Annotated in this window: 45 protein-coding genes; 28 read left to right on the top strand and 17 right to left on the bottom strand. The window is 66.9% G+C overall.

Features of this window, described 5'->3' with window-relative positions:
• The 3 genes from NA10_RS26095 to NA10_RS26085 all read left to right on the top strand — a co-directional run.
• A partial coding sequence (locus tag NA10_RS26095; RefSeq protein WP_281180250.1) for a CbiX/SirB N-terminal domain-containing protein occupies positions 1–323 on the top strand: 323 nt, incomplete at its 5' end.
• A 90-nt stretch (positions 324–413) separates the two neighbouring features.
• Positions 414–626, top strand: coding sequence for a hypothetical protein (locus NA10_RS26090; protein ID WP_067572502.1), 213 nt, complete (start codon positions 414–416; stop codon positions 624–626).
• Between the two features lie 48 nt (positions 627–674).
• Positions 675–1085 (top strand): nuclear transport factor 2 family protein, encoded by a 411-nt coding sequence (locus tag NA10_RS26085; protein WP_067572500.1) that lies wholly within the window; start codon positions 675–677, stop codon positions 1083–1085.
• Between the two features lie 26 nt (positions 1086–1111).
• Here the strand turns inward: NA10_RS26085 and NA10_RS26080 are convergent, their stop codons facing one another.
• Complete coding sequence (locus NA10_RS26080) at positions 1112–1762, bottom strand: TetR/AcrR family transcriptional regulator (RefSeq protein WP_067572498.1); 651 nt, start codon at positions 1760–1762, stop codon at positions 1112–1114.
• Between the two features lie 206 nt (positions 1763–1968).
• Between NA10_RS26080 and NA10_RS26075 the strand changes: the two genes are divergently transcribed.
• The 5 genes from NA10_RS26075 to NA10_RS26055 are packed head-to-tail and all read left to right on the top strand — an operon-like array spanning position 1969 to position 8760.
• The gene (locus NA10_RS26075) at positions 1969–3336 is read left to right on the top strand and encodes a flavin-containing monooxygenase (protein WP_245677902.1); all 1368 of its coding nucleotides are present in this window, start codon (positions 1969–1971) and stop codon (positions 3334–3336) included.
• Between the two features lie 16 nt (positions 3337–3352).
• Positions 3353–4504, top strand: coding sequence for a serine hydrolase domain-containing protein (locus tag NA10_RS26070; RefSeq protein WP_067572494.1), 1152 nt, complete (start codon positions 3353–3355; stop codon positions 4502–4504).
• Between the two features lie 49 nt (positions 4505–4553).
• Positions 4554–6212 (top strand): steroid-24-oyl-CoA synthetase, encoded by a 1659-nt coding sequence (gene casG, locus NA10_RS26065; protein ID WP_067572493.1) that lies wholly within the window; start codon positions 4554–4556, stop codon positions 6210–6212.
• 5 nt (positions 6213–6217) lie between these two features.
• On the top strand, positions 6218–7966 hold the full coding sequence (locus NA10_RS26060; RefSeq protein ID WP_067572522.1) for an N-acyl-D-amino-acid deacylase family protein: 1749 nt from the start codon (positions 6218–6220) through the stop codon (positions 7964–7966).
• A gap of 14 nt (positions 7967–7980) precedes the next feature.
• Complete coding sequence (locus tag NA10_RS26055) at positions 7981–8760, top strand: SDR family NAD(P)-dependent oxidoreductase (RefSeq protein ID WP_245677901.1); 780 nt, start codon at positions 7981–7983, stop codon at positions 8758–8760.
• Between the two features lie 83 nt (positions 8761–8843).
• Here the strand turns inward: NA10_RS26055 and NA10_RS26050 are convergent, their stop codons facing one another.
• The 5 genes from NA10_RS26050 to NA10_RS26030 all read right to left on the bottom strand — a co-directional run bounded on the left by NA10_RS26050 (position 8844) and on the right by NA10_RS26030 (position 15969).
• Positions 8844–9056, bottom strand: coding sequence for a hypothetical protein (locus NA10_RS26050; RefSeq protein ID WP_067572489.1), 213 nt, complete (start codon positions 9054–9056; stop codon positions 8844–8846).
• Between the two features lie 128 nt (positions 9057–9184).
• The gene (narI, locus tag NA10_RS26045) at positions 9185–9919 is read right to left on the bottom strand and encodes a respiratory nitrate reductase subunit gamma (RefSeq protein WP_067572487.1); all 735 of its coding nucleotides are present in this window, start codon (positions 9917–9919) and stop codon (positions 9185–9187) included.
• Entirely contained in the window at positions 9916–10596 is a 681-nt protein-coding gene (narJ, locus tag NA10_RS26040; protein WP_067572485.1) for a nitrate reductase molybdenum cofactor assembly chaperone, read from the bottom strand. Before narJ ends, narI begins: the two co-directional genes overlap by 4 nt.
• Positions 10593–12254: a nitrate reductase subunit beta gene (gene narH / locus NA10_RS26035; RefSeq protein ID WP_067572520.1), complete on the bottom strand. Its 1662-nt coding sequence runs from the start codon at positions 12252–12254 to the stop codon at positions 10593–10595. Before narH ends, narJ begins: the two co-directional genes overlap by 4 nt.
• Positions 12255–12264: 10 nt before the next feature.
• Positions 12265–15969 (bottom strand): nitrate reductase subunit alpha, encoded by a 3705-nt coding sequence (locus NA10_RS26030; protein WP_067572483.1) that lies wholly within the window; start codon positions 15967–15969, stop codon positions 12265–12267.
• A gap of 369 nt (positions 15970–16338) precedes the next feature.
• Here NA10_RS26030 and NA10_RS26025 point away from each other — a divergent pair, with 369 nt between their 5' ends.
• Complete coding sequence (locus tag NA10_RS26025) at positions 16339–16785, top strand: YdeI/OmpD-associated family protein (protein WP_067572516.1); 447 nt, start codon at positions 16339–16341, stop codon at positions 16783–16785.
• Here NA10_RS26025 and NA10_RS26020 read toward each other — a convergent pair.
• Entirely contained in the window at positions 16736–18301 is a 1566-nt protein-coding gene (locus NA10_RS26020; protein ID WP_245677900.1) for an FAD-dependent oxidoreductase, read from the bottom strand. The two genes, NA10_RS26025 and NA10_RS26020, sit on opposite strands and share 50 nt — an antisense overlap.
• 45 nt (positions 18302–18346) lie before the next feature.
• Here NA10_RS26020 and NA10_RS26015 point away from each other — a divergent pair, with 45 nt between their 5' ends.
• A complete protein-coding gene (locus NA10_RS26015; RefSeq protein WP_067572481.1) occupies positions 18347–19117 on the top strand; it encodes a TetR/AcrR family transcriptional regulator in 771 nt (256 codons plus the stop codon).
• 90 nt (positions 19118–19207) lie between these two features.
• Here NA10_RS26015 and NA10_RS26010 read toward each other — a convergent pair whose 3' ends face one another.
• Positions 19208–21547 carry an arylsulfatase gene (locus tag NA10_RS26010; protein ID WP_067572479.1) on the bottom strand — a complete coding sequence of 780 codons (2340 nt, stop codon included), beginning with the start codon at positions 21545–21547 and terminating at the stop codon, positions 19208–19210.
• A gap of 282 nt (positions 21548–21829) precedes the next feature.
• Here NA10_RS26010 and NA10_RS26005 point away from each other — a divergent pair, with 282 nt between their 5' ends.
• The 5 genes from NA10_RS26005 to NA10_RS25985 all read left to right on the top strand — a co-directional run bounded on the left by NA10_RS26005 (position 21830) and on the right by NA10_RS25985 (position 27873).
• On the top strand, positions 21830–23419 hold the full coding sequence (locus NA10_RS26005; protein ID WP_067572477.1) for an ABC transporter substrate-binding protein: 1590 nt from the start codon (positions 21830–21832) through the stop codon (positions 23417–23419).
• On the top strand, positions 23416–24375 hold the full coding sequence (locus tag NA10_RS26000; protein WP_067572475.1) for an ABC transporter permease: 960 nt from the start codon (positions 23416–23418) through the stop codon (positions 24373–24375). Before NA10_RS26005 ends, NA10_RS26000 begins: the two co-directional genes overlap by 4 nt.
• Entirely contained in the window at positions 24372–25265 is an 894-nt protein-coding gene (locus tag NA10_RS25995) for an ABC transporter permease (RefSeq protein ID WP_084515249.1), read from the top strand. Before NA10_RS26000 ends, NA10_RS25995 begins: the two co-directional genes overlap by 4 nt.
• Positions 25262–26938, top strand: a complete 1677-nt coding sequence (locus NA10_RS25990) for a dipeptide ABC transporter ATP-binding protein (RefSeq protein ID WP_067572474.1) — start codon at positions 25262–25264, stop codon at positions 26936–26938. The genes NA10_RS25995 and NA10_RS25990 overlap by 4 nt, the downstream gene beginning before the upstream one ends.
• A 119-nt stretch (positions 26939–27057) precedes the next feature.
• Positions 27058–27873: a helix-turn-helix domain-containing protein gene (locus NA10_RS25985; RefSeq protein ID WP_307188416.1), complete on the top strand. Its 816-nt coding sequence runs from the start codon at positions 27058–27060 to the stop codon at positions 27871–27873.
• Between the two features lie 26 nt (positions 27874–27899).
• On the opposite strand, the gene NA10_RS25980 is transcribed toward NA10_RS25985, so the two are convergent.
• Positions 27900–29648 (bottom strand): NTP transferase domain-containing protein, encoded by a 1749-nt coding sequence (locus NA10_RS25980; protein WP_281180249.1) that lies wholly within the window; start codon positions 29646–29648, stop codon positions 27900–27902.
• Between the two features lie 352 nt (positions 29649–30000).
• Between NA10_RS25980 and NA10_RS25975 the strand changes: the two genes are divergently transcribed.
• Positions 30001–30840 carry an MmyB family transcriptional regulator gene (locus NA10_RS25975; RefSeq protein WP_245677899.1) on the top strand — a complete coding sequence of 280 codons (840 nt, stop codon included), beginning with the start codon at positions 30001–30003 and terminating at the stop codon, positions 30838–30840.
• Here NA10_RS25975 and NA10_RS25970 read toward each other — a convergent pair.
• Positions 30808–31632 (bottom strand): alpha/beta fold hydrolase, encoded by an 825-nt coding sequence (locus tag NA10_RS25970; RefSeq protein WP_245677898.1) that lies wholly within the window; start codon positions 31630–31632, stop codon positions 30808–30810. The two genes, NA10_RS25975 and NA10_RS25970, sit on opposite strands and share 33 nt — an antisense overlap.
• A 258-nt stretch (positions 31633–31890) precedes the next feature.
• On the opposite strand from NA10_RS25970, the gene NA10_RS25965 reads away from it, so the two are divergent.
• On the top strand, positions 31891–32310 hold the full coding sequence (locus tag NA10_RS25965; RefSeq protein ID WP_174562552.1) for a hypothetical protein: 420 nt from the start codon (positions 31891–31893) through the stop codon (positions 32308–32310).
• A 105-nt stretch (positions 32311–32415) separates the two neighbouring features.
• The gene (locus NA10_RS25960) at positions 32416–32670 is read left to right on the top strand and encodes a WhiB family transcriptional regulator (protein WP_245677897.1); all 255 of its coding nucleotides are present in this window, start codon (positions 32416–32418) and stop codon (positions 32668–32670) included.
• Here NA10_RS25960 and NA10_RS25955 read toward each other — a convergent pair.
• The 3 genes from NA10_RS25955 to NA10_RS25945 form a co-directional block, all read right to left on the bottom strand.
• A complete protein-coding gene (locus NA10_RS25955; RefSeq protein ID WP_067572466.1) occupies positions 32667–33407 on the bottom strand; it encodes a VOC family protein in 741 nt (246 codons plus the stop codon). The two genes, NA10_RS25960 and NA10_RS25955, sit on opposite strands and share 4 nt — an antisense overlap.
• An 82-nt stretch (positions 33408–33489) precedes the next feature.
• A complete protein-coding gene (locus NA10_RS25950) occupies positions 33490–33795 on the bottom strand; it encodes an MGMT family protein (protein ID WP_067572464.1) in 306 nt (101 codons plus the stop codon).
• A gap of 9 nt (positions 33796–33804) precedes the next feature.
• Positions 33805–34590, bottom strand: coding sequence for an alpha/beta fold hydrolase (locus tag NA10_RS25945; protein ID WP_067572462.1), 786 nt, complete (start codon positions 34588–34590; stop codon positions 33805–33807).
• Between the two features lie 86 nt (positions 34591–34676).
• Between NA10_RS25945 and NA10_RS38885 the strand changes: the two genes are divergently transcribed.
• The 4 genes from NA10_RS38885 to nudC all read left to right on the top strand — a co-directional run bounded on the left by NA10_RS38885 (position 34677) and on the right by nudC (position 44383).
• Entirely contained in the window at positions 34677–38321 is a 3645-nt protein-coding gene (locus NA10_RS38885) for an ATP-dependent helicase (RefSeq protein WP_067572459.1), read from the top strand.
• A 2-nt stretch (positions 38322–38323) separates the two neighbouring features.
• Positions 38324–42262: an ATP-dependent helicase gene (locus NA10_RS25935; protein WP_373862425.1), complete on the top strand. Its 3939-nt coding sequence runs from the start codon at positions 38324–38326 to the stop codon at positions 42260–42262.
• A gap of 99 nt (positions 42263–42361) precedes the next feature.
• On the top strand, positions 42362–43420 hold the full coding sequence (locus NA10_RS25930; protein ID WP_067572509.1) for a potassium channel family protein: 1059 nt from the start codon (positions 42362–42364) through the stop codon (positions 43418–43420).
• Between the two features lie 60 nt (positions 43421–43480).
• A complete protein-coding gene (nudC, locus tag NA10_RS25925) occupies positions 43481–44383 on the top strand; it encodes an NAD(+) diphosphatase (RefSeq protein ID WP_067572457.1) in 903 nt (300 codons plus the stop codon).
• Positions 44384–44477: 94 nt separating this feature from the next.
• Here nudC and NA10_RS38880 read toward each other — a convergent pair whose 3' ends face one another.
• On the bottom strand, positions 44478–44729 hold the full coding sequence (locus NA10_RS38880) for a mycoredoxin (RefSeq protein ID WP_067572455.1): 252 nt from the start codon (positions 44727–44729) through the stop codon (positions 44478–44480).
• Positions 44730–44810: 81 nt separating this feature from the next.
• Between NA10_RS38880 and NA10_RS25915 the strand changes: the two genes are divergently transcribed.
• From NA10_RS25915 to NA10_RS25895, 5 genes are all read left to right on the top strand, one after another.
• On the top strand, positions 44811–45194 hold the full coding sequence (locus tag NA10_RS25915; RefSeq protein ID WP_067572453.1) for a MarR family winged helix-turn-helix transcriptional regulator: 384 nt from the start codon (positions 44811–44813) through the stop codon (positions 45192–45194).
• A 285-nt stretch (positions 45195–45479) separates the two neighbouring features.
• Complete coding sequence (locus NA10_RS25910; RefSeq protein WP_157556737.1) at positions 45480–45686, top strand: hypothetical protein; 207 nt, start codon at positions 45480–45482, stop codon at positions 45684–45686.
• Positions 45687–45737: 51 nt separating this feature from the next.
• Positions 45738–47882: an ATP-dependent DNA helicase UvrD2 gene (locus tag NA10_RS25905; RefSeq protein ID WP_157556736.1), complete on the top strand. Its 2145-nt coding sequence runs from the start codon at positions 45738–45740 to the stop codon at positions 47880–47882.
• 211 nt (positions 47883–48093) lie between these two features.
• Positions 48094–48459, top strand: coding sequence for a hypothetical protein (locus tag NA10_RS25900; RefSeq protein WP_067572447.1), 366 nt, complete (start codon positions 48094–48096; stop codon positions 48457–48459).
• A gap of 216 nt (positions 48460–48675) precedes the next feature.
• Complete coding sequence (locus NA10_RS25895; RefSeq protein ID WP_084515246.1) at positions 48676–48909, top strand: WhiB family transcriptional regulator; 234 nt, start codon at positions 48676–48678, stop codon at positions 48907–48909.
• 89 nt (positions 48910–48998) lie between these two features.
• On the opposite strand, the gene NA10_RS25890 is transcribed toward NA10_RS25895, so the two are convergent.
• The 3 genes from NA10_RS25890 to NA10_RS25880 all read right to left on the bottom strand — a co-directional run bounded on the left by NA10_RS25890 (position 48999) and on the right by NA10_RS25880 (position 52932).
• Positions 48999–50384 (bottom strand): ABC1 kinase family protein, encoded by a 1386-nt coding sequence (locus NA10_RS25890; RefSeq protein WP_067572445.1) that lies wholly within the window; start codon positions 50382–50384, stop codon positions 48999–49001.
• A 44-nt stretch (positions 50385–50428) separates the two neighbouring features.
• On the bottom strand, positions 50429–51370 hold the full coding sequence (locus NA10_RS25885) for a hypothetical protein (protein WP_067572443.1): 942 nt from the start codon (positions 51368–51370) through the stop codon (positions 50429–50431).
• Between the two features lie 134 nt (positions 51371–51504).
• Positions 51505–52932 (bottom strand): zinc-dependent metalloprotease, encoded by a 1428-nt coding sequence (locus NA10_RS25880; protein ID WP_067572441.1) that lies wholly within the window; start codon positions 52930–52932, stop codon positions 51505–51507.
• An 85-nt stretch (positions 52933–53017) separates the two neighbouring features.
• Here NA10_RS25880 and NA10_RS25875 point away from each other — a divergent pair, with 85 nt between their 5' ends.
• Positions 53018–54043, top strand: a complete 1026-nt coding sequence (locus NA10_RS25875) for a YlbL family protein (protein WP_218021585.1) — start codon at positions 53018–53020, stop codon at positions 54041–54043.
• The last annotated feature ends 240 nt before the right edge of the window (positions 54044–54283 follow it).

Genomic DNA, 54283 nt, shown 5'->3' with positions numbered 1-54283 from the left:
CCTCGGACGCGCGGGCGCGCCGGGATGTGCGCCGGGCCGCCGGATTGCTGGCCGAGCAGATCGCGGCTCCCGTGCGGGTGGCCTTCATCGCCACCGGTGAGCCCCGGGTGCCGGACGTGGTGGCGGCACTGCGGGAGCGGGGCGCGCGGCGGGTGTTCATCGCCTCGTACCTGCTGGCGCACGGGCTCTTCCACGAGCGATTGCATGCGGCGGGCGCGGACGGGGTCGCCGAGCCGATCGGCGTGCACCCCGCGATCGTTCGTTTGCTGATCGATCGCTATCGCCTGGCGGCGAGTACCCTGGGTGCCGTTCGCGTGGCCTGACCGAATCGCCGAAATCTCCGTTTGTTTGGCACTTCCCGCATTGCCGTGGCAATGTGCGGGGAAATTCCATTTCGCTCGGAGGGTTTTCTGGTGAAGAAGCTGATTGTCACCGCAGGTCTGATTGTCGGTTGTGCCGCAGGAGCTTTCGCTCCCGCGTCGGCCGCCCCGATGTACGACCCGTGGACGGCGTGCAAGGCCTCGGGCCTGTCCGATGAGGCGTGCAGTCAGCAGGTCAATGCCAATGATCCGGCCACCACCCCGGGTGCGGGCTTCGGCTGGACGGGTTCCGCGGCCGCCCGCTGACCGGAATCACCGCTCGACCATTCGCCGCGGCGGGCCGAGGATGACGGCATGTCCGATGCCGAACATCCCGCCCGCCGTGCCGGTCTCGCCTCCCAGGCCGCGGTGCGCGAGCATCGCAAGGCCGATTGGCTGGCGCTCTTCGCGGCCGACGCGCGGGTCGAGGACCCCATCGGCGTCTCCCCGTACGATCCGGGCGGCGACGGCCATCTCGGTCATGACGCCATCGCCGCCTTCTGGGATATGGCCATCGCCCCCAGTGCCATCGACTTCCGGATGACCGATTCCTATGCCTGCGGCGCCGAGGTGGCGTTCGTGGGGACCATTCGCAGTGCCCGTGCCGAACGCGTCACCGAGGTGGACGGCGTCTTCACCTATCGGGTGAACGCGGCCGGGAAAATCATTGCGCTGCGCGCCTTCTGGGAATTGAAACAAGCGCGCACCACAATCATCGGCAACTGAGGCTGCCGAGTATTTGCCAATTCGGTTCAGGCCCCGGGTGTCTGCAGTGCCGGGAACCAGATGTCGGTCAGCACGGTCGCGGCCTCCTCGGCCGAGACATCGATCGTCCCCTGCATGGCCCAGCGGGTGAAGAACCGCTCCAGCTGTGCCACCAGCAATTCGATCCGCAAACGCGCCTCGTCCTGCCGCGCCGCGGGCCAGCGCGAGAGATACGACGTCATCACCCCGGGCACGGCGAGAATGCCCTCGCGCGCGACCTCCCGGAACTCCGGTTCCAGCGCCGTCGCCTCGTCCCAGGCGGGCAGCAGGTCCTTGTACTCCTGGAACCAGTCGATGGACCGCCGCACCCAGGCCGCGAACTCCTCGCGTGATCCGGTGTCGAGCACATGGTCCAGATCCTCGTAGAAGATCTGCACGCTGGGCAGCGCACCCTGTTCGGCGATGGCGCGCAACACATCCGGCTTACCGGTGAAGTGCAGGTAGAAGGTGGCGCGGCTGCATCCGACGGCCGCGGCGATATCGTCCACCCGCACCGGCGCGTACCCCTGGGTGGTGAACAGTGCCTTGGCCGCGTCGATGAGCCGGCTGCGGGTGAGCCGCTTCTGCTCATCGCGCAGCGAGGTGCGCCGGGTGGTCGCCCCCGCGGGCTGCGGGAGGTCTGTCGCCGGTTCGGTCATGGGTGCTGGCCGCCTTGGTTCGGAGGTGGGGAAGCCGCCGGTGTGGCGGCCTTTTTCCGATGCTCGAGTCTACTTCTGTACGAGTTGCGCCCCTGATAGTAGACGTATGTTCATTCACTAGACGTGCTGTCTAGCGAATGCTAGCGTGTGTGTCACATCACGTCCGGCCCAGGATTGTGACCTGTGGTCGAAGCCAGGAGAGTGCATTGGAAACACGCGAGTTGCCCAGGGTGTGCGTCATCGGCGCGGGGCCGTCCGGTATCACGGCCGCTAAGCGGCTCGCCGAATACGGCATCCCCTTCGACTGCTATGAGGCCTCGGATCAGGTCGGCGGCAATTGGTACTTCAAGAATCCGAACGGCATGTCGGCCTGCTATCAGAGCCTGCATATCGACACCTCGAAATTCCGGCTCGCCTTCGAGGATTTCCCGGCCCCGGACGAATGGCCGGACTTCCCGCACCACACCCAGTTGCACCAGTACTTCAAGGATTACGTCGAGCACTTCGGCTTCGGTGATCGAATCATCCTGAACACCAAGGTGACCGACGCCAAGCGTGATGCGCAGGGCCTGTGGCAGATCACCACCGACACCGGCCGCACCGAAACCTATGATGTGCTGCTGGTCTGCAACGGTCACCACTGGGATCCGCGCATGCCGGACTACCCGGGCGAATTCAACGGTGTGCTCATGCATTCGCACGCCTACAACGATCCCTTCGATCCGATCGATATGCGCGGCAAGCGCATCGTGGTCGTGGGCATGGGCAATTCGGGGCTCGATATCGCCAGCGAGCTGTCGCAGCGCTTCATCGCCTCGAAGTTCTATCTCTCCGCGCGCCGCGGCGTCTGGGTGCTGCCCAAGTATGTGAACGGCAAGGTCGGCGACAAGGCGTCGGTGCCGCCCTGGATGCCGAAGAAGCTGGGGCTCAAGCTGAAACAGCGCTTCGTGGTCAAGAATCGCGGCCATATGGAGGATTACGGCCTGCCGAAGCCGGATCACCTGCCGTTCGAGGCGCATCCGTCGGCGAGCGAGGAATTCCTGCATCGCGCCGGCTGCGGTGACATCGTCTTCAAACCCGCCATCACCCGCCTCGACGGCGACAAGGTGCACTTCGCGGACGGCAGTGTGGAGGAGGTCGATGTGGTGGTGTGCGCCACCGGCTACCACATCAGCTTCCCGTTCTTCTCCGATCCGGAGTTGACCCCCGATGAGCGCAATAGGATTCCGCTGTACCGGCACATGATCAAGCCGGGGGTGGACAATCTCTTCTATCTCGGTCTGGCACAACCGATGCCGACCCTGGTCAACTTCGCCGAACAGCAGTCGAAGTTGGTCGCGGCCTACCTGACCGGTAACTACCATCTGCCGTCGCAGGCCGAGATGGTCGAGGTGATGCGGGCCAAGGAGCAGGAGCGCAGCGGTCAGTACTACGACTCCCCGCGGCACACCATCCAGACCGAATTCGAGCCCTATGTCCGCGATTTGAAGCGCGAGATCGAGCGCGGCGCCAAGCGCGCTGCCGCACAGGGCTATTCGCTGCCGGTACCGCCCCGCGCGAGCGCCAGAGTCTGAGAAAGGGGCGGAACAGATGAGCAACGTCGCTGGATTCTGTGCCGACGAATTCGCGGGAGTACGAGCCGCTTTCACCGAACAGGTGGAGTCGGGGGCCGAGCTGGGCGCCGCCCTGTGCGTGACCGTGGACGGCGATGCGGTGGTCGACCTGTGGGGCGGCCACGCCGATCCGGACCGCACTCGCCGCTGGGGCGCGGACACCCTGGTGAACACCTTCTCCATCACCAAGACCATGACGGCGCTGTGCGCGCTGCTGCTGGTCGACCGCGGTGAGTTGGACGTGTACCAGAAGGTGGCGCACTACTGGCCGCAGTTCGCGGCCAATGGCAAGGCCGATATCGAAGTGCGGCACCTGCTTTCGCATACCTCCGGGGTGTCCGGCTGGGCCACCGAGTTCCCGTTCCCGGACATCTACGACAATGTCGCCTCCGCCGCACTGCTGGCGGAGCAGGAGCCTTTCTGGGAGCCCGGCACCGCCTCGGGGTATCACGCCAACAACTACGGGCATCTGATCGGTGAACTGGTGCGGCGGATCGACGGGCGTTCGCTGGGCCGGTTCTTCGCACAGGAATTCGCCGAACCGCTCGGCGCGGATTTCCATATCGGCGGGGCCGCACAGTATTCCGAGCGCATCGCCACCCTGGTGCCGCCCGACTTCGGCACCTTCGATCAGGATCTGCTGCCCAAGGACAGCGTCCTGTACAAGACGCTGTTCCAGCCGCTGCTGGACTTCGAACTCTGCGCCACCCCGGGTTGGCTCGATGCCGAGATCGGTGGCATCAATGGGCAGGGCAATGCCCGCTCGGTGGCCCGGTTGCAGTCGGTGATCAGCAATGGCGGTGAGCTCGGCGGCCGGAAGTTCCTCTCGCCCAAGACCATCGACCTGATCTTCGACGAGCAGGCCGACGGTGTCGACCTGGCCGTGCTGATGCCGCTGCGGTTCGGTATCGGCTACGGCCTGCCGCAGGCGCACACCGCACCGGAGGTCCCCGTGGACGGCCGGGTGTGCTGGTGGGGCGGGCTCGGCGGCTCCATGGTCGTGAACGATCTGGACAACCGGGTGACCGTGGCCTACACCATGAATCGGATGGCCCCGGGGCTGATCGGCTCCGATCGCGCCAATGCCTACCTGAAGGCGGTTTTCGCCGTGGTGCGAGGCCGGTCGTGATAACGCTTTTTCCGGAACTACTGCCCGACGATATTCGAGGACTGCATTCATGACCAACGCCGTTGACTTCCAGGCCCTCGCGGCCCAGATCGCCGGAAAGCTCACCGGCCCGGGCGGGCCGTTCGAGATGACCGTGGAATCGGTGCTGGGCGCGACCATTCCGGTCTTCCGCAATCGGCATCGCTCACTGCTCGGGGTGCTGGAGGCGTCCAAGGACCTCGGCGACCGGGACTACCTGGTCGGCCCGGACTCCCGGCTCACCTTCGCCGAGCATTACGAGGCCGCGGGCGCGCTGGCGGCGGCGCTGACGCGGCGGTATGGCATCGGCAAGGGCGATCGCGTCGGCATTCTGGCGGCCAATACCCTCGAGTGGGTGCTGAGCTTCTGGGCGGTACAGCGCCTGGGCGCTATTCCGGTGGGCTACAACGCCTGGTGGGCGCCGCAGGAGATCGCCTACGGTCTCGAGCACACGCAGCCCGGTGTGGTGATCGCCGATGCCAGGCGGGCGGCGCTGCTGGCCGCGGCGGGTGCGGCCAGGCCGGTGCTCACCATGGAGGGCGACCTGCCGGAGCTGGTCAAGGAATTCGCGGGTGAGTACCCGAGCACCGAAGTGGGCGAAGAGGATCCGGCCTGCATCCTGTACACCAGCGGTACCACCGGTCGTCCCAAGGGCGTGGTGCATTCGCAGCGGAATATGGTGGCAATCAGCGACTATCACCGTTTCACCGATGCGCTGGCGGCGGGTTTGCGCGGGCAGCAGTGGGATGGATCGCCGACGAATCGGCGCTATCTGAACACCTCGCCGCTGTTCCACATCGCGAGCCTGCACAATCTGGTGATTCCGCGGCTCACCACCGGCGACGCCGTCATCTTCCACAGCGGCGGCTTCGATGCCGAGAAGATCCTGGGACTCATCGAATCCGAGCGCATCACCAACTGGGCGGCGGTGCCGACCATGGCCAGCCGCCTGCTCGATGAGGACGTTTCGCGCTTCGACCTGAGCTCGCTGGCGGCGCTGTCGCTCAATACCGCGCCGTCGTCACCCGCGCTGCACAATCGGTTGCGCGAACGCGTGCCGGTGGCGCAGGTGGCGCTGACCACCAGTTACGGCTGCACCGAGAGCGGCACCGCGGCCACCGTCGCGACGCCGCCGGACCTGGCCGCGAATCCGGAGACGGTGGGGCGGCCCATCATCGGTGTCTCGGTACAGATTCGGGACGCGGACGGCAATGTGGTGCCCGACGGCACCGAGGGCGAGATCTGCGTGCGCAGCCCGTACGTCATGCTCGGCTACTACAACGATCCGGCCGCCACCGCCGCCGCCATCGACGCCGAGCGCTGGCTGCGCACCGGTGATTTCGGCATGCTGGTCGACGGCCGTCTCCAAATGGCCGGTCGCCGTTCGGATCTGATTCTGCGCGGTGGCGAGAACGTGTATCCGGCGGAGATCGAGAACGCGCTCGACGAACATCCGCTGGTGCGCGAATCGGCCGTGCTGGGCGTCCCGCACGAGGATCTCGGTCAGGAGGTCGCCGCGATCATCGTTGTGGCGGACCCGGCTTCGGTCACCGAAGACGAACTGCGCGACCACGTCGCGCAGCGGCTCGCCTACTTCAAGGTGCCCGCGCGCTGGCTCATCACCGCCGATGCCCTGCCGCGCAACGCGACCGGCAAGGTGCTGCGTCGCGAACTATCCCTCGGGGAGTGAAGACCGTGTACGACACCATAATCAAGGACGGGCGCTGGTTCGACGGCACGGGCGCGCCCTCGGCCATTCGCGATATCGGCATCACCGACGGCCGGGTGGCGGCGGTCAGCGCCGAACCGCTCGACGAAACCGATTGCGGCCGGGTGATCGACGCGGCCGGGCGCTGGGTGCTGCCGGGCATGGTGGATATCCACACGCACTACGACGTGGAGGTGCTGCTGGATCCGACGCTGTCGGAATCGCTGCGGCACGGCGTGACCACCATTGTGCTCGGGTCCTGTTCGCTCTCCACCATTCACGTGAACGGCTCCGAGGCGGGTGACCTGTTCGGCCGGGTGGAGGCGATTCCGCATAAGTTCGTGGTGTCGGCGGTGGACGGGCTCAAGACCTGGAACAGCGCGCACGGCTATGTGACCGCGCTGGAATCGCTGCCGCTGGGCGCGAATCTGGCCGCCTTCATCGGGCATTCGGATATTCGGGCCGCGCAGATGGGGCTGGAGCGTTCCACCGACCCGGCGGTGACGCCGACCGAGTCGGAGCTGAAGGCCATGGAGCACAAGCTTTCCGAGGCCCTCGATGCCGGGTTCGTGGGCATGTCCTCGCAGCAGCTGCTCTTCGACAAGCTCGACGGTGAGGTGTGCCGGTCCCGCACGCTGCCCTCCACCTATGCCAGGCAGAAGGAGCGGCGGCGGCTGAATCGCATTCTGCGCGAACGCAAGCGGGCGCTACAGGGCGGCCCCGATGTGGCGCGCCCGCAGAGTCTGGTGGCCATGGCGGCGAGCAGCCTGGGCATCTTCCGGCCGAATCTGAAGGTGAGTCTGCTCTCGGCCGCCGATATCAAGGCGATTCCCGGTGTGGTGCGGATCTTCCCGCTCATCGGCAAGATCCTCAATCGCCTCGGCGGCGACTTCCGCTGGCAGCATCTGCCGGTGCCGTTCGAGGTCTACTCCGACGGTATCGATCTACCGGTGTTCGAGGAATTCGGTTCCGGCGCAGCGGCTTTGCATCTGTCGAATCAGATCGAGGAGCGGCGCGCCTTGCTCGCCGACGAGGAGTACCGGCGCTGGTTCCGCAAGGATTACGACAAGAAGTGGGGCCCGCGGGTCTGGCATCGGGACTTCTTCGACGCCGAGATCACCGAATGCCCCGATGAGAGCGTGATCGGCAAGACCTTCGGTCAGGTCGGCGTGGATCGCGGCGGCGTGCATCCGGTGGACGCCTTCCTGGATCTGGTGGTGGAGTACGGGCCCAAGGTGCGCTGGCGCACCACCATCTCCAATCACCGGCCGGAGGTCCTGGACAAGCTGGCCGCGGATCCCAGTGTGCAGCTGGGCTTTTCGGACGCTGGTGCGCATCTGCGCAATATGGCCTTCTACAACTTCGGATTGCGGCTGCTCGAGCGCGTGCACAAGGCGCAGCTGGCCGGTAAGCCGTTCATGACCATCGAGCACGCGGTGCATCGCGTCACCGGTGAGCTGGCCGACTGGTACGACCTGGATGCCGGGCATCTGCGGGTGGGTGATCGCGCCGATGTGGTGATCATCGATCCGATGTACCTGGACGAGAGCCTGGAGGAGTACGCGGAGAATCCGATTCCCGAGTACGACAACCTCTCTCGCATGGTCAATCGCAATGACAACACCGTGACCGCCGTCCTGGTGAACGGTGAGTACGTCTTCGGGCTGGGTGAGAAGTCCCCGGCACTCGGCACGCGGCGCAGCGGGCAGTTCCTGCGCGCCGGTCGCCGCGGATAACCAGGGAGATCGCAGTGAGCACAGCAAGATTCGACGGCAAGGTGGCCGTTGTGACCGGCGCGGCCTCCGGTATCGCCTCGGCCATCGCCACCGCGCTGGTGGCCGAGGGCGCCTCGGTGGTCGGCCTCGATATCGACCGGGCGGGCCTGGACAAGAAGGTCGCCGAACTCGGCGACGCCTTCGTCCCCGTGCTGGCGGATGTGACGGTGGAGGCACAGGTCGCCGCCGGAATCGGTGTTGCCGCAGAACGTTTCGGCCGCCTGGACGTGGCGTTCAATGTGGCGGGCGGCTCCCGAATCGGGGCCGTCACCGATCTCGACGAGGCGGACTGGGACTTCACCGTCGATCTGGTGCAGAAGAGCGTCTTCCTCTGCACCAAACACCAGGCCCGGTTGATGCGCGAGAACGGTGGCGGTGCCATCGTGAACGTCTCCTCGCTCGACGGCCGCGTCCCCATGCCCGGCGGCAGCCCGTACTCCACCGGCAAAGCCGGCGTGGTCATGTTCGGCAAGAATGCCGCACTCGAGTTGGCGCAGTATCGAATTCGAGTGAATTCTGTCCTGCCCGGTCTGGTGGACACCCCGCTCACCGCAGCGGTCATGGGCTATGAACCCGCGAAACAGATGTTCCTGGAACGGATTCCGCTCGGGGCGGCCGCGACCGCGGAGCAGGTAGCCGCACCCTGCCTGTTCCTGGCCAGTGACGACGCCTCCTACATCACCGGTACCGAGTTGGTGGTCGACGGCGGCTGGGAGATCAGCAACTTCCCGAATCTGGCCAAGCTGGCGGGATAACGCACCCCGTCCGATCCTCGACAGCCGGTCATCAGCGCACGCTGATGACCGGCTGTCGAGGATGGGGCCTCAAACTCGTGGGATCAGCCTATGGCGATGCCGTCGGCGCTGATCGTCGCCGAATCCAGACCGAGCATCTGCAGCAGGTACTCGCAGTCCAACGCATCCAGCGCATGACCTGCGACAGTGTGCCGAGCAAGCGTGTTCTGCTTGGCGCACGCCGCCTTCTCTGCCGCACGTGCCATGCCGAATTCGCTCTGCTCGTCGCGCAGGGTGGTCTGTCTCGTGTAGTTCATATGCCAGCTTCCCGGGCCGCGCCGGGTTGCCGTATCCGAATGGCTCGGGTCAACACCGCCTGACCTCACCCTACTGTGTTCGCCGGGCTATCGAAATGATATCCACCGATACCACACCCGAACGCAGGTCAACGGGGTGGAAGTACGGGCGCGTCCCAGGCTCGCGCGAAGCGGCGTTTATCGGCGGCGTTGGTTTCCTTGCTGCGATAGACGACGTAGGGACGGGTGAGGTAGCCGATGGGTGCCGAGAACATGTGGACCAGGCGCGTGTAGGGCCAGATGCCGATGAGGGTCAGCACGATCAGGCCGTGGGCCTGGAAGGTCCAGGGTGTGCCGACCATGAGGTCGGGGTGGGGATGGAGGGTGAACAGACTGCGGAACCAGGGCGAGACTGTTTCGCGGTAGTTGTAGGTGCCCCACAGCAGGTTGCTGCCCACCGTATTGAGCAGGCCGGTGATGAGCGCGCCCGCCAGCAGGACATACATGAGCTGGTCGTTGCGGGTGGTGGCCTTGCGGACCGCGGTCACGGTGACCCGGCGGTAGAGCAGTATGCCGATACCGGCGATGACCGCGATACCCGCGACCGTGCCCGCCGAGACGGCGACCACGTGATAGAGGTGCTCGGAGATGCCGACCGCATCGGTCCAGGTCTCGGGAATGAGGACGCCCAGGACGTGTCCACCGATGACGCCGAGCATGCCGAAATGGAATAGCGGGCTGCCCAGCCGCAGCAGCCGGGATTCGTAGACCTGGGAGGAGCGGGTGGTCCAGCCGAATTGGTCATTGCGGTAGCGCCACAGATGACCGAGCAGGAATGAGGTGAAGGCGACGTAGGGCAGGGTCAGCCAGAGGGCGGGGGTCATCGGCGGGCTTCCGATCCGGCGAAGGCCAGGGGGTCCATGGCGAAGGGTTCCAGGCCGACCTCTTCCTCGGGCGGACCCTGGGCGGCGAGTTCGGCAATGCGACGACGGTCCGCGGTGGTGACCGGCGGCAGCGTGGAGGTGACGGCCGTGAGAACGCCCGCATACGGAGATCCACTGTCGGACAACGAAAGTCGCAGTAGTTCCAGGACGGGGACGTGTTCGCCGAGCAGGCGTTCGCCGCCGACGGGGTCGACGGTGGCGGCGAACTCCAGCAGCACCGGGAGGTGGTCGGGGAGCTCCTCGTCACCGAGTTCCACGCCCGCCTGCCGGTAGGCGTGTTTGAAGCGCAGCAGCGCCATACCGCGTTTACGGGTGTCACCGTAGGCGTAGAAGGTCAGGTGCAGGCTCGCGCGCCGGCGCATATCGAAGGTCTCGACATACTGTTGAGCCAGGGTGATGGGGGAGGTAACGCGCAGGTGATTCAGGAAGCCCTCGAGGTGCGGGCGCACCGTGACAGGCAATTCGGCTGTGGCACTGGATAAATCGTCCAGCATGGCGAGGGTGCGCTCGTGCGGGTAGTCCAGCAGCAGGGCGGCGAGCCGCCACACCAGCTGCCGGTCTCGTTCGGCGAGCGCGACCACGGGTTCGGGGCGGCGGCGCAGGTTCAGCAGGCTCATCGGTGACCGCCAGTCGAAATCGGCTCGGCTACTTCGTCATCGGGATCGGACCCGGTGGTCGCGGCATCGCCGTTGCGAGTCGGCAGCAACCCGTCGGCGCTTTTGCCGTCCCAGTTGAGCAGGTTGATCCGGCCCGACTTCTCCTCCGGCGCCGCGCCATTGGTATCGGAGAGCTGGAATTTCTCGACGACCACATCGAGCGCGGTCATTCCCGGCCCGCCGTCGGTGTCCAGCGAACATCCGGTGGCGAGTGAATCCAGTTCGTGCGCACGGGAAGTCGCCCCATTGGGGATCACATAGCGGTGCTCGTACTTGGCGATGGCGAGCAGCCGATACATGGCCTCGATCTCCTCGGGTTCCAGGCCCACGGCGTCCGGAATCCCCATATCGGGTTCCTGCCCGAGATTGATCGACCGCATGAACGAGCGCATCCCGGCGAGGCGTTGCAGCGAGTCCCGCACCGGTTCGACATCACCCGCGGTGAACAGTTCGGCCAGGTATTCCAGGGGAATTCGCAATGCGTCGATGGCTCCGAACAGGTTCGAGGCATCCTCGCCGTCGTGCCCGGTCCGGGTGAGCGTATCCACCACCGGCGACAGCGGCGGCACGTACCAGACCATCGGCATGGTCCGGTACTCCGGATGCAGCGGCAGCGCGATCTTGTAGTCGACGATCAACTTGTAGACCGGTGAATCCTGTGCCGCCTGAATCCAATCCGGGGAGACGCCCGCCGCCTCGGCCTCGGCGATCACCCGCGGATCATGCGGATTGAGGAACACCCCGAGCTGCGCCGGATAAAGCTCTTTGTCGTTCTCGATCGAGGCCGCCTCGAGCACCGCGTCCGCGTCGTACAGCATGACGCCGATATACCGCAGCCGCCCGACGCAGGTCTCCGAGCACACCGTCGGAATGCCGACCTCCACGCGCGGATAGCAGAAGGTGCACTTCTCCGCCTTGCCGGTCTTGTGGTTGAAGTAGATCTTCTTGTACGGGCAGCTGCTGATGCACTGCCGCCAGCCCCGGCACTTGTCTTGATCGACAAGCACAATGCCGTCCTCGGAGCGTTTGTAGATCGCACCGGACGGGCAGGACGCCGCGCAGGACGGGTTCAGGCAGTGTTCGCAGATGCGCGGCAGGTAGAACATGAAGGTCTGCTCGAATTCGAGCTTCACCTGCTCGGACAGCTTGGCCAGCAGCGGATCCCTACCGACCTGTTCGGGTCCGGAGCCGAGTGAGTCATCCCAGTTCGCCCCCCAGGTGACCTCCGTATTCTCGCCCGTGATCAGGGATTTGGGCCGGGCCACCGGGGTGGTGTCCATCTGCGGGGCGGACAGCAGATTGTCGTAGTCGTAGCTCCACGGATCGTAGTAATCCGACACGGTGGGCAGATCCGGATTGGCGAAGAGGTTGAGCAGCCGCTTCACGCGGGATCCGGATTTGAGGGTGAGGCGGCCCCTCTTGTTGAGCGTCCACCCGCCCTTCCATTTCTCCTGATCCTCGTAGCGGCGCGGATAACCCTGTCCCGGACGGGTTTCCACATTGTTGAACCACACGTACTCGGTACCCGCGCGGTTGGTCCACGCCTGCTTACAGGTGACCGAGCAGGTATGACAGCCGATGCATTTGTCGAGATTCATCACCATCGCCAGCTGTGCCATGACGCGCATATCAGTACTCCACTTCTTGGCTGCGCTTGCGAATGGTGGTTACCTCATCGCGCTGATTTCCGGTGGGGCCGTGGTAGTTCAGCGCGAAGGACTGCTGGGCGTAGCCACCGATCAGATGCGAGGGCTTGATCATGATCCGGGTCAGCGCGTTGTGGATACCGCCGCGCTTGCCGCGGCCCTTGAATTCCTTCGCGCCCTCGGCATTCTCGGCCGGACCTTCGATACGCGGCACATTCACCGCGCGATCCTGGGCGTGGTACATGAACACGGTGCCCTCGGGCATCCGGTGCGAGACGATGGCGCGCGCCACCACCACCCCGTTGCGGTTGACGGCTTCGATCCAATCATTGTCGGCCACACCGATTTTCGCAGCATCGATCTCGGACATCCAGATCGCCTGACCGCCGCGCGAGAGTGTCAGCATATGCAGGTTGTCCTGGTACGCCGAGTGGATCGACCATTTGGAGTGCGGTGTCAGATAGCGCACGGTGACGCCGTTCTCGTTCACCGCGCCGATGCCGGGCTCACTGAACAGCGCCGTCATGTCCAGCGGCGGGCGATAGATCGGCAGCTGTTCCCCGAGTTCGATCATCCAATCGTGGTCGAGGTAGAAGTGCTGCCGCCCGGTGAGGGTGTGCCATGGCTTGAGCCGCTCGGTATTGATGGTGAACGGCGAGTACCTGCGCCCGCCGGTCTCACTGCCCGACCACTCCGGTGAGGTGATGACCGGCACCGGGCGAGCCTGGGTGTCCGCGAAGGTGATTCGTTTGCCCTCGTGTTCGGCGGCGAGATCGGCGAGCTGGGTGCCGGTGCGTTTCTCCAGCGTGTGGAAGCCTTCTACGGCGAGGCGGCCATTGGTGGTGCCCGAAAGCGCGAGAATGGTCTCGGCCGCGTGCGTGTCCTTGGCCAGCGACGGACGCCCCTGTGCCACACCGGAAACCACGGTGCCGTTCATACCCCTGAGGTACTCGACCTCGGCATCGGGAACGGTGGTGACGCCCTTGGTGGTGAGACCCATGCTTTCCACGAGTGGTCCGAGCGCGGCCATCTTCTCAGCGATATTCGGATAATCGCGTTCGACCACAACGATTTTCGGCATGGTCACGCCCGGTATGGGCTCACATTCGCCCTTCTTCCAATCCAGTACCCGCCCGCCGGCCTGGGCCAGCGCGTCGGCGGTGTCGTGCTGAAGCGGTACGGCGACAATGTCTTTACGCACACCGAGATGCTTCTCGGCCAGCCAGGAGAACCCGCGGGCGATGCGATGGAATGCCTCGAAGTCGGTGCGCGCCTCCCACGGCGGGGAGATGGCCGGGGTGAAGGCGTGTACGAACGGGTGCATATCGGTGGACGACAGATCGTGCTTCTCGTACCAGGTGGCCGCGGGCAGCACGATATCGGAGAAGAGCGTGGTGCTGGTCATCCGGAAGTCCAGGGAGAGCAGCAGATCCAGCTTCCCGGTGGGTGCGTCCTCCCGCCACACCAGTTCCTGCGGGCGCACGCCGTCGGCCTCACCGGTCTGGAGATTGGAGTCCGCTCCCAGCAGATGCCTGTGGAAGTACTCATTGCCCTTGCCCGAGGAGCCGAGTAGATTCGCCCGCCACACCGTGAGTACGCGCGGGAAGTTCTCCGGTGCGTCCGGATCCTCACACGCGAACCGCAGCTCACCGGATTTCAGCCCGCCGACCACATGGTCGGCGGCCGACTCACCGGCCGCCTCGGCCTCATCGGCGAGATCGAGGGGGTTCCGATTGAACGTCGGGTAGGACGGCATCCACCCCAAACGGGAAGCGAGCGCGATATTGTCGGCCGCCGTGCGCCCCGCGAACTTCCCGCTGCCCAGCGGTGAGGCGAAGGCTTCGGAGGTGAACGGGTCGTAGCGCCACTGGTCATTGGTGAGGTACCAGAACACCGTGCCCTGCATCTGACGTGGCGGCCGCTGCCAGTCCGAAGCGAAAGCCAGTGTGGACCAACCGGTTACGGGTCGGCACTTCTCCTGACCCACATAATGCGCCCAGCCGCCGCCGTTCACGCCCTGGCAGCCGGTGAGCAGGGTGAGGGTGAAGAAGGCGCGGTAGATCTGATCCGAGTGGAACCAGTGATTGGTACCGGCACCCATAAGAATCATCGACCGGCCACCGGAACGGTCGGCGTTATCGGCGAATTCGCGTGCGATGCGCTCACATTGCCGCGCGGGGACGCCGGTGATCGTCTCCTGCCAGGCCGGGGTGTACGGCTCACTCGGATCGTCGTACCCGGTCGGCCAACTTCCGGGCAGGCCCGGCCGCGCGACACCGTACTGCGCCAGCAGCAGATCGAACACCGTCGTCACCCGCTTGCCCGCGATGACGGTGGTCGGCACGCCGCGGGTGAGGACCTCCGCTGTCGGCCCGTCGAATCGTGGGAACTGCACGGCCGCAGCACCGTCGGTGCGGCCGTGCAGGGTCAACAGGGGATCGACATCCCCGAGATCGAGGTTCCAACGGCCCGCGCCCTCCTCGGTGAAGCGATGGCCGAGGGATCCATTGGGCACCTGTGGTTTTCCGTCCGCATCCAACAATACGGGCTGGAATTCCACGCTCTCCCCGGCGATTCCGAGGTCGGCGGCGGTCAAGAACTTACCGGGTACCGCGACGCCGTCCTTCTCGTTCAGGGCGATCAGGTACGGCAGGTCGGTGTAGCGTTTGACGTAATCGTCGAACCGCTCGGTTCGCTTGTCCACGAAGAACTCTCGCAGCACCACCTGACCCATGGCCATGGCCAGCGCGGCATCGGTGCCGGGGCGCGCGGGCACCCATTCGTCGGCGAACTTGGTGTTGTCGGCGTAGTCGGGGGAGACCACCACGACCTTCTGTCCGCGGTAGCGCGCCTCGGTCATATAGTGCGCGTCCGGGGTGCGGGTGACCGGGACATTGGAGCCCCACATGATCAGGTATCCGGCATCGAACCAGTCGGCGGATTCGGGCACATCGGTCTGGTCGCCGAAGACCTGCGGCGAGGCCACCGGCAGGTCCGCGTACCAGTCGTAGAACGACAGCATGGAGCCGCCGATCAGCGAAATGAACCGTGCGCCAACGGCATGCGAGACCATGGACATGGCCGGAATGGGGGAGAATCCGGCCACCCGATCGGGACCGTACTTCTTGATCGTGTGCACATGTGCGGCGGCGGCGATCTCCGCGGCCTCCCACCATTCGGCGCGGACGAAGCCGCCCTTACCGCGCGCGGACTTGTAGGTCTTGGCCGCCTCCGGGTCCTCGACAATCGATTCCCACGCCAGTACCGGATCCTTGAGCCGGGTCTTGGCCTCGCGGTACAACTCCAACAGCACCCCCCGCACATACGGATACCGAATGCGCGCAGGGGAATAGGTGTACCAGGAGAACGACGCCCCGCGCGGGCAGCCGCGCGGTTCGTACTCCGGCTTGTCCGCGCCGACGGACGGGTAATCGGTCTGCTGCGACTCCCAGGTGATCACGCCGTCCTTGACATAGATCTTCCAGGAGCACGATCCGGTGCAGTTCACCCCGTGTGTGGAGCGCACCACCTTGTCATGCGACCAGCGGTCGCGATAGAACTCGTCGGCGTCGCGCCCGCCCACCTGATGCAGGGTGCGCAGATCGCCCGAGACCTCACCGCGATGGAAGTATTTACCCAATCGGAGCAGTGCATCGCCGGAGGAGTTTCCGGTGCGCGAGTTAGCCATGATGCCCCTATCGAGTGCGAAGAACCGGGCTGCTGGCTCGACTGTAAAGACGTGCGGGCGGCCCGCAAAATGGTTCTCTCACAGTGCGCTGGGGACCATTGTGAGCTGTGAGGTCGGCGCAACCTGGCGGTCACTGCCCAGTCGCGATGGGTGCCCGGCTGTTCCGCCCCGACCTGCGCGGATGCGCTTCGAGAGGGTAAATATTGTGGTTATACAGGGGTTTTCGGCCGCTCGCGGTGATGCTTCGGAAACGACCGGTTCTCTCGCGGTTTACATTTGTTAACAGGAGATCGACTCGAAATGCGATTGCTATCGGATCGCTGGTGAATATCCCGCGTCCCGTGCGAAGCCTCCCCTAGGGTGGCGGGCATGCACCGATTCGAGGGCGTCATCCATTCGGCCCGTGGCGGTGGCGCGTATATCCCCATTCCCGCCGACATCATCACCGCACTCGGCGGCGGCGGGCGCATTCCGGTGTGCGCGACGTTCGACGGGATTCCGTACCGGGGATCGATCACCTCCATGGGGGAGGGGCCGTGCCTGGGGATGCTCGAGACCATCCGCGCCGAGTTGGGAAAAGAGGCGGGCGAGACGGTGAGCGTGACGGTGCAGCGCGATGCCGCCGAACGCACCGTCGAGGTTCCCGGGGAACTGGCCACCGCGCTCGCGGTGGCCGAGGTCCGGGAAGCCTTCGACGGGTTGTCCTATACCGCTCGGCGTGAGCATGTGCGGGGGGTTGTCGAGGCCAAGCGCCCGGAGACGCGGGCTAAGCGGATCGCGAAGGCTGTGGATGCGGCGCGGGAGCGTAAAGGGTGAGTTCCAGGGCGGTGCGCAGCGCCGCCGTCGGATCGGCGGGCAATTCCGGTGCGCGCCAAGCGATTATCTGATCGGGACGCACCAGCAGTGCGCCGTTGTACTCGATACCGACTGTCTCGCAGTAGCTTTCGTCGATCTCGTGGCTCACGATACCCGCCTGAACGGCCGCCGCGCGCCAAGTGGTCCCGGCCGGACCGGTGAGCAGCACGTATTCGGTCCCGATGAGATCGAGCGTCGAACGGTCCGGTGTGAGGAAGGTATGCGGCAGTCGCGTACCCGGCTGACCGGACACATCCAGGCGTTCCATGGTGTGCTCACTCTCATCGTCAATGAAAGCTCCTGCCGGATAACGGTTTCCGAGAATCAGTGCGATCGGATCGGCCAAGGGTGAGCCATCCGCGGAGATCTTGTTCATGGTGCGCAGGTTGGCGGTGCGAATACTGGACTGATCGGCTATGAACCAGCCGACCGGATGACGTTCGGCCTGATAGGAGTCCAAGAGCGCGGGGTCCGCGACACCGTGCAGCACCCGCGCCAGCTTCCAGGCCAGATTATGCGCATCCTCGATACCGGTATTCGCGCCCGCGGCGGCGAAGGGCGGCATGACATGTGCCGCATCGCCCGCCAGGAAGACTCGCCCCGAGCGGAAGCTGTCGGCGACGAACATGCCCGGCTCCCAGTTCATTACGCTGAGCACCTCGATATCGATATCGGAGACGCCGATGGCACTGCGCAGGGCCCCCGGCCACTCCGTCGCCGGGCGATCCAGACCCGCCCCGCTGGTGAAGATCCACCGTCGCACGCCGTCGATGGCGGCGAAAGCCCCTGGAACATGGTCGTTCTCGATCTGGCACAGGTTGAATTCGCGTCCGCGAACGAGATCGGTGAGATCGGCGCGGAAGTACACATTCACCGCCTTGCCGAGGGTGCCGCGACCACTGCGGCCGATACCGAGCCGCTCCCGGATCGGGCTGTTCGCGCCGTCGGCGGCAATCAGGTAGTCGGCACGCAACCGCCGCACCGAACCATCGGCCGCGCGCAGGGTGACATGGATTCCCCCGGCGGGTCCGCCGCCCTCATCCTGAAAATCGATGAGCTCCACCCCGAATCGCACATCCGCGCCCCGTGTCTCGGCGATTTCCCGAAGCACCGGTTCGAGCAGATCCTGCGCGCAGAGACAGGCCCCGGCCGGGGTGATGGCATCCCAGTCGGGCGGCCCGCCCGGCAGCATGAACGGCAGCCGCTCCGACTCGGCGAGCGTCGGCCCCGCCGCCATGTGCTGATAGCTCGCCAGCCCCCGAGCCGCCTCGAAGACCCGATCGGCGATCCCGAGCTGCCGGAACAGCTCCATGGTCCGGATATTGATCCGCCGTGCCTTGGGCTGCGGTGAGGTGGTCACGCGCCGCTCGACCACCGTCACCTCCACCCCTTGGCCGCGCAGGAACAGTGCGGCGCACAGTCCGACCAGGCCGCCGCCGACCACCACTACGCGCGGTTCGTGTACTTCGTACATCATGTGTACGTTGTACATGAATGGTTGAATTCCTCGCAAGGAGGTGACATGCCCGAGGAGACGACCCCGCCGGGTCCACTGATCTGGACGCTGCCCGAACCGCCGGGCCGCCCCACCACGACGCTGAACCGCGCCGACATCCTGCGGGCGGCCCTCGCCATCGCCGACGCCGAAGGCGCATCGGCCCTCACCATGCGCCGGGTGGCGACCGCGGTCGGCGCGTCCACCCCGATGTCCCTCTACCGCTATGTGGGCAGCAAAGACGGCTTGGTCGACCTCATGATCGACGCCGTCTACGGTGAAATCCCGCTTCCCCGAACTGTTTCCGCCTGGCGTCCGACCCTGGAACGCCTGTCGCTGGATACCTGGGCGGTGATCCAGCGCCACCTGTGGTTCGGCCACCTCGTTCACACCCGCCCACCCTTCGGGCCGAATGCTTTGCGCTACTTCGACTTCCGCTTCGCGCTGCTGGAGACATTGGGGATTTCGGCCGATGACATGACTCGCATAACGGCGGCCATCGACGGGCATCTCATCGGCACTGCGCTGCAGTTGGCGGAGGAGATGCGGATGCGCTCACGTACGGGTCTGTATACGGAAGCGCAGTTGGGTGAGGCTGCCGCGTCGTTTCTTCAGCCTATTGTGGACTCCGGTAGCCATCCTGCCTTCGCGCGCTGGGTTGTGGGGCGCAGTGTTGTTGTGGGGCGCGGTGTTTCGGACGGCGCTGATGCTGTTGACCCGGGGGAATCAGTGGCGTGGACCCTGGCGGCGTTGCTCGATGGGATAACCGATCGGCTCGAGCTCCCGGGGCCTTCGTAGCGGACTACCCCGCTGGAATGTAATGTCCCGCAGGGAATTCGGCTACGGAGGCCCCGGGTACATGCCTGCTATCCCCTCGAGCACACCGCCTTATTCAGCGATGAGCTCCGCCTCGGAATCCAACGCCCGCTGAGTTTCCTCAGGCACCCCCACCGCCCCCGGGCTGTAGGTAACCGCACGCAGCCCACCCGTGTACCGAAACACCCCCCGACGATCACGAAGATCCCAATCAACCGGCCCACGCGCATCGAGCCCGACAGAAATCCCCGTCCACGGAGCCATACCGACAAGCTGCACCTGATCAGCGAGATGCCCCGCGCGAACCCCGTCGATGCCGATCGTGAAATCCCACCGCAGATGCGGCCGAACCACCGCCGACACCGTGAAGTGCTGGCTGCCTTCGGGAATCACTCCCGCGTCGACGGTGGTGTATCGACCGTAGGCGTTGTAGCCGAAGATCAGGTGGCCGCCTTCGACGAACAGTAGGTAGCCGCCCTGCGGATCGCCGTGCGCGACCAGCACTCCTTCATCGCCGGTGCGATAGCCGGAGTTGGTTGTCGGCGTGCGGCTATCGCCCAGTTGTACGGCAATCGTGAAGTCGCGGTACGCGATCAGGCGCTGCGAGCGGTAGCGCTCCAGGGTGGGCGTGCCCGGCAGGATACGGACCCGCTCGGTGAAGCGGGATTCCTCGGGGCGACGGGTGGCCAGGTCCTTGCGGGTGACCAGCGGGAAAACCGTATTGTGCCAGGCTGCTTCGTCCCAGGCGGCCGAGAGTTCGGCGACCTTCTCCGGGAATTGAGCCGAGACGTCATGGAGTTCGGTCGGGTCGGTGCGTACGTCGAACAGCTGCCAGAGCGGATTGTCGACACCGCGTGCGGGATCGTGCAGGGCCAGGAGTTTCCAGCCGTCGCGGTAGAAGCCGCGGTGGCCGGTCATCTCCGAATACTGTTCGACATGCTCGGAGACCGCCTGCCGATCGCGCAGCACGCCGGCGGCGGAGACGCCGTCGAAATCCTTGGCGGGTAGTCCATTTCGCACGGTCGGGCGATTCAGTCCGGCCAGCTCGAGGAGTGTCGGCGCGAGATCGGTGACGTATGTGTATTCCTGGCGAATTCCATTGTCCTCCTCGGTGCGCGGCAACCCCTTCGGCCAGGACAGCAGGAATGGCACGCGCACGCCGCCCGCGAAAGTCTGTCCCTTGTAGAACCGGAACGGGGTATTGGACGCCTGTCCCCAACCGCGCGGATAGTGCACGCCCAGCTTGGCGGTGCCGATCAACTCGTCATCGTGCGGGACGTCGCGCTCCCAGTCGGGCTCGTCGACCTGGGCGAATTGCGCGAAGTAGGTGCGGGTTCCCTCCGGGCCGCCCTCGGCGGTGCCGCCGTTGTCGGAGGTGAAGACGATGATGGTGTTGTCGAGTTCGTCGAACTGCTCCAGGGTTTCGACGATTCGGCCCAGGCTCTGGTCGATGCTGTCGACCATGCCCGCGTACACCTCCATGTACCGCTCGAAGCGCGACTGCTGTTCCGGGGTCAGCGAATCCCATTCCTGCGCTTCATAACCCGGTTCGGTATTGCGCGGCTTCTGCTGGGTGCCCTCCGGGAATAGACCCTGTGCGAGCTGTGAGGCGAATCGGCTCTGCCGCAGGCGATCCCAGCCCTGCTTGTACCTACCCCGGTATTTGGCGAGGTCTTCCGGCTTGGCCTGGAGCGGGCCGTGCATGGCGGTGTGCGCGAAGTACAGGAAGAAGGGTTTGTCGGCGTCGTGCGCGCGCAGTTCCTTCAGGTAGCCGATGGCGCGATCGGTGTAGTCGTCGGTGAGGTAGTAGCCCTCCGGGTATTCGTCCACATCCACCGGTGAACTGTCCGAGATCAGCTGATTCGGATGATAGAAGGAGTTCAGGCCCTCCAAAGATCCGTAGTACCGGTCGAATCCGCGCTGCGTCGGCCAGGAGTCGCGGTGTGCGGCGGGGTGCAGCGTGGCATCGCGGACCAGATGCCATTTGCCCACCGCGTAGGTGGCGTATCCATTGGCGCGCAGGATTTCCGGCAGCGTCAGCACATCATCGGCAAGCTCCAGGCGCAGACCGGGATAGCCGGGATCGGCATTGGCCACGAAGCCGAATCCGGCGCGATGCGAATTCACACCCGTCAACAGTGCGGCGCGCGAGGGCGAGCACAGCGGGGTGGTGTGAAAGTTGGTGAGCCGCAACCCGGATGCCGCAATCCGATCCAGCGTGGGGGTGTCGATCTCGGATCCGAACGGACCGATATCGCTGAACCCCATATCGTCGACGAGCACCACGATGATGTTGGGCGCACCGGCGGGCGCGGACGGCGGGTAAATCCACTCCGGTGTCGAATCGGCGGTGGTGCGGCCGATTTCACCGGTGAAGTTCTCATAACCACGGGCATTGGCGGGGACAGGCATTCATCCAGCAAAGGTCCGGACGCGCCATCCTGGCCAGGGTTTCACGCAGGCTGCGCACAACCGCTGATCGACCGCCTACCCGCTGTTAGCGTCACCGCATGCACACCGGCCACCCCTGCACGCCCCGCCCCGGAATCATCCGGTCCGCGCGGGCACAGGGCTGTCGGCCCTGTGCCTGACGCGCCGGCCCGCGCGTATTCCCCCTTCTCCACACAGTCCCCACGGGTGTGTCCACAGCACCCCGCCGCCCGCTGAGCGGCCCCCTATCTCGAGGATTTCCAGATGAATTCGTCCCCCGGCGGACTTGATCGTCGTCGTTTCCTGCGCAATTCCGGTATCGCCGCACTGGCCATCTTCGGCGGCGGCGCGCTGGCCGCCTGCACCTCCGCGGTGAATCAGAGCAGGGGTGGCGGTGACGACAACGCACAGCCGGTCAGGGGCGGGACGCTGAAGTACGGCGTGCTGGCGGATCTGGTGCCCGCGAATATCCTCACCAATACCGGGACCACGCCGTATGTGGTGGGCCTGGTGTTCGAGACCCTGGTGCGCTACCCGCACGACAAACTGGAGCCGCAGCCGCTGCTGGCCGAGAAATGGACGCTCGCGCCGGACGGCCAATCGATCACCCTCGATCTGCGCAAGGATGTGAAATTTCATTCCGGCCGCGCTTTCACCTCGAAGGATGTCGAGTTCTCGCTGCGGACATACGCGGATCCGAAGTGGTCGGCGCAGCTCAAGAGCACCGCCGCCGCCATCACCGGCTACGACGCCACCGATCCGAACCGCATCAAGCTGACCTTCGCGCAGCCGCTCGGCAATATCTTCGACCTGCTCGACACCGCGCCCATTCTGGACAGCGAATCCATCGATCAGCTGGCCACCGGCGATAAGATCGTCGGCACCGGCCCGTTCAAGTTCGTGCAGCGAATCCCCAACCAGCAGTTGGTCTTCGAGAAGAACGCGGACTACCGGGTACCCGAGCGGCCGTACCTGGACCGGGTCGAATTCTCGATCATCTCCGATAACCAGGCGCAGCTGAACGCGCTCAAGTCCGGTCAGATCCACTTCGCCGACGGCGTCACCTACCGGGACAACGAAAACCTCGCCAAGTCGGACGGTTTCCGCGTCATCTCCTACGAGGGCGCCGAACTCCAGGTGTATGTCGGGGCGAATGTGCAGAATCCGGCCCTCGCCGATCCGAAACTGCGCCGGGCCATCGCGTACGCCATCGACCGGGACCGGGTGATCGCCGAGGTGTTCCGCGGCTCCGGCTATGCGACGAATCTGCCGTGGCCCAAGTCTTCTCCCGCCTTCGACGATGCCCGCAATACCCGCTTCAAGCGCGATCTGACCAAGGCCAAGCAGGCGCTGGCCGGTGCGCCCACGCCGCCGAAGCTGCCGCTGGCCTACACCGCCGGTTACGCCACGCACGAGGCGACCGCGCAGATCGTGCAGGCCAATCTCGCCGAGATCGGCATCGAGACCGAGTTGGTGCCGACCGAGAACGCCACCTTCGTGAAGCAGTTGATCGGCGCGCAGTTCCCGGGCCTGTGGATCACCGATCATTCCTGGGCGCAGTTCGTGCCCTCGACCCTGACGGTCAGCGCCTACCCGTTCAACGCGCGCAAGAACGCCTCGCACTATGAATCGCCGGACTACGTCACCGCTGCCGATAATGCGTGGAAACTGTCACAGGCCACCGGCCCGGACGCGCAGCGCGCCTATCAGGCACTGAGCGATCAGCTGTTGGACGGCCTGTTCCTGATCGAGATCGGCGTACGGCTCGCGCAGGGCTCGACCACCCGCACACTGCACAATGTCGGCTGGACCAAGCGCCGCGAACTGAATCTGACCGAGACGTTCCTGTCATGATCGCGTACCTGCTGCGCCGGGTGCCCTCCGCCGTCGCGGTGCTGTTCGGCGCATCCGTGCTGATCTTCCTGCTGCTGCGACTGGTGCCCGGCGATCCGGCGCAGACCCTGGCCGGACCCGATGCCACCCCGGAAACCATTGCGAGCATCCGGCATCAGCTGGGACTGGACCGGTCGATTCCGGCACAGTATCTGAGCTGGTTGCACGGGGTGTTCACCGGCGATCTGGGCCGGTCGTACATCATCGGCGGGCAGATTTCCGATCTGGTCGGGCGCGGGCTCACCAATACCCTTGTGCTGACGGCATTCTCGCTGTTCCTGGCGATCACGGTGAGCCTGGCGGTGAGCATCTCCGCGGTGCTCTGGGACAGGCGCTGGCTCAATGCCCTGGTGGCGGCGGTCAATACGGTCGCCGTCGCGGTGCCGGTCTTCGTGACCGGCGTGCTGCTGGTGCTGGTCTTCGCCATCGCCATTCCGATCCTGCCCGCCGGTGGCATTCCGCCGGACGGGTTCATCGCCGAACCCGATATCGCCGTGCAGTATCTGCTGCTGCCCTCGATCTGCCTGTCATTGCCGGTGATGGCGGCGCTGAGTCGCTTTCTCGCCGAATCACTGCGCACCGAACTGCGCGAGCCGTATGTGCTGACCGCACGCGCACTGGGGATCTCGCATCGGCAGATCGTCACCCGCGGCGCGCTGCGCAATGCCCTGCCCACGCTGCTGACCGTGCTGGGCATCCAGACCGGGCAGCTGCTCGGCGGTGCGGTGCTGGTGGAGGCGGCCTTCGCCTGGCCGGGTATCGGCCAGTTGATCGAACAGGGCATCAATCGGCGCGATTATCCGGTGGTGCAGGCGCTGCTGCTGTTCTCGGTGGGAGTATTCGTGATCATCCAGCTCACCACCGATGTGGTGCACGCCTACCTCGATCCTCGCATTCGGATCGGAGGCCGGGTATGAGGGACCTCGCACTCGCCGAACCGGTGGACGGTACCGGGGATCCGGTGGAAAGCACCGGGCGCGAACCGAATTCGTCGCGATCGCTTTGGCAGGCACTGCGCAGGGGGCAGGGCCTGGCCGGAGTCCTCCTGGTCGCGATCATCGCCCTCGCGGGCCTGGCCGCCGGACTGCTCACGACAGTCGATCCGCTGCGACAGATTCCGGGCGCGAACCTGCTCGGGCCCAGCGCCGAGCACTGGCTCGGCACCGACAATGTCAATCGAGATGTGTTCACGCGCGTGCTCTACGGCATTCGCATCGATCTGTTCATCGCGCTGGTGGCGGTGCCCGCCGGTGCGCTGCTCGGCGCGCTGACCGGACTCCTGGCCAGTGTCAACACCATTGCCGATGTGATCACCCAGCGCATCTTCGACCTGATCCTCGCCTTCCCGGCGCTCATCTTCGCCATCGCGCTGTCCGCGGTCACCGGACCGGGCGTACAGGCCGTGATCGTGGTCATCATCGCCGCCGAAATACCCATCTTCGGCAGGCAGATCCGCACCGCCATCCTCGCGGTGCGGGAGCAGCCGTTCGTGGAGGCGGCCGAGGTCATCGGCGCGGACACCTGGTGGACGCTGCGGAAACACGTGCTGCCCAATGTGATCGAGCCGTTGACGGTGCAGCTGGCACTGTCCATGTCCCTGGCGGTTTTCGTCGAGAGCGCCATGAGCTTCATCGGCATCGGGGTGCGGCCGCCGGATCCCTCACTGGGATCGCTCATCTCCGAGTCCATCGGCAATCTCGACGCCAACCCGGCCTTCGCCATCGGACCGCTGCTGGTGGTCTCCGGCCTGACCCTCGGATTCCTATTGATCGCCCAGGCACTGGGCCGCGCCCGGAGGATCGGATGAGCGAGACACTGCTGGATATCCGGAACCTGGTGGTGCGCTTCGGCGCTCGCACCGTGGTCGACGGCGTCGACGTGCGGGTGGGCCGGGGTGAGACGGTGGCACTGGTCGGAGAATCCGGCTCCGGGAAATCGCTGACCGCCCGCGCTGTTCTCGGATTGCTGCCCGAGGGCGCGCGGGCCGAGGGTTCGATTCGCCTGGGCGACACCGAGATCATCGGCACCGCCGACGCCGAACTGCGCGCCCTGCGCGGTACCCGCGCCGCCATGGTCTTCCAGGAACCGCAGACCGCGCTCAATCCGGTGCAGAAGATCGGCACTCAGATCGCGCAGGCGCTGCGGGCGCGCGGCCCGGTGCGCAAGGCACAGGCCAGGTCTCGCGCCATCGAACTGCTGCGCCTGGTCGACATCCCCGAGCCGGACAAGCGCGTCGACTGGTATCCGCATCAGCTCTCCGGCGGGCAGAAACAGCGCGTGGTGATCGCCCTGGCGCTCTCGGGTGAGCCCGATCTGCTCATCGCCGATGAGCCGACCACCGCCCTGGATGTCACCGTCCAGGCCGAAATCCTGGAGCTGCTGCGGGAATTGCAGTCCCGCACCGGTACCGCCATCCTCTTCATCACGCACAATCTCGGGGTCGTGGCCGCGATCGCGGATCGAGTGGTGGTCATGCGGGCCGGTCGGGTCGTCGAAACCCTGGGCGTCCACGACCTTTTCGCCGAACCGCGCGAGAGCTATACGCGGACCCTGCTCGATGCCGTCCCCACCCTGCCCGGCGTCACCGCATCCGTCGCGGCCGTGGGCGACCCCGCGACCGGACCCGGTGCGACCGCCGCCGACCCCTCGGAACAGGAACCCGTCCTGCGTATTTCGCACCTGTCGGTGGTGTATCGACGCGGGCGCAAAGAGTTCCCGGCGCTGCGGGACGTCTCGCTCACCGTCGCACCGCGCGAGGTGATCGGCCTGGTCGGCGAATCCGGTTCCGGTAAGAGCACTCTCGGTCGCACGGCCCTGGGCCTGGTGCCCGCCGCCGGTGGCGAGGTGGTGCTGCAGGGCGTGCGCCTGAACGGTCTGGGCGCACGCGAGCTGCGCGGTCTGCGCAAGAACGTGGCCCTGGTGCACCAGGATGTCACCGCCTCCCTGGACCCGCGCCGCACCCTGGAGGACTCGATCGGTGAGCCGCTGCTGGTGCATCGGGCCGCGTCCGGGGCGCTGCTGCGCGCCAAGGTCGGCGATCTACTGGAGTCGGTCCGCCTGCCCCGCGACTACGCCGCGCGTCGGCCCGCCGAACTCTCCGGCGGTCAGCGTCAGCGTGTCGCGCTTGCCCGGGCGCTCGCGCTCGCGCCCCGGCTATTGGTGGCGGACGAGCCCACCAGCGCCCTGGATGTCTCGGTTCAGGCACAGGTACTGGACCTGTTCACCGATCTGCGCGAGGAATATGGATTCGCCTGCCTATTCATCAGTCACGATCTCGCGGTGATCAACTCGATAGCCGATCGCGTGGTGGTCCTGAAGGCGGGAAATGTGGTGGAAAGCGGCCCGGTGACGGACGTTTTCGGTAATCCTGAACAGGATTACACGCGCCGCCTGCTGGCGGCCGTGCCCGCACCGGATCCGGTCCGCGCGCGCCGTGTGGAATCCGCGCCGGAACACCCGCGGCTCGCACTGGGGGCATGATCGGAATTCCGAACAGGATCGGTGACATATACAAACAGGGATAGTCGCGCGTACGCGTCACCGACCCGATTTGTGCGAGCATCCACCGGTGGGGGCAACCCGGCGGCATCTCGAACGAGATGCCCTATCCGGGCAAGCTGAAGGGAGATGCGGTGGTCGCCGATATGGCATGCGGGCATGAATCTCGGGAGCTCGAGGCACCCACTTTCGGGAATCTGCTGCGCCGGTTACGCGACGGCCGCGGGGTCTCCCGTGAACGACTTGCCTTCAATGCGGGTGTAAGCGCAAGTTACATAACGCATTTGGAGAAAGGCGATCGGGGAAATCCGACTCGCGAAGTTGTGGAAGCGCTTACTCGCTATCTTGATCGACTCGATCCGCTCAGCTCCGCCGAACATCGACAACTCACCGATCTCGCCGGACTGGGCAGCGGGGAGATGCCCACCGTGGACCAGTTGCGCGCGGCGATCACCCCCGATATGCGCCGGGTATTGGATCTGCACCGGCCGAATCTGGCCGCCTATCTCGATGTCCGCGCCAATGTGCTCGCCTGGAACGACAGTTGGGAAGACGCCTTCCCCGGGGTCTCCGACGACGGCAATATGCTGCGCTGGTTCTTCGGCAATGAACTCGCGACCCGCGTCATGGTGAATTGGGAATCCGATGTGCGCCAGGTGGTTCGGTGGATGCGCGGGCTGATCGGCCGCTCCGGCGATGTCACCGGCTTCACCGATCTGCTGGCCGAACTCGGCGAATTCCCCAAATTCCGCCAGGCCTGGGCCGAGGGTGGGGTGGCGTTCGCGCCGCACGTATGGTCCCTGCACGTACGCAATCCGGTCACCGGACTGCGCCGCAAGGTCTATGCCCAGACCGGGCGCATAGACACCGGCCCGCATCCGGGACATCTGCTGGCCATCCTCGGCCTCAACGGCTGACCTCGGCAACCGCCCGATCCAGCGCGTCAGCGGGGGAGCGGGATGAATTCCACCGGCGCATTGTCCGCGGCGTCGGCGGGGACGATGACCAGGCCGTCACGGTCCAGCAGACCGGCGAGATGGGCGGTGCGGATGCCGGGGTCGCCGGTGAAGCCGCCGGTGGGTTCGGCACGCGCGGGGACGATTCGCGGTGCGGGACCGGAGATTTCGGCGGCATTGGCCAGCGGTCCGATCAGCGTGCGCGCGGGAATCGCTCCGGTCAGGCCCTCGACCAGCGCGTGTACCAGCGCCAACAGGGTCGCCACGGCCGCGTAGGGATTACCGGGCAGGCCCAGAACCGTTGGCCCCGAAGTCAATTGCGCGGCGACCGTGGAACCCCCGGGGCGCAGCCGCAGGCGGTGCAGCAGGACGCGGGCCCGGGCGCGATCCAGGGCGCCGCGCAGCTGGTCCGCCGCACCGCGGCCGGTGGCGCCGACAATGACCAGCAGATCGCAGTCCGAGGCGGCGGCGAAGACCTCGTCGAAGGCATTCGCGGTGTCCCGCAGGTGGACTCGGTCCACGGTGCCGATGCCGTACCAGGCGAGCAGATCCGGCAGGATCGGCCCGAGCGAATCGCGGGTCTGCCCGGTGTGCAGCGGACCCTCGCTGCGAATCTCGTCCCCGGTCATGACGATTCGCGCCCGCACCGGTCCGCGCACCGCCAGCGTGGTCACCTCCGCGCCGGCGGCCACCGAGATGAGCGCGGTGCCGACCGGCGTGCCGACCGGCGCGAGTTCGGCTCCGGGCTGCCAATCCTCGCCGCGCCGCCGCACATCATCGCGAATCGGACTGTCGGGCAGGCGATGTAGTAGGCCGTCGGTCTCGATCCGCGCGAATTCATCGCGCACCACCGTGTCGGTGCCGTCCGGGACGTGTGCACCGGTGGCGATCCGCACGGCTTCTCCGGGCAGCAAACCCACCGGCCGCTGCCCGCCCGCGAAGCCGATATCGCGGCGCAGCTGCCAGGGTCCGTCCCCGCTCACCGCGTAACCGTCCATGGCGCTCACATCGAAGCGGGGCAGCGCCTCGACCGCGCGCAGCGGTTCGGCCAGCGCGGCACCGCGCGCGGAGCGTACGGTGACGCGGCGCACGGGTAGTGGGGAAATGTTCCGGCGCAACTCATCACGGGCCTGATCCAGGGAGAGCTGCGCGGCCGCACGACCCGCGTCGGTGCGCGCCCGCTGGACTTCATCGGGGGTATCGCAATCCTGCACGCCGTCCAGTGTCACCATCGCGGTGTCGATCGGCACCAGGGCCTTCATCGGCCGATTGACGAACGAGTCGAGGCGATTCAGTGCCGCCGCCAGCGCGGTGCGCCGCCAGACGCCGACCAGATACTGCGGCCGCCCCGAACCATCGGCCGCGAACACCGCGTCACTGCCGGATTCCCTTGCGTGCGCGAGCAGTTCGTGCACCGCCGCGGATGTGAGAAATGGCATGTCCGCGGCGAGCACCACAATATGCCCGGCGGGGAATTCGCAACCCGCGACCATCGTCATGGCGGCGGCGATCGCGGCGACCGGTCCGCCCCCGGCCGGGACCTCCTGTGCCTGAAGGATTTCCGGCGGCAGTTCCGGTCGATGCGGTCCCACGACCACGATGCGTGCGCAGTCCGAAACCGCCGAAAGCGCCGCATCCAGCATCGATCTACCGCCGACCACCATGGCGGGCTTGTCCACCCCGCCCATTCGGCTGGCCCGCCCGCCCGCGAGCACTATCGCGTCGACGGTCGTCACGAGGCGTACACGGACAGGGCGGTGATCATGATTGAAGATCGTAGTGGCTACCCCTCGGATGGCCGTGGAAGTGGTGTCTCGACAGGCGATTCCAAGGCTTGCCAAGCAATTGCTCATCATGCTCGAGTTGTGCGGTATGTCTCGACACATAGTAGAAATGAGCATGTTTTGAACTTCGGAACAATCGCATATGGCAGTATCCGAAGCCAGAGCTGCGGGGGGTCCAGGGAGATTCGCCACAGTTCACAGCAGGCGTTGCAGCGGGTCTCGCTGTTCGGAACCGACGGGGACCGGATCGATGAAGGTTGGTTTGCTGAATGTTTGTGGGAGAGGGAACGGCGTGGTGTTGGGCGTGAAACCGAATCGAGACTTCGAAGAACTGCAACCGCCGACTTTCGGCCTCCTGCTGCGCAGGCTGCGCGATACCCGGGGCGTATCCCGCGAAAGACTCGCCTTCAACGCGGGCGTGAGCGCCAGCTACATCAGCCATTTGGAGAAGGGCGACCGCGGCCACCCGACCCGCGAGGTGGTGGACGCACTGGTCCGATATCTGGACCGAATAGACCCGCTGTCGGTGGTGGAACGCAGGCACCTGCTGGATCTGGCCGGGCTGGGTGTCAGCGAATTCCCCTCGATCGAGCAACTCCGCGCCGAAATCACCGATGACATGCGCCGCGCGCTCGATCTGCACGAGCCGAATCTGGCCGCGTATGTGGACACCCGCTGGAATGTGCTGGCCTGCAACGCCAGTTACGCACAGGCCTTTCCCGGACTCGATCGGGATGTGAATATCCTGCGCTGGTTTCTCGGCAACGACCTGGCTCGGGAGGTCATGCTGGAATGGGAGGCGGAGGTCCGGCTCACCGTGCACTGGCTGCGCGGTCTCATCGCCAGCTCCGGCGATACCGCCTGGTCCGCGGATTTCCTTGCCGAGCTGGGAAGTTTCGGGCTCTTCCGGGATATTTGGGATGAGGGGATCGCCGCGTACGGGCGGCCCAGTTCGATCATGCATCTCAAGGACAATCTCACCGGACGCTGCCGTGCCATTGATGTGCAACTCTTCAGCGTCTTCTCCGCGGCCTACCCCACCCAGATTCAGATCTTCCTCGGTATTCCCACCTGGTGCGCGGATCCCGGCATTCAGCTCGATCCGGACCACCTACGCCCGGACGCGCGGGGCGACCAGCGGTAGCGCCGACGCCGCGGCGATCGGATTCGCGGGTCGCGCGGACGCCCGGCGCACCAGGCGAATCAGCAAGGGCGCCAACACCTCCGGGTGCGTCCAGGCCGCCCCCTGCCCCGCGCCCGGAATTGTCACCACGCCATCGGCATTGATCAGCCCCGCCGCCATGGCGGCATTCTTCTGCGCGCTACTGCTGCCATCCTGGCTGCCCCGGATCACCAGCGCGGGCGCGCCGATCTCGCAGAGCCGATGCAGTAGCGAACGCCGCTCCATCAGGCAGCGCGCCGCGGGCAGCACGGCCCGGCGATCACCGCTGTACCAGCGGCTGGTCCAGGCCCGCCACAGTCGAGGATCATTGCCGCCGATCAATACCGGGGCGAGTTCGGCGACCAGCGGGGCCATCGGTTCGGTACTGCCCCAGCGCTCGAAAAACGTGTGGTAGAAGTCGAATTCATGCTCCGTGCAGGCGCCGGCGTCGGTATCGATCAGCGCCAATCCGCGCACGCGTTCGGGGGCGAGCAGTGCCAGGCGCAGCGCGATATACCCGCCCTGGCCGATTCCGCCGATTACCGCTTTCCCGATCCCCAATTCGTCCAAGACCGACAACGTGTCGGCCGCCATATCCCAGTAGGTGAATGGTTCGCCATCGGGTGACTGTGTGCGTCCGTGGCACCGCGCGTCGATTGTTACGAGATTGATTCCGGCAGCTGCCAGAGGTTCGCGCATCGGTTCGAACATGGATTCGTCCATCAGAAATCCATGGGTGAGAACGAGAGTCGGTCCGGGTATGTCGCTGGTCACGAAATGAACCGTGGCAGCACCTGATCGCACATAGGGCATGGTCAGACCGTAAAGGGCGGAACACGCCCAACCCTAATGTTTGCCCGCGTGGTGCCAGGCACCCTTCGGTGCTGTTCCCGACGGGTACCCACACTGGTCAGTGTCAGTACTGCTAGGGGTTTGCCCCAAAAGGCCGCAAAACTGGACAACAAGACCTTTCGGCCTTTTAAATCAGCCGTGACGCTTTGGGACAAGCGTCAATTCGAAAGGGAGGAAATAATGTTCGACGCCACCACTGCCGCCCGCCGCGACTTCCATCTGGATGCCGGAGCCGCGTTGCGAGATTCGCTCGAGGGATTGCTGCTGCACGACGGCGTCGGCTTGGACGCGCGTATGCGTCATGCCATTGCCGCGGTCGTTCATCTCGCGGTCGACGCTCCGCTCGGAACGCCGGAGGATGCCGAGGAATTTCTCGGCCGACTCGATTCCTCATGGCTCTTCGCCGCCTGGCACGATTCCGATACCGAATTGTCACTGCTCAACACGCTTTCGCTGGGTGAGGTGCCCGCGCTTTCCTGGTGCGAACTCATGTTCACCACCGCGCTCGCGCCCTGGTCCACCGCGCCCGCCGCGGTACACGCGCGCCGCGTTTTCCACTGCGGTGAACAGGCTCGCCTCGCCGCCGTCGCCGGTGACTAGACGACTCCTCGGACAACACCCGCGTAATTCGCTGTCAACACGGATGAAGCCAACACGTATGAAGAGGTGAACGACGTGAAAATGCTTTTCACCAATTTTGATTCGATGTTCGAAACCCTCGCTCGCAAGGACGAATTCGAGCCGGAATCCTGGCACCAGCAGGCGCTGTGCACCCAGACCGATCCGGAGGCGTTCTTCCCCGACAAGGGCGGCTCGACCCGCGAAGCCAAACGCATCTGCGGCGCCTGCGAGGTGAAGCGGCAATGCCTGGACTACGCGCTCAGCCACGATCAGCGCTTCGGAATCTGGGGCGGACTCTCACCTCGTGAGCGCCGGCGCTACGAACGCGGTGCGGCTTAACCGGAAGCCGCTCGGAGCAGACAGAATTCATTGGTTTCCGGATCGGCCAGCACCAGTGCCGGTGCATTGGCCGGAGGCGTATCCGGATTCATCGGAACGGCGCCCGCGGCACGCAGGCGCGCGGCTTCCTCTGCGGGGTCATCGGTGGGGAAAGCGATGAGATCCAGATGCAGCCGTCTGCATTCGCCCTGCGCCTCGGGCGTGCGTAGGAACTCCAGCCACGGACCCTGACCCGTGGCCGACCGAATGCCGGCGTAACGCGCGCTGTCGTGCGTGACCGGCCAGCCCGCGGCCGTGGACCAGAACTCGGCCAGCCGGAGCGGATTCTCGGTATCGACCACGATCGCCGCCACCGCACCGGTATCCACATAGTGTTCGCGCGGCTCCAGCACGCAGAACTCATTGCCCTCCGGATCGGCCAGCACCGCCCAGGGCACCGCGCCCTGCCCGATATCGAGGCGGCGCGCACCCAGGGACAGCGCCCGATCCACCTGTACGCGTTGATGATCCAGCGAACGGCTGGACAGATCCAGATGGATGCGATTCTTCGCCGATTTGGATCGGCGGGCGGGTAGGAAGGTGAGCGCCACGTCCAGCCCGTCCGGGTCGGAGGCGGCCACATCGACCCCGCCCGGCCGGTCCACCAGCACCTCCCAGCCCAGCAATTCGGCCCAGAAACGGGCTACGCTCCTGGGCTCTACCGCATCGAACACCACGCACGCCAGCCGGGTGGACATGCCATCCACGGTAACCGCCGGGCACGGGGGCGCGTAGCAGGTTTGACGGAACCGAATCCGGGCTTCACCGCCGGTCGGCAGCTCAGTCCGGCGAGTCGAAGTGGTGCCGGGCGCGTTGCAGATCCACCCGGTCATCGAGCACCGGACAGCCCTCGGCCGCCAGCTCGCGGAGCTGCCGATGCGCCAAATGCGGTGCGGGCGTGCCGTTCGCGCGCAGCACCCGATGCCACGGCAGATCCGCGGAGTCGGTGCGCATGATCCAGCCGACCGTACGGGGTGTGGACAGACCCGCCGCGGCCGCGATATCGCCGTAGGTGGCGACCCGGCCGGGTGGAATGGCCGCCACCAACTCGCGGACGCGTTCGATATCGGCATCGGTGGTGGCCATGCCCCTCCTTCAGAGCAGTGTGCGCACGAGCGCCGCGGATTCGGCCGGACGCGACTGCGCCACCATGTGATCGCAATCGAATTCGCGCACGATGAGATTGTCGCCCAGGTGCTCGGTGAGCGCGGCGCGGAATGCCGGAGTCACGAACGGCGGATCGACCTTCATGGCCCGCACCAGAATCGTCGGCAGGTCCGCGGGCGGCAGGACGAAATCGCGGGCCAGCTGACCCCAGTAGGCGATGACCGCGGGCAGGCTCATCCGCCAGCCGACCCGGCCGTGCGCCGTGGGCGCCAGATGTTCGGCCAGTTCGGCTTCCAGGATCGCCGGATCGATCTCGGCCCAGGCGGTCTCGAGCTTGTCGAAGCGGGCATCGTCCACGGTCGCGTAATCGGGGCGCTCCAGCATCGAATTCGCGATGCGCAGCATGAACTCCGGATCCAGGCCGATCGCCGGATCCAGCAGCACCAGCCCGCGCACCAGCTCCGGATGCGACCGCGCCAGCCGCACCCCGACCGCCGCGCCGAACGAATGCCCGAGTACCACCACCGGTTCGCTCGTCTCCCGGCGCAGCACCGTCACCAGGTCCGACACGATCGTTTCGAAATCCCACGGCGGCACGCCGGGCGACCTCCCGTGTCCACGCAGATCCGGCGCAATAATCCGCAGATCGGGCAGCTGCTCCCGCGCGAGCGCCTCCCAGCGCCTGCCGTGCCCGGTCAGACCGTGGAGCGCCAGCACAACCGGACCGGTCGAAGGACCGAAATAATGCACATGAAGATCGGACACCCCGCCCATTCTGCTGCCCCGCGACGTGACCGGCGGCACCGCCGGCGGATGGCATACCGAAGATGTCGGGGCGGTCTGTTGAAATAGCCGACGTGATGCGATCGGATAGCTCGGTGCAATTGGTGCGCCGGGCCGAGGCAGTCTCCCACCCCCGGGAGTGGGACGCCGCCCTCCGGCCGCTGTTCGAGGACGGCAGTATCGACCCCGGCTGGGTCCCCTGGCGGGTGCTGGGCGGGCCGGGCACCGGCAAGACCGCACTGCTGGTCGATATCGCCGCTCAGCGCATTGTGGCCGGGGCCGATCCGGAGTCGGTGCTGGTGCTCACCTACACCAAACGGGCGGCCACCGCGGTGCGCAATGCCATTACCGCCCGAATTGTCGAGGCCGATCCATTGCTGGGTGGGGTACCAGGAGCCACACGCGGCCCATTGGTGCGCACCCTGCACTCCTATGCCTTCGGCCTCCTGCGCACCGTCTCGGCCGCGCACGGTAATCCGCCACCGCGCCTGCTCACCGGGTCCGAACAGGACATCGTCATTCGGGAAATGCTGCGCGGGGAACTCGCCGAGGATGCCCCGGAGTGGCCCGAGAGACTGCATCCGGCACTGCCCACCGGGGGATTCGCCGAACAGTTGCGGGACCTCATGCTGCGCGCTACCGAACGCGGGCTCGGACCCGAGGATCTGATCGCCCTCGGACATGCCCACCAGCATCCCGAATGGGTGGCGGCGGGTCGGTTCTTCGAGCGCTATGAGCAGATCATGCTGCTGCGCTGGTCCGTGGGCATGGACGTGCCCGAGGCCAGCGCGCCCGCCCTGGACGCTGCCGAATTGATCGGCGCGGCCTTGGACGCGCTGCTGCTCGATCCGGACCTGCTCGCCGCCGAACAGGCCCGGCTGCACACCATCCTGGTGGATGATGCCCAGCATCTGGATCCCCTTGCCGCCCAACTCATTCGAGAGCTCGGCAGCGGTACCGCGACCACCGTGCTGGCGGCCGACCCGGACCAGGCCATCTTCACCTTCCGGGGTGCGGACGCCCGCTTCGCCGCCGACCCCGGAGCGCCCGCGGACCGCCGAATCATCCTGCGCCCCAGCCACAGATCCGGCACCGCCCTGCAAGAAGTCGCCGCCCGCATCACCTCCCGCCTGCCCGGCGTGGGCCGTCACCGCACCCCGCCCGCATCCCTGCTCCGCCCGTCCGATGGCACGGACTTCGTGCGCGAGCTCGCGGCCGACGGCGAAGGGCGGACTCCCGGCTCGAATGGACACGGCCGGGCGGGTGCATCCGGTGTGGACGAGTCGCGGTCGCCCGATGCCGGGGGTCCCGGCGAGGGTGCCCCGCCCACGTCCGCCGACTCGTCGCGTGCTGATGGGAGTTACTGGGCGAGTACGGCATTCGACGGCGAGGTGCGGGTGCAGGTGCTCACCACGCCCGCCAAGGAGGCCGCGCTGATCGCGGACCACCTGCGCCGCGCGCACCTCACCCACGGTGTCCCGTGGTCCCGGATGGCGGTCATTGTTCGTTCCGTCCCACTGTCTCTGGCTCCGCTGCGGCGCGCGTTGCTGGCCGCGGGGGTGCCGGTGCGGCAGCCGCCCGCCGACGTGCCGCTGGCGCGGCGGCGCGGTGCGGCCTGGGCCATGCTGGCGTTGCGGGCGGTCACCGCCGGGGATCCGACGCAGGTCAGGCATCCGAGGCCGATCGCCTTCACGGCGGACGACGCGCTCGATCTGCTTGCCGGTCCACTCGGCGGGGCGGATCAGATCAGCCTGCGGCGACTGCGCCGCGGTATTCGGCGTACCGTGCTGGAACTCGGCCATCCGGAACGTATGCGCGAGGCGGAGGAATCCGAGCTCGCCGAACCCGTTGGCCGCGAACGGGATCCGAAGGCCGACTCCGCCGGTGCCGCGGCGGCCTCCGGTGCTGCGACCGATCGCGCCGATGACCCGGACGCGGCGGATCGGTATGCGGATCTGGATCGGTCGTCGGCGGAGATTCTGCGGGATCTGTTGGTGGGGGCCGGGAATCAGGTCATCCTGGCGAAGTTGACGCCGGTGGAGGCCGCGCCGTTGCAGCGGGTGTTGAAGGCGCTCGGCCGGGCGCGCAAGGTGCGCCGTGACGGCGGCGGCCTCGAGGATGTGCTGTGGGGATTGTGGACCGGATCCACCCTCGAACGGCGCTGGGTCGGGCAGTCCGAGCGAGGGGGAGCGGTGGGCATGCAGGCCGACCGGGACCTCGACGCCGTGGTCGGGTTGTTCGAGGCCGCCGCGGCCTACGTGGACCGGTTGCCCCGCGCCACCATCGAGGGCTTCGTGGAATACTTGGAGCAGCAGGAGATTCCGCAGGACAACGCCCCGCACACCGATCCCGGCGAGGCCGTCACCATTTGCAGTGCGCACTCCGCCGCCGGACGCGAGTGGGACACCGTCGCGGTTGCCGCTGTACAGGAGGGTATCTGGCCGAACCTGCGGCCGCGCGGCACCCTGCTTGGTGTCGAAGATATGGTGGATGTGCTTGCGGGCGTGAGGGATTCGGGTGAGAAGGTAAGCCGCGCTGCACCGTTGCTCGCTGAGGAACGCCGCCTGTTGCTGGTGGCGTGCAGCCGGGCGCGGCGGTCCCTGCTGGTGACCGCCGTCGAATCCGTCACCGGAGACCAGGATCTGGTGCCTTCCCGCTTCCTCGCCGAACTCGACGCCGACGGGGAAGATGGTCAGCCCGGTCGGATTCCGCCCGCGGCCGATCCGGGCCGGGCCTTGGCCATGCACACCCTCATCGCCGAATTACGCGGTGCCGCATGCGATCCCGAGACCACCCCGGAGCGCCGCACCCGCGCCGCCCGGCAGCTCGCCAAACTGGCGCGCGCCGGGGTCCGGGGCGCGCACCCCGACGATTGGTACGGCACCGCCGAACTCTCCTCCGACAGCCCGCTGTGGAACAGCGAGGACGGTTCGGTCGCGCTCTCACCCTCCACCGTCGAACAGCTCAAGACCTGTCCGCTGCGCTGGGCGCTGGAGCGGCACGGCGGCGGTGACGGCGAGAATCCGCACGCGCTCAAGGGAAATCTGGTGCACACCCTGGTGCAGGCGCTCGCCGGTCAGGTCACCGAGGACCAGGTCAAGACCGCTCTGGTCAAGGCGTGGAAGAAGATCGACCCCACCGCCCGCGACGGCGAGAACTGGTATTCGCGCGCCGAATTGCGCCGTACCGAAACCATGGTCGACACCTTCCTGGCGTGGCTGCGCAACACCCGCGACGAACTCACCAATATCGGCGTCGAGGTCCCGATCGACTGCGTACTGCCCGCGCGCACACCCGGGGAACTGCCGGTCCGGATCAGCGGCCGGATGGACCGGCTGGAGCGAGATGCGCAGGGGCGCTTCGTCATTGTGGATGTGAAGACCGGTAAGACGCCGATCACCAAACAGGCCGCGCAGGAGCATGCACAGCTCGCCACCTATCAGGTCGCGGCCGCCGCGGGTGCGCTCGGCGAGGGGGAACCCGGTGGCGCGCGCCTGGTGTACGTGGCCAAACCCAGCGCCCGCGACGGTGCGGCCACCGAACGCATGCAGCCCGCGCTCGACGACGGCGGGGTCGAAGAGTGGCGCGGCGTCATTCACGACGCGGCCGCCGCCTCCACCGGACCCAGCTATCTGGCCATGCGCAATGACGGCTGCCGGCACTGCAAGGTCGCGGGCAGCTGCCCGGTCCAGGACACCGGCCGCCAGGTGACCGACGAGTGAGAATCACTCCCCGGCAACTCGCCGACGCCCTCGGCCTGCCGCCGCCCACCGACGAACAGGCCGCGGTCATCGCCGCCCCGCCCGAGCCGACCCTGGTGGTGGCGGGCGCCGGCGCGGGCAAAACCGAGACCATGGCCGCGCGCGTGGTGTGGATGGTCGCCAATGGGCTGGTCGAACCCGAGCAGGTCCTGGGCCTGACCTTCACCCGAAAAGCCGCCCAGCAGTTGACGACCCGCATCCGCACCCGCCTGGCGCGGCTCGCGGGCGCACCGCTGCTGCGCGACCTCGACCCCACCGGGCGATTGCGCGGACTGCTCACCGGCTCCGAACCCGAGATCAGCACCTACCACTCCTATGCGGGCCGCCTGCTCACCGAATACGGTCTGCTGCTGCCGGTCGAACCCACCGCCACCCTGCTCACCCAGACTCAGCTCTGGCAGCTCGCCTACCGTGTCGTGTCCACCTGGGACGGCGATCTCGACACCGACCGCAGTCCGGTCTCGGTCACCGAGGCCGTGCTGGCCCTCTCCGGTCAGCTCGCCGAACACCTGGTGGAGCCGCGCCAATTGGCCACGGCCCATAAGGAATTGGACCAGCTCATCCACACCCTCCCGGCCGGTCCGCGCCAGAAGGGCGGCCCCAAGAAGGCCCTGCTCGACATCCTGGAAACCCAGCACGAACGAGTCTCGCTGCTGCCCTTGGTCGAACGCCTCGCCGACGAACTCCGCCGCCGCGGCGCCCTCGACTTCGGCGCCCAAATGTCCCTGGCCGCAAAGCTCGCCGCCCTGCACGCCGAGGTCGGCACCGCCGAACGCACCCGCTTCCGCCTCGTCCTGCTCGACGAATACCAGGACACCGGCCACTCCCAGCGCATCCTGCTCTCCGCCCTCTTCGGCGGCGTGCACCCACCCCCGACCGAGGGCGCTCCCGGTCATCCCGGGTCGGTGGAGCCCGCTCGTCCCGAGGCGGACCAACCCTCTCGTCATCCAGGCGCGTCCTCGGCCGGGATCGACACGGCCGCTGTGGATCCCGGCCAGCAGCGCGCCGGGATGACGGAGGGGGAGTCGCTCGCCGCGGGGGAGGGGCAGCCACTTGCGGTGACGGCGGTGGGGGATCCCATGCAGTCGATTTACGGCTGGCGTGGGGCGTCGGCGGCGAATCTGCCGCGGTTCGCGACCGACTTTCCCCGTGCGCCGGGGGTTCCCGCGCCGGTACTGCCGCTGCTGACCAGCTGGCGCAATCCGCCCGAGGCCCTGGATCTGGCGAATCTGGTGGCCGACCCGCTGCGGCTCGAGGCCGCCGAGGGCGGCGGCGTCACGGTGGACGCGCTGCGGCCACGGCCGGGCGCGGAGCCGGGGCTGGTGGCCTTGGCGCTGGCGGAAACCGTTGCGGAGGAACGGGAGTGGGTGGCCGAGCGGATAAAGGCGGAGTGGGAGGCGGCTGCCGACAGTGGTGGGGAGCCGCCCACATCCGCCGTGCTGGTACGGCGCAACGCCGATGCCGCGCCATTGGCCGAGGCATTGCGCGAGCAGGGACTGCCGGTCGAAATCGTCGGTCTCGGCGGGCTGCTCCATACGCCGGAGGTCGCGGATATCGTTGCGACGCTTCGGCTCATCGCCGATCCCTCGGCCGGGAGCGCGGCGGTACGCATTCTGACCGGTGCGCGCTGGCGCATCGGCGTCGCCGATATCGCCGCGCTCTCACGGCGTGCGCGGGAGCTGTCGATCCGGCGGCCGGGCGGTCAGAACGCCGAGATCGCCGATGCGGCGGGCCTGGACTCCGCCCTGCGGGAAGTGGCGCCGGAACCGGCCGAACGGGCCGGACTCGGCGATGCCATCGCCGATCCCGGTGCGGCCGAGCAGTATTCGGCACAGGGGTTCGCGCGCATCGTGGCACTCGGCCGCGAACTGGGCGCACTGCGCGAGCGCGCCGGGCAACCGCTGCCGGAGCTGGTCGCCGATGTGGAGCGGACCATCGGCGTCGGCGTGGAGACGCAGGCGCGCAAGGCGGTGGCCGCCGCCGGGCGCGAACATCTCGACGCCTTCGCCGAGGTGGTCGCAGGATACTCCGCCGACCACCGCTCCTCGCTGGCCGGTCTGCTCGACTTCTTCTCCGCCGCAGCCGAAGTCGAGAACGGCCTGGAACCCGGCGAGGTCGAGGTGGCGCACGATCGGGTGCAGGTGCTCACCGTGCACGCCGCCAAGGGCCTGGAATGGGAGGTGGTGGCCGTACCGCACGTGGTGGACGGCACCTTCCCCTCCGGCACCGGCACCACCACCTGGATGGGCGCGCTCGCCGAACTCCCCACCCAACTGCGCGGTGACCGGCAGCAGGACGACGCGGGCGATGGCGTACCCGTCCTGGACCTGTCCGACCTCTACGACCGCGCGGATCTGGAGCGCGCCCTCGAATCGCATAAGAAGGCCCTGGCCCGCCGCCGCCTCGACGAGGACCGCCGCCTGTTCTACGTCGCGCTCACCCGCACCGAACGCGCGCTGTTCGTCTCCGCCCACCACTGGGCCGAGACCGGCTCGAAACCCAAGGGCCCCAGCGACTTTCTGCTAGAACTCAAAGAGGCCAGCGAAGTTCCCGACTCCCCTCTCAACCGTAGTGTGCGGATCGACCGCTGGGACGATCCGCCATTGCCCGATACGGTAAACCCCTTCACCGACAATCCGCCGACGGCGTATTGGCCGCGCGACCCGCTCGGCTCCCGCCGCGAATTCGTGGAAGAGGGTGCGGCACTGGTCAAGTCGGCACTGACAGCCCTCGAGGTCGAATCCCAGCCCAAACAATTCGAATTCGACCTCGGCTTGGCCGAGGATCCAATCCTTGCCGAGGAAACGGACAGCGACACAGTCGATTCGGAGCTGCTCGACGAGAAGGACGCGGACCCCGAAGGCTGGGCCGCCGATGTCGACGCTCTCCTCGCCGAACACCTCGCCGCCGAACAAGCGGTGCGCGAGGTCGAACTCCCCGGCCAGCTCGCCGCCACCTCGCTGGTCGACCTGCGCGCCGATCCGGCGAAACTCGCCGCCCGCCTGCGCCGCCCGCTGCCCTACCCGCCGAGCCCGTTCACCCGGCGCGGCACCGCCTTCCACGCCTGGCTGCAACGCTGGTTCGGCGGTGCGCGCCTGCTCGCCTTCGACGAACTCCCCGGCGCGGCCGATATCACCGACACCGATGCCGAACTGGTCCGGCTCCAGGAGGCCTTCCTGGCCTCGCAGTGGGCCGACCGCAATCCCGTCGAGGTGGAGGTCTCCTTCGAAACCTCCTTGGCGGGCACCGTGATTCGCGGCCGGATGGACGCCGTCTTCCGCGAGCCAGACGGCTCCTGGGTGGTCGTGGACTGGAAGACCGGCGGCGAACCCAAACCGGCGGAGGAGGATTCGGTCGCCATCCAGCTCGCCGTCTACCGGCTGGCCTGGGCCCGGCTGGAGGCCGCCCGCTCCGGCGTCCCCGAAGCCGAGATCCTGGCCAAGACGCACGCCGCCTTCCACTACGTCCGCACCGTCCGCACCATCGCCCCCGACCACCTCGCGGGCCCCGAGGAACTCGCCGCCCTCATCACCACCGCCGCCCCGCTCCGCCGCCCCGGCACCCTCGAATCCGATGATGCGACCGAACCTTTCGCCGAAGAGTCCGGTCGCGCGACCGCGGGTCCCGGTGCCACGACCGCGCGGGTGCCCGAGGGCGGTGGCCGCCGGACCGCCACCGCGGCGTCCGCCGGTGCGGATCCGTCGCGATCAACGGGAGGCCCAGCCGCGTCCGGCCGCCGCGCGTCGCAGCCGGAACCGCGTCCGCCCATCGATGTCGATTCGCTTCGGCTCGAGCCGGATTCGCCGCGCATCTCCGGTGCCGAGCCCCCGGACCAGCCCCCACCACCGGATTTCGAACCCCCGCCGGATCCGGAATCCCTGCCGCCGGATCTGCTCGGCTAGCGACGGCGCGCCCCGCACCCATGCCGCAATGTGGGCGGGGGACAGGTACGCTCCGGTCCGTGCCGCAGCAAGACGTCCCCGAAATGGCCGGTGATTCTCGTGTTCGGTGAATCCGCACGGGGTTTGGCCCGGCTCACCGACCGGCCCGACTTCGCCCTGGTGGGCATTCTGCGCATCCCGGTCGGACAGGCCAGCCCCTGGCAGGCCCTGGTGCGGCGGCTCGCGATGGCGGTGCTGCTGCTGGCCATCGCCACCGGGGTGGTGTACTTCGGCCGCGACGGCTATCACGACAACGCGCGGGAGCACATGTCGCTGCTCGATGCCGCCTACTATGCGACGGTTTCGCTCTCCACCACCGGTTATGGCGATATCACGCCGGTCACCCCCGGTGCCCGGCTCATCAATATCCTCGTGGTGACCCCGCTGCGGATCCTCTTCCTCATCGTGTTGGTCGGCACCACCCTGGCCGTGCTCACCGAACGATCCCGGCAGGCTTTCAAGATTCAGCGATGGAGGCACAGCGTGCGCAATCACACCGTGGTCGTCGGCTACGGCACCAAGGGCCGCACCGCGGTCGACGCCATGCTCGGTGACGGGGTCCAGCCCGCCGATATCGTGGTCGTCGACACCGATCCGGTGGTCCTGGAGGCCGCCGCCAATGCCGGTCTGGTGACCGTGCACGGCTCGGCGACCCGCTCGGATGTGCTGCGCCTGGCCGGTGTCGCGCACGCCGCCGCCATCGTGGTCGCGCCCAATCGGGACGACACCGCGGTGCTGGTCACCCTCACCGCCCGCGAGATCAATCCCAAGGCGCGCATCTCCGCCGCGGTCCGCGAGGCCGAGAACACCCATCTGCTGCGGCAATCCGGCGCGGATTCGGTGGTCGTCTCCTCCGAGACCGCCGGCCGCCTGCTCGGCATCGCCACCACCACCCCCAGCGTCGTCGACATGATCGAGGATCTGCTCACCCCCGAGGCCGGATTCGCCATCTCCGAACGCGAGGTCGAGCCCGAGGAAGTCGGCGGCTCACCCCGCCACCTGCGCGATATCGTCCTGGGCGTGGTCCGCGGCGGCACCCTCATCCGCGTCGGCGATCCCGAGACCGACGCCCTGGAAAAGGCCGACAAACTCCTCTACCTCCGCCGCGTACAGGGCTGATCACCCGCTTCACGGTCGGCAATGGCATGTCCCGCAACCTGATACGTCTAGTCTCGGTGTGTGTCTTTTCAGCTGAACGCGGTTCCGGTCCTGTCTCGCACCACACTCGATCGGGCGGAGCACCTGCGCGCCGATGAGCAGGCTCTCAAAGAGGGCTGGGCGCAGGCCAAGCTGCTACGGATGAACAAGCGCGGGCAGGTGCGGGTCGACGGTGGCGCCGTGATCCTGGAGTCCGCCACCGAACTCGCCGCCGAGCCCGCGCCGAACACGGTCTTCCTGGGCGTTCAGGACGGCATCCACCTGTGGGCCGTGCGCGATAACGAGATCGACGGCACCCTCGCCGACCTGCGCGCCTACGGCAGCACCCTGGAGTTGGACGATTTCGGCACCGGCCTGCTCTCCACCGCCATCGCCCTGCTGAACTGGCATGACAAGGCCGGATTCAGCTCCGCCGACGGCACCCCGACCACCGTGACCGCCGGGGGCTGGTCCCGCACCAGCGAGTCCGGTCACGAGGAATTCCCGCGCATCGATCCGGCCGTCATCTGCCTCATTCACGACGGCGGCGACCGGGTGCTGCTGGCTCGTCAGCACACCTGGCCGGAGGGTCTGTTCTCGCTGCTCGCAGGATTCGTCGAAGCCGGGGAGTCGCTCGAGCGCTGTGTCGAACGCGAGCTGTTCGAGGAGGTCGGCGTCCATGTCACCGATATCCGCTATCTGGGCAGCCAGCCCTGGCCATTCCCGCGCTCGCTCATGCTGGGTTTCGCGGCCGTCGCCGATCCCGAACAGCAGGTGACCTTCCATGACGGCGAGATCGCCGAGGCGCACTGGTTCACCCGCGCCGAGGTGCGCGAAGCCCTCGCAGCGGGGGCGTGGGGCGCGAAAACCGATGCGCGCCTGCTACTTCCGGGCTCCATCTCGATCGCCCGCACGATTGTCGAATCCTGGGCCGCCGAAGGCTGATTCGCCCTTCTCCACGACCACAACAAGCCGCACATCCACGTGGATGTGCGGCTTTTTCGTTCTATGAGTTATCCGGCCCAGCTTTCGGGACTACTCAGCCGATGCTGGCGAGGGCCTTCTTGACCTGCACCAGGCTGGGATTCGTCGCCGTCGACCCATCGCTGTACTTGATGGTCGGCACCACATGGTTGCCGTTGTTGACGCTGCCCACGAATTCGGCGGCATCCGGATTCTCTTCGATATCGATCACCGTGTAGGTGATACCGGCCTCGTCGAGCTGGGTCCGGAGCCGGCGGCAGTAGCCGCACCAGGTCGTCGAGTACATGGTCAGGTCGGTTGCAGTCACGGACTGTGCAACGCGACCGGTTCCGATCGTGTTCCCCACGAGTTCACGATCGGGGGACCGGTTCGCCCTCGCGCATGCCACATGAGCCCGTCCCCCGCCCCGCATGCGCTCGACCGCGGCGGTCGCGGAGGGCGTCGATGGGGTCTGCTGGCCTCGCTCACCTGGCTCACCGGGAAATCCGGTGACGAACCGGTCATGCAGCGCGATCTGGCCGCGCACGCCGCCACCGATCCGATGATGACCTCCCAGGTGCTGCGCACCCTGGAGCAGAAGGGTCTGGTGGAGCGGCGCGAGCACCCGTCGGATCGGCGCGCCAAATCCCTGGTGCCGACGAAAACCGGTGTGGCACTGGTCAATCGGGCCATCGTCGCGGTCGAATCGTGTGATCGCGACTTCTTCGGCCCACTCGGCGATCGCACCGGGTCCTTCGCCACCGCGCTGCGCCGGCTCCGCGACCGCGCCTGAATTCAGGCCGGGTCGTGCGCGCGCGTGCCGCTCACTCGTCGTCCGCCCATGGCGGGCACCTCATTGACCACGACGGCACGCTAACCCGGTACCGCGCCGATTGCCCGGAGGCCGATCGGATCGACGCCGCGATCGCGGGCGGAGCTCTGAATCGGTCGTCCGAGGGGCCGCACTCGGTGATTGCGTCGGATCGATTCGGTCTCCGGCGAACCTGCCTACCGCGCACGGCATCGGCCCGCGCGCTGCGATGGTCTCGGAGGAGAGGACGTTCTGGGTGGGGCGGTCTTGCTGGCAGGCGGCGAAGGGGCGGATGACGTCTTCGGTGATGCCGCCCTCGCGGGCGATGCGCCCCGCGACCAGACCACCGAACGCCCGGCCGCCGAAATCCGCGGTCAATACTTGGGCGCGGTCCCCGACGATGCGCGGGCCGTGCGGCCAGTCGTGCCGGTTTCGCGGTGTGTCGACCTCCGCCGCCCCCATTTCGCCTACTGATTCGGGCCGGGTGCGTGAGCGGCGGGCGGGTTGTCGGCGGGCACTGTCATGATGGTGCGCGTGACTGTCGCCGCGACCCAGAAGCTCCGGCTCGACGAACTCGATGCCGAGCAGGCGGCCGCCGTGCGCGCACCGCGCGGTCCGGTTTGTGTGCTGGCCGGTGCGGGAACGGGTAAGACCCGCACCATCACCCATCGCATCGGACATCTGGTGTCGGCCGGGCATGTGCGCGCCGATCAGGTGCTTGCGGTGACCTTCACCGCGCGCGCAGCGGGTGAGCTGCGGAGTCGACTGCGGGCGCTGGGGCTGGGCGGCGAGGCCGGACAGGTCCAAGCGCGCACCTTCCACGCCGCGGCGCTGCGGCAGCTGAAGTACTTCTGGCCGCAGGTGGTCGGCGATGTGCCGTGGAAACTGCTCGATCGCAAATTCCCCATCGTGGCGCAGGCCGCCGGGCGCGCCGGGCTGGCCACCGACACCGACACCCTGCGCGATCTGACCGGTGAGATCGAATGGGCCAAGGGCTCGCTCATCGCACCGGAGGATTACGCCGCCGTCGTCGCGCGGCTCCAGCGCGACGCACCGTTCGAGGCGTCGAAGGTCGCGGCCGTGTACTCCGGCTACGAATCGCTCAAGACCACCGCCGAGGGGCTGTGGCTGGACTTCGACGATCTGCTGCTGCACACCGCCGCCGCGCTGGAGGACTACACCTCGGTCGCGGAGGAGTTCCGCGGTCGCTACCGCAGTTTCGTCGTCGACGAGTATCAGGACGTCACCCCGCTGCAACAGCGGGTACTCGACGCCTGGCTCGGCGAGCGCGACGATCTGACCGTGGTCGGCGACGCCAACCAGACCATCTACTCCTTCACCGGTGCGAGTCCGGCCTTCCTGCTGGACTTTTCGCGACGGTTTCCCGAGGCCACGGTGATCCGCCTGGAGCGGGACTATCGCTCCACCCCGCAGGTGGTCTCACTTGCCAACCGGGTGATCGGCGCGGCCCGCGGGCGCATCGCGGGCACCCGCCTGCAACTCATCGGCCAGCGGCCCGACGGTCCGGAACCGGCCTTCGCCGAATACGACGATGAGCCCGCCGAGGCCGCGGCCGTCGCCGCCGCGGTCACCAAACTGCTCGCCAAAGGTGTGCCCGCCGCCGAGATCGCGGTGCTCTACCGCATCAACGCGCAGTCCGAGGCGTACGAGCAGGCGCTCACCGAGGCCGGTATCCCATACCAGGTGCGCGGCGGCGAGGGCTTCTTCAACCGCACCGATGTGCGTCAGGCGGTGCAGGCGCTGCGCCAGGCCGCCGCCCGCGACGATCTGCCCGACGCGCGCGGCATCGAACTGGTGAATCTGGTGCGCGCCGTGCTGGCCCGCATCGGTCTCACCGTCGAGGAGCCCGTCGGCGTCCAGGCCCGCGAGCGCTGGTCCGCCCTCATGGCCCTGGTCAATCTCACCGAGGAACTCGGCACCCACGAACCCACGCTCGATTTCGGCGGCCTGCTGCGCGAGCTCGCCGCCCGCGCCGAGGCCCGGCACCCACCGACCGTGCAGGGCGTCACGCTGGCCTCACTGCACGCCGCCAAGGGTCTGGAGTGGGATGCGGTATTCCTGGTCGGCCTGGCCGACGGCACCCTGCCCATTCAGCATGTGCTCGGCCACGACGGCGCGGTCAGCGATGAGGCCGCCCTGGAGGAGGAGCGCAGGCTGCTCTACGTCGGCGTGACGCGCGCCCGTGAGCATCTCCAATTGTCCTGGGCGCTGGCGCGTTCCGAGGGCGGTCGCAAGGTGCGCCGCCGCTCCCGCTTCCTCATCGGCCTGGTCCCCGATGATTCCCCGGCCTCGCGTATCGCGCCGAATACGACCGATCGGCGCGGTCCCAAGCGCGTGCATCCCACCTGCCGGGTCTGCGGCCGCCCACTGCTCAATACCCAGGCCACCATGCTGGGCCGCTGCACCCGCTGTCCCGCGGATGTGGACACCGAACTGCTGGCCGCGCTCCAGGAATGGCGCAGGGACAAGGCGGAGTCGCTGAAGCTGCCGCATTTCGTGGTGTTCAGCGACACCACGCTGACCGCCATCGCCGAACAGCGCCCCGCCGATGATCGCGCGCTGGTGGCCATCCCGGGAATCGGTGCGAAGAAGCTACAGACCTACGGGGCCGATGTGCTGGCCATCGTGCGGTCGCGCCTCAACGGCTGATTCGCCCCATCGATGCCGGATTCATCCGGATTCATCCGGAACGGGTTGTCACGCTGCCCTTCTCGATAATCGTCCGCAAGACCATAAAACTGCTGGTCAAAAATAGGTTGTGCGCATCGGTATATCTACTTAGGGTGGTTCCATGCACACGGGAGGAATCCCGGCGCGCATGGGTACTTATCGGATACGAGAGCAGGAGGGAGGCAGACCAGTGAACGACTTCATGAACACCAATTCATCTGTCCGGACGATGTCCGGTGATTTGGCGACGGTTGCAGGCGTCGCTGTCATGTCCGTCTCCCGGGGGATCCTCGCTACGCAGGGGATTCGTCTGTCCGGCTTTGTCGGCGATCTTGGTCTTCAGGGTTTTGCAACCAAAACCCAAGCGGCAGAGCAGATCGTCATGAAGCAGGACAAGCCCGAGGGCAGCTGGCACCAGGCAGCCACATATGTGGCCGCCGCCTTCGCAGCGGAAACCGGAGTCGATCCGGTGCATCTGCTGTCGGCAGCCCGCCGCCCCCGCAACATCCACCTCGCGACCGTGATCAAGAGCCGACATAGGAGTCGACTCAGGTAAGGGATAACTCCCAGACCGACTGGCCACGGATCGCCCAGAAGCGAAACCGTGGCCATAGTTGTATTCGGCCTCCGCCTTCCGGCACCGGTTTCGCTTCACACACCGAAACGACCGCTGCACGAGAAGGAGAACGACGTGTCCACCACGGTTACCCGTGACCGCGTGACATGCCGCAACACCGTGGCCTCGACTCCCCGCATCCGCCGGGGCGCCACGATGTCCGTACCTTGCCGAGATGGCAACCCCGATCTCTGGTTCGCCGAGAGCCCGGCTCAGCTGGAAGAGGCCAAGACGCTGTGCGCCGCGTGCCCGATCCGGCAGGGCTGCCTGTCCGCCGCCATCGATCGCGCCGAGCCCTGGGGTGTCTGGGGCGGCGAGATCTTCGATCAGGGCGTTGTCATTGCCCGTAAGCGCCCGCGGGGGCGTCCGCGCAAGGTCGCGGTGGCATGATCGGCCTGAGCGCCGGGGGTGAAAAAGAACGCATACGACCCGCTTACTTCTCGGTAAGCGGGTCGTTTTGCGTTCGGGGGCAGTAGCTTTCAGCTGGCGGTGCGGTACTCCTTGTACCCCGGCACCCAATCCTGCATGAGCTTCATGAACGGCAGTTCGGCATCGAGCTGGGCGCAGATGCCGATGGAACCGCCCAGCACGCGGAAGATCATCACGTGCTCGGCCGGGAGTTGCAGGGCGCGGGCGGTTTTCAACATCTCCTGATTGGAGATATCGGTGGCCTTACCCGCCACCCGCTGCATCCACTTACGGGTGAAGTGGAAGGTCTCGGTCTTGATGGGATCGGTGAACGGGCGCAGGTAGTCCTGAATCTCCTGATGCGTCACCGTCTTTCCGGGAATCACCCAGCCGTTGGTGTTCATCAGCTCGGTGAGTTCGTCGAAACGCTCCTCGACCGCGAGCGCCACCATCTGGCCCAGCACCGGCGGGAAACCATGGGGCAGCGGTGCGCAGGCGCCGTAGTCGATGACGGCCAGGCGGCCGTCCGGCATGACCATGAAATTGCCCGGATGCGGATCGGCGTGCAGCAGGCCCGCGATCGCCGGTGAGGAGAAATGGAATTCGCCCATCAGGGCGGCGACCCGATTGCGCAGCTCCACCGTGCCCGCCGGATCCTCCATACCCTGGCTGATGACCTTGGAGACCGGGGTGGCATCGTCCAGCCATTCGGTGACGATCACCTTGGGCGCGCTGGCAACGACTTTCGGCACCAGGAAGCGGGCGTGACCGTCGAAGGCCTTGGCGAATTGCCGCTGATGCCCACCCTCGATGCGGTAGTCCAGCTCCTCCTCGGTGCGCTCGCTGATCTCGGCGAGAATGGGCTTCACATCCGCGCCGGGAATGAGCGCGCCCATCATGCCCGCCATGCGATTGAGGGTTTTGAGATCGGCGCGCAGCGCCTCGTCAGCCCCCGGGTACTGCACCTTCACCGCGACCACGCGACCGTCCGACCAGACGGCCTTGTGCACCTGGCCGATACTCGCCGAGGCGGTGGGCTCATCGTCGAACTCACGGAAGCGCTGCCGCCAGCCGGTTCCCAACTGCTGATCCAACTGCCGGTGTACGGCAGCGGTCGGCATGGGCGGGGCCGCGGCCTGCAATTTGGTGAGCGCCTCGCGGTAGTGCTCGCCGAACTCCTCGGGCACGGCCGCCTCGAAGACGGACAGCGCCTGCCCGAATTTCATGGCTCCGCCCTTGAGCTCGCCCAGAACCGCGAACAATTGTTCCGCGGCCTTCTGGTTGAGTTCCGCGTTGATCTCGGTCTTATCGCCCCCGGCCAGTTTGCGGCCGAAACCCACGGCCGCCCGCCCCGCGATACCGAGTGGAATCTTGGCCAACTTGGCATTGCGGGAAGAGCGCTTGCTCACAATCTCTGACACGCTCCCATCATGCCGATGTCCCAGACGGTTCGCCATGGGAATTGGATGTAATCGCGGGTCCGAGCGTTTAGTGGGATCCGTCACAGCAACTCCGATTCGCTCTTGCCGCGTGCTGCGGGATCGATGTTGTCCGAGCCGATTTCGTTCGCGGCGGGTGCGCCGGACGCGCTGCGGTGCCGCTCCGGGGCGTCCAGGCAACCGCAGAGCGGATGCACCGGCCAGGGCCGAACCCCGAGATGCGGTAGGTCCAGATTCAACTCGAGGGTGGCGCTCAGCGACGCGGGTGCGTACTCGGCCGCTCCGTGCGCGATGGTGTCGATCTCGTGCAGCGCCAGGGCGGCCGCGGCGGCGATACCGGCCGGGGTGGCGTGCCCGATCCGGCCCAGCAGTTGGGCGCTCAACCGCGGCCACTCCGGCTCCAGCTCGCAGCGCAGCAGATCGGCGCAGCGCAGACAGCTGGATTCGCCCGGCAGGACCAGCGGGCCGATCACCCCGCGCCCATCCCGAATCCGCACCTGCAGATGTGGGATTCGCCGTCGCATGAGCTCGGCCACCAGAGCCGGATCGGGAACCAGGGCATCGGCCAGCACCACCAGATCCGGTCGCTCGGTCCGCGCGTCGGGTGCGTGCCCGGGATAGGAATGGCTGCCCCGCAACCCGATTCGCCGCAAACCGTCGAGCAGGGCATCGGACAGCGGCCCGCGCCCATGCACTCGAACATGCCGGAGCCGCGAGGGCGTCTCCGCGTCGATCAGCAGCCCCGCATCGTCGAGCGCCTCGAGCACGCCGCGAACGCTCTCCGTGCTGAACCCCAATTCCCGCGCCGCACAGAGAATCTCGCCCTCCGGCCGAGCACCGTCCAGCAATCGCAGGAGCGCGGGCACCGCCTCCGCCGGTCCGGGCGGCCGCAGCAGTATCGCCTCCCCGGGAGCCCACCCCAACTGCACCGCCCCATTCCGGCGCACCAGCACCGTGATTCGCGGATGCAGCATCGGTCCGTAAGTACGCGCGAGCGTGGTCATGGATGAATTCTGCGCCGACCCGAGAAGGCGAAAACCCTCGGAAACGCCTGACTACCAGCGCTTTCGAGGGTTATCCACAAGTCGCCCAATGAGGGTTGCGCACCGGGGGCGGCGGCACCTGATCGGTTCCGCTCTCAAGAAGCGGGGGTATCGCCCTCGTCGTCGCCGGGCTTCTTCTCGGTGTCGACCGGCTTGTCCCCGGCCGCCTTGTCCTTCTCGGCCCGCTCGCGCTTCTCCACCTCGGCGAGCTGGGCCAGCGGATCGTCGAAAGCGGTTGTGCCGCCGCCGAGTACCGAATCGATGAAACCGGCCGGTGTGTCCAGATCCGAGGAGTCCGGCAGCAGGTCCGGATGCGCCCAGACGCCGTCACGCCGCTCGATGCCCGCATCGGTGGTGAGCCGCCGCCACAGCGTGGCCGCCTCGCGCACCTTGCGCGGGCGCAGTTCCAGCCCGACCAGGGTCGCGAAGGTCTGCTCCGCCGGTCCACCGGTGGCGCGGCGGCGGCGCAGAGTTTCGGCCAGCGCGCCCGCACCGGGCAGCCGATCGCCGACGGCATCGGTCACCACGGTCTCGACCCAGCCCTCGATGAGCGCGAGCAGGGTCTCCAGGCGATCCAGCGCGGCCTGCTGTTCGGGTGTGGTCTGCGGTTCGAAGGTGCCTTGCGAAAGCAGCTCCTCCAATTTCGATGGATCCGAGACCAGCGTCATCGGATCGAGTCCGGCCGCGGCCTGTTCGATGGCCGAGAAATCCATCTTGATACCGCGCGCGTAATCCTCGACCGCGCCCAGCACCTGCTGGCGCAGCCACGGCACATGCCCGAACAGGCGCTGATGCGCGGCCTCGCGAGCGGCCAGGTAGACCAGGATCTCGCTCTCGGGCTGCTCCAGTCCGGTGCTGAACTCGGAGATGGCCGCGGGCATGAGCGCCCCGGTCCCGGCCGGGCCGAGCGGCAGGCCGATATCGGTGGAGGTCAGCACCTCCTTGGCGAGCTGGCCGAGCGCCGAGCCGAGCTGCGAACCGAAGGCGAGCCCGCCCATCTGCCCGAGCATGCCCATCATGGGCGCGGCGAACTCCTTGGCCTCGGCGGGCAGGGTCGCGGTCCACATGCCCGAAACCTGCTGCGCCACCGGATCACACAGCCGCTTCCAGGTCGGCAGCGTCTCCTCGATCCAGTCATTGGCGGTCCAGGCCGCGGTCTTGGTCGCGCCCGCGGGCAGCGTGGTGACCGGGTCGAGCCAGAGTTCGGCCAGATGCGAGGCATCGGCGACCGCGCGCTGCTCGCCCTCGGTGACCGGGGTGACGCTCGCGCCGAGCTGCTGGCGGGCCAGGCGTTTGGCCAGGTCGTAATTGACCGGACCCGAATCCCCGCCGGGCTGGCTCATGCTGGTGAACATCTGACCCAGCTGACTGAGCATCTGACCGAGTTGCGAGGGATCGAATCCGCCGCCGCCCGGACCACCGAGTCCGAACGGGTTGTTCGCACCGGAACCGCTGGACTCGTCGCCGGGCTTGCGCTCCGGATCGTCGTCGCGATTCGAGAATCCGAACGGGAAATCACTCATGACATCTACGGTACTGGAGCCTTCCAAGCGGCGAACCGCCGAGCGGAACGCGGCAATCGGGGGCATCACCAGTACCCTTGGCCGCGTGAACCGTCGGATATTCACCCTGCTCGCCGCCCTGATCCCGATTTTGGTGCTGGGGATCATCGGCAGTGTCGTCACCGTCCCGTTCGTGGCGCTCGGACCTGGGCCGACGTTCAATACGCTGGGGGAAGTGAATGGAAAAGAGGTCGTCGAGGTGCGCGGAGCACCCGTCGATCCCACCGCCGGCAATCTGAATATGACGACGGTCTCCGTTCGCGATCAGCTGAATATCTTCGAGGCATTCGGCCTCTGGCTCGATGGTCAGCACGGTCTTGTTCCGCGCGCCGAGGTGTATCCGCCCGGCGTCTCGCGTGACGAGATAGACAAATCCAATCAACAGGACTTCAAGGATTCCGAAGACAATGCGGAATTGGCGGCCCTGCATTATCTGAAGATGCCGACCGTGGTGCGGTTGCGCGCGGTCACCGAGGACGGGCCCGCCAAGGACGTGCTGCGCAAGGGCGATGAATTGGTGAGCGTCGACGGTAAGCCGATCGCCAGTTCCAAGGATGTGGTGGCGGCGGTGTCCGCGGCCAAGCCGGGCAGTGCGATTCCGGTGGTGTTCCGCCGCGACGGGCAGGAGCAGACCGCCGAGATCACCCTGGGCGCGCGACCCGACGACTCCGCCAAGGGCTATCTCGGCATCACGCCCGGTGAATTCGCCAGCGGCCCACTCCAGGTGGACTTCAACCTCGCCGAGATCGGCGGACCCTCGGCCGGTCTCATGTTCACCCTGGCCCTGATCGACAAACTCACCCCGGGTGAGCTCAGCGGCAACAAGTTCATCGCGGGCACCGGCACCATCGATCCGGACGGCAAGGTCGGCCCGATCGGCGGCATCCAGTACAAGATGATCGCCGCGCACGAGGCGGGCGCGACGACCTTCCTGGTCCCCGCCGCCAACTGCGGTGAGGCCGCCCAGCGCACACCGGACGGCCTGAAACTCGTCAAGGTCGAGAACCTCGCCGGGGCCGTACAAGCCCTCGACGACCTCAACGCGGGCAAGGAAACCCCCAGCTGTAACTAGCCAGCCCCCGTCATCCTGCAGCCCAGCCCCGTCACCGTCATCCCGCAGCCCGGCCCCCGTCACCGTCATCCCGCAGCGCAGGCCCCGTTATCCCGGCGCGTTTTTGGCCGGGATCCACACTTTCAGGGTGAGTACCGCCGGCTGTGGATCCCGGCCGAAAGCATCCCGGGGATGACGTGCCGCGTCTCTCCCTGCGCGTGTGCGCTACCCCATTTCCATGTGTCGGGTGCGTCTCTCCCC

This window comes from Nocardia acidivorans NBRC 108247 (assembly GCF_001625085.1).
GTDB classification, from domain to species: domain Bacteria; phylum Actinomycetota; class Actinomycetes; order Mycobacteriales; family Mycobacteriaceae; genus Nocardia; species Nocardia acidivorans.
The sequence above is the reverse complement of the archived record's forward strand: the minus strand, read 5'-3'. Positions and strand labels throughout refer to the sequence as shown.

Excerpts from the sequence above, each read along its gene's own strand:
- narI (WP_067572487.1), bottom strand. The coding sequence starts at position 9,919 with ATGACCCCCGCCCTCTGGCTGACCCTGCCCTACGTCGCCTTCACCTCA.
- NA10_RS25890 (WP_067572445.1), bottom strand. The coding sequence starts at position 50,384 with ATGGCGAACCGTCTGGGACATCGGCATGATGGGAGCGTGTCAGAGATT.
- NA10_RS26050 (WP_067572489.1), bottom strand. The coding sequence starts at position 9,056 with ATGAACTACACGAGACAGACCACCCTGCGCGACGAGCAGAGCGAATTC.
- narJ (WP_067572485.1), bottom strand. The coding sequence starts at position 10,596 with ATGAGCCTGCTGAACCTGCGCCGCCGCCCCGAACCCGTGGTCGCGCTC.
- NA10_RS25915 (WP_067572453.1), top strand. The coding sequence starts at position 44,811 with ATGAGCCCGTCCCCCGCCCCGCATGCGCTCGACCGCGGCGGTCGCGGA.
- NA10_RS25990 (WP_067572474.1), top strand. The coding sequence starts at position 25,262 with ATGAGCGAGACACTGCTGGATATCCGGAACCTGGTGGTGCGCTTCGGC.
- NA10_RS26020 (WP_245677900.1), bottom strand. The coding sequence starts at position 18,301 with ATGATGTACGAAGTACACGAACCGCGCGTAGTGGTGGTCGGCGGCGGC.
- NA10_RS26005 (WP_067572477.1), top strand. The coding sequence starts at position 21,830 with ATGAATTCGTCCCCCGGCGGACTTGATCGTCGTCGTTTCCTGCGCAAT.
- NA10_RS25955 (WP_067572466.1), bottom strand. The coding sequence starts at position 33,407 with ATGTCCACCCGGCTGGCGTGCGTGGTGTTCGATGCGGTAGAGCCCAGG.
- narH (WP_067572520.1), bottom strand. The coding sequence starts at position 12,254 with ATGGCACAGCTGGCGATGGTGATGAATCTCGACAAATGCATCGGCTGT.
- NA10_RS25895 (WP_084515246.1), top strand. The coding sequence starts at position 48,676 with ATGTCCGTACCTTGCCGAGATGGCAACCCCGATCTCTGGTTCGCCGAG.
- NA10_RS25945 (WP_067572462.1), bottom strand. The coding sequence starts at position 34,590 with ATGGGCGGGGTGTCCGATCTTCATGTGCATTATTTCGGTCCTTCGACC.
- NA10_RS25995 (WP_084515249.1), top strand. The coding sequence starts at position 24,372 with ATGAGGGACCTCGCACTCGCCGAACCGGTGGACGGTACCGGGGATCCG.
- NA10_RS25965 (WP_174562552.1), top strand. The coding sequence starts at position 31,891 with ATGTTCGACGCCACCACTGCCGCCCGCCGCGACTTCCATCTGGATGCC.
- NA10_RS25905 (WP_157556736.1), top strand. The coding sequence starts at position 45,738 with ATGGTGCGCGTGACTGTCGCCGCGACCCAGAAGCTCCGGCTCGACGAA.
- NA10_RS25880 (WP_067572441.1), bottom strand. The coding sequence starts at position 52,932 with ATGAGTGATTTCCCGTTCGGATTCTCGAATCGCGACGACGATCCGGAG.
- NA10_RS25950 (WP_067572464.1), bottom strand. The coding sequence starts at position 33,795 with ATGGCCACCACCGATGCCGATATCGAACGCGTCCGCGAGTTGGTGGCG.
- NA10_RS25985 (WP_307188416.1), top strand. The coding sequence starts at position 27,058 with ATGCCCTATCCGGGCAAGCTGAAGGGAGATGCGGTGGTCGCCGATATG.
- NA10_RS26015 (WP_067572481.1), top strand. The coding sequence starts at position 18,347 with ATGCCCGAGGAGACGACCCCGCCGGGTCCACTGATCTGGACGCTGCCC.
- NA10_RS38885 (WP_067572459.1), top strand. The coding sequence starts at position 34,677 with ATGCGATCGGATAGCTCGGTGCAATTGGTGCGCCGGGCCGAGGCAGTC.
- NA10_RS26025 (WP_067572516.1), top strand. The coding sequence starts at position 16,339 with ATGCACCGATTCGAGGGCGTCATCCATTCGGCCCGTGGCGGTGGCGCG.
- NA10_RS26070 (WP_067572494.1), top strand. The coding sequence starts at position 3,353 with ATGAGCAACGTCGCTGGATTCTGTGCCGACGAATTCGCGGGAGTACGA.
- NA10_RS25885 (WP_067572443.1), bottom strand. The coding sequence starts at position 51,370 with ATGACCACGCTCGCGCGTACTTACGGACCGATGCTGCATCCGCGAATC.
- NA10_RS26010 (WP_067572479.1), bottom strand. The coding sequence starts at position 21,547 with ATGCCTGTCCCCGCCAATGCCCGTGGTTATGAGAACTTCACCGGTGAA.
- casG (WP_067572493.1), top strand. The coding sequence starts at position 4,554 with ATGACCAACGCCGTTGACTTCCAGGCCCTCGCGGCCCAGATCGCCGGA.
- NA10_RS26085 (WP_067572500.1), top strand. The coding sequence starts at position 675 with ATGTCCGATGCCGAACATCCCGCCCGCCGTGCCGGTCTCGCCTCCCAG.
- NA10_RS25960 (WP_245677897.1), top strand. The coding sequence starts at position 32,416 with ATGTTCGAAACCCTCGCTCGCAAGGACGAATTCGAGCCGGAATCCTGG.
- NA10_RS26000 (WP_067572475.1), top strand. The coding sequence starts at position 23,416 with ATGATCGCGTACCTGCTGCGCCGGGTGCCCTCCGCCGTCGCGGTGCTG.
- NA10_RS26080 (WP_067572498.1), bottom strand. The coding sequence starts at position 1,762 with ATGACCGAACCGGCGACAGACCTCCCGCAGCCCGCGGGGGCGACCACC.
- NA10_RS26030 (WP_067572483.1), bottom strand. The coding sequence starts at position 15,969 with ATGGCTAACTCGCGCACCGGAAACTCCTCCGGCGATGCACTGCTCCGA.